General features: G+C 69.4%; 28 protein-coding genes and 2 pseudogenes (1 of these 30 running past the window's edge). 14 read left to right on the top strand and 16 right to left on the bottom strand.

The genetic code is table 11. The features are described 5' to 3' along the window. A protein-coding gene (locus tag AB0472_RS36375; protein ID WP_366363072.1) for an N-6 DNA methylase crosses the window boundary here: on the top strand, positions 1-1,501 show its 3' portion. 161 nt of this gene lie to the left of the window's left edge; 1,501 of the gene's 1,662 nt are visible here — the last part of the coding sequence; its start codon lies beyond the left edge, outside the window; the stop codon is at positions 1,499-1,501. 31 nt (positions 1,502-1,532) lie between these two features. On the opposite strand, the gene AB0472_RS36370 is transcribed toward AB0472_RS36375, so the two are convergent. The 5 genes from AB0472_RS36370 to AB0472_RS36350 form a co-directional block, all read right to left on the bottom strand. Next, a complete protein-coding gene (locus AB0472_RS36370) occupies positions 1,533-3,665 on the bottom strand; it encodes a UvrD-helicase domain-containing protein (protein ID WP_366363071.1) in 2,133 nt (710 codons plus the stop codon). 40 nt (positions 3,666-3,705) lie between these two features. Beyond that, a complete protein-coding gene (locus tag AB0472_RS36365; protein WP_366363069.1) occupies positions 3,706-4,917 on the bottom strand; it encodes a restriction endonuclease in 1,212 nt (403 codons plus the stop codon). Continuing rightward, positions 4,914-6,731 carry a DUF4357 domain-containing protein gene (locus tag AB0472_RS36360; protein WP_366363068.1) on the bottom strand — a complete coding sequence of 606 codons (1,818 nt, stop codon included), beginning with the start codon at positions 6,729-6,731 and terminating at the stop codon, positions 4,914-4,916. Before AB0472_RS36360 ends, AB0472_RS36365 begins: the two co-directional genes overlap by 4 nt. A gap of 108 nt (positions 6,732-6,839) precedes the next feature. Further along, complete coding sequence (locus AB0472_RS36355; RefSeq protein ID WP_366363066.1) at positions 6,840-7,223, bottom strand: hypothetical protein; 384 nt, start codon at positions 7,221-7,223, stop codon at positions 6,840-6,842. Positions 7,224-7,243: 20 nt separating this feature from the next. Then, the gene (locus AB0472_RS36350; RefSeq protein ID WP_366363064.1) at positions 7,244-9,661 is read right to left on the bottom strand and encodes an AAA family ATPase; all 2,418 of its coding nucleotides are present in this window, start codon (positions 9,659-9,661) and stop codon (positions 7,244-7,246) included. Between the two features lie 464 nt (positions 9,662-10,125). Between AB0472_RS36350 and AB0472_RS36345 the strand changes: the two genes are divergently transcribed. Then, positions 10,126-10,347: a hypothetical protein gene (locus tag AB0472_RS36345; RefSeq protein ID WP_366363062.1), complete on the top strand. Its 222-nt coding sequence runs from the start codon at positions 10,126-10,128 to the stop codon at positions 10,345-10,347. Between the two features lie 92 nt (positions 10,348-10,439). Here the strand turns inward: AB0472_RS36345 and AB0472_RS36340 are convergent, their stop codons facing one another. Together AB0472_RS36340 and AB0472_RS36335 are read right to left on the bottom strand one after the other, a co-directional pair. After that, positions 10,440-11,693: a PE-PGRS family protein gene (locus AB0472_RS36340; RefSeq protein ID WP_366363060.1), complete on the bottom strand. Its 1,254-nt coding sequence runs from the start codon at positions 11,691-11,693 to the stop codon at positions 10,440-10,442. Then, positions 11,686-13,779, bottom strand: a complete 2,094-nt coding sequence (locus AB0472_RS36335) for an AAA family ATPase (RefSeq protein ID WP_366363058.1) — start codon at positions 13,777-13,779, stop codon at positions 11,686-11,688. The genes AB0472_RS36340 and AB0472_RS36335 overlap by 8 nt, the downstream gene beginning before the upstream one ends. Positions 13,780-13,920: 141 nt before the next feature. On the opposite strand from AB0472_RS36335, the gene AB0472_RS36330 reads away from it, so the two are divergent. Next, entirely contained in the window at positions 13,921-14,148 is a 228-nt protein-coding gene (locus tag AB0472_RS36330) for a hypothetical protein (RefSeq protein ID WP_366363056.1), read from the top strand. A 29-nt stretch (positions 14,149-14,177) separates the two neighbouring features. Here AB0472_RS36330 and AB0472_RS36325 read toward each other — a convergent pair whose 3' ends face one another. The 3 genes from AB0472_RS36325 to AB0472_RS36315 all read right to left on the bottom strand — a co-directional run bounded on the left by AB0472_RS36325 (position 14,178) and on the right by AB0472_RS36315 (position 16,393). Beyond that, positions 14,178-14,441, bottom strand: coding sequence for a hypothetical protein (locus AB0472_RS36325; protein WP_366363054.1), 264 nt, complete (start codon positions 14,439-14,441; stop codon positions 14,178-14,180). Positions 14,442-14,504: 63 nt separating this feature from the next. After that, a complete protein-coding gene (locus AB0472_RS36320) occupies positions 14,505-15,800 on the bottom strand; it encodes a PIN-like domain-containing protein (RefSeq protein WP_366363052.1) in 1,296 nt (431 codons plus the stop codon). Between the two features lie 155 nt (positions 15,801-15,955). Then, complete coding sequence (locus AB0472_RS36315; protein WP_366363050.1) at positions 15,956-16,393, bottom strand: ATP-binding protein; 438 nt, start codon at positions 16,391-16,393, stop codon at positions 15,956-15,958. A gap of 78 nt (positions 16,394-16,471) precedes the next feature. On the opposite strand from AB0472_RS36315, the pseudogene AB0472_RS36310 reads away from it, so the two are divergent. The 6 genes and pseudogenes from AB0472_RS36310 to AB0472_RS36285 all read left to right on the top strand — a co-directional run. Then, a pseudogene (locus tag AB0472_RS36310) lies at positions 16,472-16,585 on the top strand (transcriptional regulator); the annotation flags it as partial. A gap of 348 nt (positions 16,586-16,933) precedes the next feature. Then, entirely contained in the window at positions 16,934-23,704 is a 6,771-nt protein-coding gene (locus tag AB0472_RS36305) for a DUF3320 domain-containing protein (protein ID WP_366363048.1), read from the top strand. 1,024 nt (positions 23,705-24,728) lie between these two features. Next, positions 24,729-25,244 carry a hypothetical protein gene (locus AB0472_RS36300; protein WP_362714139.1) on the top strand — a complete coding sequence of 172 codons (516 nt, stop codon included), beginning with the start codon at positions 24,729-24,731 and terminating at the stop codon, positions 25,242-25,244. Next, positions 25,237-25,848 (top strand): hypothetical protein, encoded by a 612-nt coding sequence (locus AB0472_RS36295; protein ID WP_362714137.1) that lies wholly within the window; start codon positions 25,237-25,239, stop codon positions 25,846-25,848. The genes AB0472_RS36300 and AB0472_RS36295 overlap by 8 nt, the downstream gene beginning before the upstream one ends. Positions 25,849-26,154: 306 nt before the next feature. Beyond that, complete coding sequence (locus AB0472_RS36290; RefSeq protein ID WP_366363046.1) at positions 26,155-26,304, top strand: hypothetical protein; 150 nt, start codon at positions 26,155-26,157, stop codon at positions 26,302-26,304. A gap of 170 nt (positions 26,305-26,474) precedes the next feature. Beyond that, positions 26,475-30,977 carry a Tat pathway signal protein gene (locus AB0472_RS36285; protein ID WP_366363044.1) on the top strand — a complete coding sequence of 1,501 codons (4,503 nt, stop codon included), beginning with the start codon at positions 26,475-26,477 and terminating at the stop codon, positions 30,975-30,977. Positions 30,978-31,039: 62 nt separating this feature from the next. Here AB0472_RS36285 and AB0472_RS36280 read toward each other — a convergent pair whose 3' ends face one another. Beyond that, complete coding sequence (locus AB0472_RS36280) at positions 31,040-31,678, bottom strand: SMI1/KNR4 family protein (protein WP_366363042.1); 639 nt, start codon at positions 31,676-31,678, stop codon at positions 31,040-31,042. Positions 31,679-32,472: 794 nt separating this feature from the next. On the opposite strand from AB0472_RS36280, the gene AB0472_RS36275 reads away from it, so the two are divergent. Continuing rightward, positions 32,473-33,357: a helix-turn-helix transcriptional regulator gene (locus AB0472_RS36275; protein ID WP_366363040.1), complete on the top strand. Its 885-nt coding sequence runs from the start codon at positions 32,473-32,475 to the stop codon at positions 33,355-33,357. Next, positions 33,354-33,536, top strand: a complete 183-nt coding sequence (locus AB0472_RS36270) for a DUF397 domain-containing protein (RefSeq protein ID WP_366363038.1) — start codon at positions 33,354-33,356, stop codon at positions 33,534-33,536. The genes AB0472_RS36275 and AB0472_RS36270 overlap by 4 nt, the downstream gene beginning before the upstream one ends. Positions 33,537-33,562: 26 nt before the next feature. Here the strand turns inward: AB0472_RS36270 and AB0472_RS36265 are convergent, their stop codons facing one another. The 5 genes from AB0472_RS36265 to AB0472_RS36245 form a co-directional block, all read right to left on the bottom strand. Further along, a complete protein-coding gene (locus AB0472_RS36265; RefSeq protein WP_366363036.1) occupies positions 33,563-35,209 on the bottom strand; it encodes a hypothetical protein in 1,647 nt (548 codons plus the stop codon). A gap of 343 nt (positions 35,210-35,552) precedes the next feature. Next, positions 35,553-36,677 carry an EcsC family protein gene (locus AB0472_RS36260; RefSeq protein WP_366363034.1) on the bottom strand — a complete coding sequence of 375 codons (1,125 nt, stop codon included), beginning with the start codon at positions 36,675-36,677 and terminating at the stop codon, positions 35,553-35,555. 34 nt (positions 36,678-36,711) lie between these two features. Then, positions 36,712-40,791 carry a DNA methyltransferase gene (locus AB0472_RS36255; RefSeq protein WP_366363032.1) on the bottom strand — a complete coding sequence of 1,360 codons (4,080 nt, stop codon included), beginning with the start codon at positions 40,789-40,791 and terminating at the stop codon, positions 36,712-36,714. Continuing rightward, positions 40,791-43,751 carry a helicase-related protein gene (locus AB0472_RS36250; RefSeq protein WP_366363031.1) on the bottom strand — a complete coding sequence of 987 codons (2,961 nt, stop codon included), beginning with the start codon at positions 43,749-43,751 and terminating at the stop codon, positions 40,791-40,793. Before AB0472_RS36250 ends, AB0472_RS36255 begins: the two co-directional genes overlap by 1 nt. Positions 43,752-43,778: 27 nt before the next feature. Continuing rightward, a complete protein-coding gene (locus tag AB0472_RS36245) occupies positions 43,779-50,066 on the bottom strand; it encodes a protein kinase (protein ID WP_366363029.1) in 6,288 nt (2,095 codons plus the stop codon). A 631-nt stretch (positions 50,067-50,697) separates the two neighbouring features. Between AB0472_RS36245 and AB0472_RS36240 the strand changes: the two genes are divergently transcribed. The 3 genes and pseudogenes from AB0472_RS36240 to AB0472_RS36230 all read left to right on the top strand — a co-directional run. Next, a complete protein-coding gene (locus tag AB0472_RS36240) occupies positions 50,698-53,505 on the top strand; it encodes a sigma-70 family RNA polymerase sigma factor (protein ID WP_366363027.1) in 2,808 nt (935 codons plus the stop codon). Between the two features lie 39 nt (positions 53,506-53,544). After that, entirely contained in the window at positions 53,545-56,670 is a 3,126-nt protein-coding gene (locus tag AB0472_RS36235) for a helicase-related protein (protein ID WP_366363026.1), read from the top strand. Continuing rightward, positions 56,667-57,671 (top strand): annotated as a pseudogene (locus AB0472_RS36230) (hypothetical protein); the annotation flags it as partial. The gene AB0472_RS36235 and the pseudogene AB0472_RS36230, both read left to right, overlap by 4 nt.

Raw genomic sequence — 57,671 nt, 5'->3', positions numbered from 1 at the left:
CCTGGCCGCGGTACAGATGTGGCTGGACAAGCAACGCAAGGGCCAGGACATCTCCGTGGAGGTGCAGCTGTGGCAGGCCCTGCGAGCGGCCTACGGCGACGAGATGGTCGGCGGGCTCGCCGATGTCGCCCAGTTGCTCGCCGGTGTCGAGGGCGAGGCCCCGCAAGCACTGCCGACGGATGCCGTACGACTGGCCAGACAACTCGGTGAGAGTGGATCACCGGGTGACGTGGTGAACGCGCTTACCGAACGCTTCACCGACTCCGTGCGCCGGGCGGGGTCCGACCAGGTCACCTCGCCACGTGTCGTCCAGGCGGTGCGGCACTTCGCTGGCGAAGTGCCCGCTGATGCGACCCTCTTCGACCCGGCGTGCGGTATCGGAACGCTCCTGTTGACCGTCGGACCCGAACGGGGGCCGACACGGTGTGGTCAGGAGGCCGACGCCCGCAGTGCTCGATTCGCGCAGCTGCGAGCCGATCTCACGGGACGCTCCGGCGTCGACGTCCGCATCGGAGATTCCCTGCGCGACGACCACTGGCCGGACCTCAAGGCCGATCTCGTCGTCTGTGATCCGCCCGTCGGTACCACCGACTGGGGACGCGAGGACCTGCTCCTCGATCCCCGGTGGGAGCTCGGTACGCCTTCGCGTGCCGAAGGCGAACTCGCCTGGCTGCAGCACGCCTACGCGCACACCGCGCCGGGCGGCCGCGTCCTCATGGTCATGCCTGCCTCCGTCGCCTACCGCAAGGCCGGTCGCCGTATCCGGGCCGAGCTGGTGAGACGCGGCATCCTCACAGACGTCATCGCCCTCCCACCCGGGACCGCTGCCTCGCATGCGCTCCCCGTGCATCTCTGGCGTCTGCGTCGCCCGCAGTCCCCGGACGATGCCGTGGCCGAGGTGCGCATGGTGGATCTGACGGCGAACGATCCGGACGGCTCACTGGAGCCAGGGCCCGACCAGACGGCGGACGTACCTCTGATCGAACTGCTCGACGACGCCGTGGATCTCACTCCCGGCCGTCACGTCGAGGAGTCCCACCGCGACTACACGACGGAGTACCAGGCTCTGCGGCAGGAGTTGGCGGAGCAGGTGCGGCTGCTGGCCGACCTGTTGCCCGCTTTGACGGCGGGCGCCGGTGCAAGTGCCCTGGACGGTCCGTCCGTCAGTGTCGCCGACCTCGCGCGAGCCGGGCTGATCGAGTACGGCGCTCCCGAGCCGGTCTCGGTGAGCGATCAGCTCGACACCGATTACCTCCAGGGCTTTCTGCGCAGCGCGGCGAACGCCCGGCGGTCCACGAGCGCCAGCGGAACCTACCGGCTCGACGGCAAGGGCGCCCGCATCCCACAGATGGACATCGCCGAGCAACGCCGGTACGGGGCGGCGTTCCGAGCCCTGCAGGAGTTCGAGGAGCGGGCGCGGAGGGTGGCCGAGCTCAGCAAGCAGGCGGCTGCACTCGCCAGGGACGGGCTCGGCAACGGGGCCCTCTCACCCGAAGAGTGATTTTCCGTCGTATCACCAGGACAGACTGTCACTACGGCTGCGGAACGAACGGACTGGCTGTCCCGCTCCACGACACCGCCAACGCCTCCCGCGCCCGTGTGCACGCCACGAACAGCAGGCATCGCTCCCGGAGCAGGTCCGAGTCGTGCTGCAGCGCGTCCACGGAGGCCGGCGTCACTTCGCGGGCGAAGGGAAGCGCGCTCGCCGTCGCACCGAGGACGGCGACGCAACGGAACTCCAGCCCCTTCATGGCGTGCATGGTGGCCAGCCGTACGCCGTCCGTACCCGGCCCCGGATTGTCTCTGACCCGGACCACCGGTACCCGGGCCGCGGCCAGCCTGTCGTACGCCTTGTCGAGCAGCACGTTGAAACGGGCACACACGCCGATCTCCGACGGTCGGATGCCCTGAGCGATCCAGTTCTCGACGCGCTCGACGAGCGCCGCGATCTCCGTCTGCTCCGACCCGTACCCGTCCACGTGCGGCCTGCGGCCGTGCAGCAGCGACCGGTAGCCCGCCAGGGTGTCGCTGCCCTCGCCGCCCAGGTCGTCGACCGACACCGGAGTGAGGATGTCCGTCGACCAGGCGAGGATCTCTTCCGTACTGCGGTAGTTGATGCGCAGGCGATGCGTGCGCCCGGCCACCGATATGCCGAGCGAACCGAGTGAGACCTTCGAGTCGTAGATCCGCTGGTGCGGGTCGCCGGTGATGAACAGGTCGTCGCTGCCGGGCGCCACCGCGCCGCGCAGGACACGCCACTGGGCCGGGTGCAGGTCCTGTGCCTCGTCGACCACGACGTGGTCGTGCGTGGGTGAGGAAGCGGCCAGGAGCTCGGCCGCGCGGGCGCACACCTTGAGGTGGGTGGTGGCCTTCTGATCGCACAGCAGGGACTCGAACAGCTCGACGGCCGGCCACAGCTGCTCCCGCCTGGTCGGCGACAGCGCGCTGCCGCGACCGCGCCGGGAGGCCGCACGGTAGTCGTCCAGGGTGCGCAGGTCCTGGGCGAGGACGACGTGGCGGTACTCCTGGGCCAGGAACTGCTCCGTCCATCGCAGGCCGAGCTTCTTGACGATCCGCTGCCACACCTGTCGTTCCTCCCGGTCGCCGATCGGGGAGGGCGCCCGGCCGTCGAGGCGGGTCACGATGCCGTGTGCGTAGGCGTTGACCGTGGTCACCTCGACGCGGGTGAGCAGCGACTCGTCGTCGTCCAGGAGGACGGACAGGTTCTCCCGCAGCGACGCGGCCAGGGCGTTGGTGAAGGTGGTGAGCAGGACGCGGGCGTCCGGGGAGCGGGTGAGCAGGTGCTTGACCCTGTGCAGTGCCGCGACCGTCTTGCCGGTCCCCGGGCCGCCGGTGACCTGTACCGGGCCGCCGTACGACACCCGATAGGCGACGCGGCGCTGCGAGGGGTGCAGGAACACCCGCCAGGCCGCGAACGGCTTCTCCAGGATGTCGGCGAGTTCGTCGGGGCCGGTGACCAGGGTTATGCGGCTCGTGGTGTTGGCGATGACGGCGGCCAGGCTTTCGTCCGGGTCGGGCCCCGCGTCCATGGGCCGCCGGACGGCGACCACGTCCCGGTACACCTCTTCGGGGCTGAACCCCTCGGCCAGGTACTGCAGCACCTCACACTGGTCCTCCGGCAGCAGCGTCTCGAAGGCCCTCAGCTGCGCCTTGTCGACGATGGTCCGCACCGCCCTCAGCACCTGGTCGTCGATGCCGAGTTCGCGCAGCACCGTGTCGGAGTACTTCGCGAACAGCAGTGAGTCGGCGACCGCGGCGGCTTTCTCCAGGGCCGGGGTCAGCTGCTCGATCGCCGCGACGTTGCGGACCTCCAGGGCCCGCGTCGCGGAGTTCGTCGTGTACAGCCGCTTCGCGGCCCAGGTGTAGGCGTCGTCGTGCGGGACGACGTTGACGAGTAGGAAGACGTCGCTGCCGTCGTCCGGGGCGAGGACGACGCCTCGCCAGAAGTCGTTGATGCGGATGGTCCGCATGCGACGGTCGCGGGCGTTCTCCACGGACTCCAGGTGCAGGCCCTTGTCCGCCTGCAGTTCGGGGACGGTGAGCTGCTGGAACTTCTGCATCGCCTTGCGCACGCCGGCTTTGACGGGCCGCTCCAGGACGTCGTAGCTCTCCCAGAAGCTGTTCGCGAACGCAAGCTGTGGCACGAGGCGCCCTCCCCACCCTGAACGGACACTCGGCAGTCGATCATACGCGCTGAGTGTTCACCAGCCGGGCGGCCACCTTCTCCACGTCCGAGAGCAACCCGGAGGGTTCCTGGTCGAGGTCGAGGGCGTGCTGGTGGATGACGATGCCCGCGTGCCGCACCGTGTGGGCCGCGTGCGGCGCGTTGCCCTTGGCGTACACCAGGTGGCCTTCGCGCAGGCCCAGGGCCGTGCAGTAGGCCAGCATCTGGTAAAGGTCGGCGTCCGGGAAACCGTCTCGTTTCTCGGCCTTGTATTTGGCGTCCACCACGGCGCACGGGGCACCGCCCGGCTCGTACAGCACGAAATCGGGCCTCATGCGGATCGCCGCCGCCTCGTCAAGGTGATGCGGATCCTGGAGTCGCGCCGAGTGTCCAAGGCCACGGCACGCCTCCCGCAGCGCCACCGTCACGAAGTCCTCGAAGAGCTTGTTCATGTCGAACAGGAACCCGTCGACGTGCAGTCCGCCGGGCGCGTGCTCGACGGAGGCGTTCTCCAGGACCGCTCGGGCGAGACGCAGGGCGTGCTGGTAGCGCGCGTTGAGCCGGTTCGGCTGCCAGGCGGGCAGCGGCCGACCGCGCACGATCACCGTGACATCGGCCAGGCGGGCGCGCTGGTGGAGCAGTCCGCGACGCACGTCGTGGGGTACGCCGGGCAACCGCAGGAGGCGCTCGACGGCGGCGCGCAGCAGGCGGTTCTCCGCGATGTCGGTGGTGAACTCGTCGTACTCCACCTCCACCGGCAGTGTCGCCCCGAACCGCCGCCGTATCTGCTCGGCTTCCCGGATGCGGCCCCGGACGACCAGGGATGTCTCCTCGGTCACCCGGTACCCCTGGAGGAGCCCCTGCCGCAGGGCCCGGTCGATCTGCCGTTCCACGGCATGGGCGAGTGCGGGCAGCAGATCGCGATGCTCGGTGAGTTCGACTTCCCCGTCTCGCCAGCCGCCCTTCGGGGCGAGGCTGTACCCGAGCAGGAAGAACAGTCGGGCGATGGAGACCTTGGGGGCGACGCGTACGGTCACCGGCCCGTCGCCGCCCGGTACCGCGACCGCCACGGCACCGACCTTGCTGCCGGCCCGCAGGGACCAGCGCCCCGGGACATCCGGATCGGGGGCCGCGTCCACGACGTCCCCGGCCGCCAGTGCCCGTCCGACCGCGTCCGGCAGCGCGACACCTACCGCCGGTGCGTGCTCGACGAGTTCGATGACGTGCGTCACCCGAGCGAGTCCCGCAAAGCCGCCAGACCGTACCGCTTCTCGATGTCCACGCCCTCCCCGTAGTGGTACTCCTCCAGCAGCGGCAGGATCTTGGTCCGCCACGTCCGCTCGAGGCCGCCTTCCCGATAGACACCGGCCTTCATCAGATACGAGGGCCCGATACGGAAGTCGGCATCGTCGATACGGGAGTTGAGCGCGTCGAGCAGGTCGGCCGGCTCGGCGGCGCGGCCCTCGCGCGCGAGCCAGCGGCGCAGCAGCCCGCTCGTCGGCTCGGTGCGCGGGGACAGTTCGACGAAGGCGAAGCGACGGCGCATCGCCGCGTCGACGAGGGCGATCGACCGGTCGGCGGTGTTCATGGTGCCGATCACGAAGAGATTGGGCGGCAGCGCGAAGTCGTCACCGGAGTACGTCAGCCGGACCGACTTGTTGCGGTACTCCAGGAGGAAGTACAGCTCGCCGAAGACCTTGGCCAGGTTGGCGCGGTTGATCTCGTCGATGATCAGGAAGTGCGGGATGTGCCGGTTGCCCTCGCGCGAGGCCAGATCGGCGAGTTCACGCAGCGGGCCGGCGGTGAGCCGGAAGGCGACCTCCCGGCTCTGCGGGTCCTCCTGCGGCCGGAACCCCTCGAAGAAGTCCTCGTACGCGTACGAGGGGTGGAACTGCACGAGCTTGACCTGCTCGGGCCCGCCGCCGAGGAACTCGGCCAGCTTCAGGGCGAGATACGTCTTGCCGGTCCCGGGCGGGCCGTACAGCACCAACTGCCTTTCGTCCCAAAGAAGATCACGCACCTCGCGCAGCCAGGCGGCGTCGTGCACCAGGAGTTCGCCGGCCAACTCGTCCGTGGGCTCGGGCAGCTCCAGCTCGCGCCGGGCGGTGAGCGCGGGGATCTCCACGCTCGGGTCACGATCGGCGGCCTCGGCCTCCTCGATCAGGTCCTCGTCGCTCATCCCCAGACCGTCGATGAGGTCCTTCACCGCGGTCAGATCGACGACGTCATGCTGTGCGGAGAGCTTCTGTTGGAGCGCCTCGGGCAGGTCCTCGTACGCGTGCCCGTCCTCCGCCCAGTCCACTGCCCTTTGCAGATCCGACGGGCCGTCCTCGGGAGTGAGCTGCGCGGCGTCTCCGGTGATCTTGCCGATGTACAGTCGGCCGCCCGAGATGGTGCACATGGTGTCGCCGGGCCGCATCCGGGACAGGAACATGTGCAGTTCCTCGACCAGCTGCACCTTCTGGTTGTACGTCGCGGTGGAGGCGTAGTCCTCCTCGACGGCGGCGCGCAGCCGGTCCTTGCTGATGCCCTGCTCGACACGTTGTCGCAGGTGACGTGCTCGCAGGGTCACCAGCCCTTCGGGCAGCCACACACGCCGGACCAGATCGAGGCCGGAGACGTTGGAGCCGCGTACCAGCCAGGCCCGGCTGGGTCCCCACCACACCTGGTCGAGGTAGTCGGAGAGCGGATGGCCGTCGGCGGTCTTCCACTCCAGCCAACCGTTGGCACTGCGACCGACCAGGATCTCGGCGGCGGCCGACGGTGAGTTGCACTCGACGTCCCGCGTCGTCTCCAGCCAGCCGGGCCAGTCGGCCGATTCCGCCAGGACCCCTTCGTCGATCAGCCGCTGCCTCAGCCGGTAGGACGACGGCATGCGCACGGGGAAGGAGGGCACCACCTCGGACCGGCCGGGAGAGCCGGCCAGGACGACGAACTTCTGGCTCCCGTTCGTCCCCTTCTCGGTCAACAGCCGTCCCCGGGCTTCGGGGCCGCCGTTGGGCAGCCTCAGCCGGAACTCGGGGTACGGCGTGCCGTCGTCGGCCATGGTCACATTTTCCCCATTTCATGCACCGTGCGTTGACCAGAACGATAAGGGGCGCCGCTGACAGTGGACTCCCCGGGCGGGCCGTGTACTGAGGTGCGGCACCCGCACTCAGGTCTCTGCCGACGTCGGGACGGAAGCCGTGTCCGGTCCGGCGCGCAGGGCCGCGAGGAGGGCGGTGACCTCCAGCAACCGGGTGTGGATCTCCGCCGGTGCCGGGGGCAGCTCGTACGTGCGGTAGTGGCATGCCGCGCTCAGCGCCGACCAGGTGGTACGGCACCGGCGGGCGGTGTCGTGTCCCGCGTACCACTCCAGGCACAGCATCCGGTGCTTGCCGATCCGCGTCATCGACGGAGTGACCCGCTGCCAGTAGGCGTCCAGGGCCTGGTCGAGCGCCATGCGGAGCAGGACCGCGGCGGCACGGGCGCGCAGGCCGGGGGCAAGGGTGTTCACGGTGCCGGGCTCGCACAGCAGGAGACGGGCGGCGGCGGTCACGAGGGTCTCCGGGGACGCCTTCACCGGGCACCCCCGGCGTTCTGACTCCCGGTGCCGCACCGGATGGCCGTCGCGAGCGCCTTGGTCCGGCGGACGAGACTCCTGCGGTCGTCGACGGTCGGCAGGGACGTGTGAGCACCTGAGTTGAAGGTCTCGATCAGCGTCCAGCCGCCGGGACAGATCCGCTCGACGGCCGCACGGGCGTGCTGCTGCTCGTCGCCGAGCAGGGCGAGGGACACGTACGACTTGGTGCGATCGAGGGACTGGACGCGCTCCTCGACCGCCCGCAGCCCGAGTCCCTGCTCGTCGCGGAGCCTGCGTCGCGCCGTCTCCAGGCAGGCGGCCTCCACCACCACCCGGCACATGGCGGGCAGCACGTGATCGGCCACGGCCTGCGGCAGGTTGGGGTCCAGGGAGATGGCCCGCGCCTCCGCGAGAGCCTGTTCCACCGGGTCGGTGAGAGTCTCCACGCCCACCACCGAGTCGGTCTGGCGGCTCACGCGCAGGATGGTCGCCTTGATGCCGAGGTGCGCGACAGCCTGCTGGAGTCGGGTGTCATGGGTGAAAACGATCACCTGCCTGTCCCGGGCGCAGGCGTCGAGCACCCGGGCCAGACCTTCGACCTTCTCGGGGTCCATGGACTGCACGGGGTCGTCGATGACGAGGAAGCCGAACGGGCTGTCGGCATGCGTGGCGCGCGGCAGGAACAGGGAGAGCGCCAGGGAGTGCAGCTCGCCCTGGCTCATCACGCTGTAGGCGGGCGCGGACATGTCGTCCACGGAGACGTCGAGGAGGACCTTGCCGCGGCCGGGGGTGCCGGCGAGGGTGACGGATCCGAGCGTGACGCTGCTGTGCTCGCACAGCAGCTGCCACACCTCCTGGGACCGCCGGGCGAAGGGCCGCAGCCGCGCGTCCCGCAGTTCGTCGATGATCGGCCGCAGCCAGGTCCGCGCCTTGCGCGCGTGCCTGCCCCGGTCGAGTGCGGCCTCCTTCGCCTCCGCAGCGCCCAGCCATTCGGCGAGCCGTACGGCGAACGGCTGCCAGGCACCGTCGTGCTCGGCGAGCCGCCGGGCCGCCTCCTCCCGCACCTGCCGGCACGCGTCGTCCAGCTCGGCAGCGGCACGCTCGATGCGGTCCGCCAGCTCCCTGGGGTGGGTGATGTCCCGGCACCGGGTCCACTCCTGCCACACCGCCGCAAGCGGGGAGGGCTCGCCCCGCAGCCACACCGGGACCGGTTGTACGAGGCCGTGTCCGGCCCGAACCGAGACCGCCACCTCCTGCCGGGCGGCCTCGGCGTCCGCGGCGGCCGTCTGGAGTCGCTCCACCTCCGCCCGTGCCTGCTCGGCCCACTCCCGGTCGAGCCGGTTCTCGGCTCCGCAGACCGGGCAGTCCGTGTTCCGGGAGCGCCGCTGGTGCTCAATCGCGGCCTCCAGCAACCGGGCCATGCGGCGGGCTTCCTCGGCGGTGCCGTACCGGGCCTCCTCCGCACGCGCGGCGGCCTCCCGCAGTCGGGCGACAGCGCCACCGACCTCCGCCAGGTCCGGCCCGGTGAGAGTCGCGTGCCGCCGCAGCCGGGCCAGTTCCGCCTCCGCGGCGGGAGCACGGCTCTCCAGCAGCGCACGCACCCGGCCGAGATCGGGCTTCGCTCCCGACAGCGCCTGGACCGCCTCGCGGGCCCTGGGGTCGTCGAGCGCGCCCAGATCGCCGAGGAGCCGCGCGGTGAGCGCGTCCGTGCGATCGACCGTCTGCTTGCACTCACTCACGGCGTCCTTGACCCGGCCGTCCAGCTCGGCGAGCAGTTCGAGCCCGAGGAGCTTGAAGAAGGCGTCGTGCAGCCCGCCGAGCGTGCCGTTGATCATCGAACCGAGTTCGCTGTACGGCAGGAAGGGCCGGGCGAGATCCAGCGCCTCGGCGTCGACGGCCTCCTCCAGCTTCCGCTCCGAGCCGTCCGCCCCCTCGACCCGCGTGCGGGCCTCGTCGACCTTGGGCCCATGCCAGGTCCGCCGCAAGGTGACGGTTTCACCCTGCTCGCCGACGGACAACACGACGGAGACCTCGGGGGTGGCGTCGGGACTGTGCAGGTTGCGCCAGCCCTTCTGCCAGTCGGTGGCCCGCCGCCCGTCCCACCGGGAGTTGCGGCCGGTCAGCGCGGTCTCGGCGGCCTCCGCGAAGCTCGACTTGCCGGAGCCGTTCGGCCCCGCCACGACGACCAGGCCGGGCCCGGGGGGCAGTTCGAGGGTGGTCCGCGGACCGATGCCGCGCCAGCCCGCCGCGGTGATGGACCGGAGCTGCACGGGTCCGGCTCGCCCTCCGCTGCTCCTGGCCGCCTCGTCGGGGACCAGCTCATGCAGGAGCTCCTGTACCTCGGGCGCGAGGCCGGAGTGGTGCAGACGGTCGAGGAGGAGATCGCGCAGGGACGCGGGAGGCTGATCGGTCATGGTCGTTCCTCGGTGTATGGGCGCGGCAGGAGGGGCCACGCGGCCTACTGATGCGCTTTGTTGGCACCTCAAGCATGAGGATTCTCTGTTAGCACTGTCAACGCGTTTGCGAGATTCCCACTATTCGAAACTGTGTATGCGTTGGGAGTCCGGGACCGGCTGAGCGAGGCCGCTAAAGTGACCGCATGCCCCCGCGCACCTGCTGATCATCGGAGACCGCACCACACTGAGCTGGGTGATCACCGAGCAGCGGATGGCGTTTCCGGCATGGCCGGTCAAAGGCGGCGCGCGCGTTGGAGGAGGGGGAAGAGGTCTTCCTCTACACCACGCGCGGATGCTTCCGGAATCCGACGCGGGACCTGGGACGGGTCATCGGCCGGGCGACGATCGCCAGTCCCGTACGCGTTCTGGACGGGCCAGTGGTCTTCAACGAGCGTTCTTACTCCGAAGGTTGCCGTCTGAAGGTGTCGGGCCTGGCTCCGTTCCGTGAGGGTCTGGTCCTGCGTGACCTGGTGCCCTGGCTGTCCGTCTTCCCCGACCCAGCGACCTGGAGCGTGCGCATGCGGCGGGCCTCGCTGACCCTCCCGCCGGCCGACGCCGAACTCGTGCGCACGGAGCTGGAACCGCTGCTGCGTCCGTACGGCGAAACCCGCGAGGGGTATTGCTGGGGACCGGAGGCGGCCTGACCCGCACACCCGGAGCGCGGTCTTTCTGCGCGACGTAACCCGCTCGTCGACTGGCGGGCGACCGGCTCATGTCCGTGCGTTGGCGGCGATGGTCAGCACGCCGATGCGACCCGCCCTGTAAGCCACGCGGCCGCTCGTTGAGGGGGCGCGTAAGTGTCGACGCCGATGACGTGAATAGTGCCGAGCCTGCCCCGCGAGCCGTCGATCCGGAGGACGCGATGAGTGTGGCCGCCCGGGTAGGGATGGACGATCATGGCGTTGGGCGTGTCTGCGGGGGCGTAGCCGGCGCTGTAGGTGAGGAGTTGGTGGACGTCGGCGGCGCTGACGCCGTGACGGTCGTAGCGCTTGTACTTGGCGTCCACAGGCAGCAGTGCGCGGTGAGACCGGTCAGGCGTCGGGAGGCTCAGGAGCAGGTCGGGGCGGAAGGTCGAGGCGTTGCCGAGGTCTCCGCGGACGGTGATGCCCGTCTCGCCGCTGCTGGGGACGGCGTGTCCGCCGCACGGGGCGGCGGCCTCGGCGCCCAGGCGTCGTACGACGGCTTCCCAGAGCGCGGGCATGGGCAGCAGGAGGCCGTCCGCCGTACTGCCCAGGTCGGTGAGCAGGTCGGTGACGCCTCCGCCGCGCAACAGCAGGCGTGCCCAGGTATGGGCTGGACGGTAGCGAGCGTTCAGACGCGTGTACCTGATGCGGTCCAGGGCGCGCAGTGCCGCGTCCGGGGTGGCGGCTCGCGGGAACGCGCCGGCGATCCCGTGCAGGTCGCGGGCCAGGCCGGAGCGGCTCGTTAGCTTGAGCGCGACACTCAGGGCGGTCCCCAGGACGCGGTTGTCCCAGATGTCGTTCTCGCGGTCGAAGGTGCGTATGTGCAGCTGGTCCAGTTGTCCGTAACGACGCGTGGCCTGGGCGGCGAAGTCCAGTCGCCCCCGCAACACCGGTTCCACGCTCTGGTGACGTACGTAGTCGCGGCGCAGTCCCTCGCGCACCAGTTGCTCGCACTGCTCCAGGAGGGCCGCGGCCACGAGGTCGGTGTAACCTTCCGGGCCGGTGGCCCAGCGTCGTGACGTCGCCCGGACGGGCGTGGGCGCGTCCAGGGCGTAGGCGAGCCAGTTCATGAGCCGGTCGCCCGGGATGGCGAACTTGGGCTCGATGACGATGCGGACACGGTCGAGGATCAGGACTCCTACGCTCGAGTCCGCCCGCAGCCGCCATCCGGGCCGGTCGGGACGCAGGGTGAGGTGACCTCCTGCCTGGAGGGCGTGCAGGCGATCGACGTCCCGGGACGTGAGCTGTTCGATGTCCAACGGAACGGACTCGTACTCGCCGAGGCGGACCTGGGTGCGCTCAGGCATCGGGGCTCGGCTCACCGCCGCTGAACTCGGCGGCCAGGGCGGTGGCGAGGTCCTGAGGAGACATGAGCGCCGTGCGACCGGTGTCCGCGTCGACCAGGCTGCCGAGGATGCGGTGGAGCAGGTCGGCACGGCCGAGGCAGTAGTCCTCCAACAGCGGGATCACCTCGTGGTGGAAGGCCGCGGCGAGGTCGTCCTCCGTGGCGATCGGCGCGCCGTCACGCAGCAGGTAGGCGTGTCCTATCTGGTGGTCGGCGTCGAGGTGCCGGGTGATGCGGGTGTTGAGGGACTCGAAGAACTCCGCGAGGTCCAGCGGGCCGACCGTCCCGGAGACGGCGTCCGGATCGGGGCCGACGGATACGAAGGCGAAGCGGCGGCGTACGGCGGCGTCGAGGTGGCTGATGCTCCGGTCGGCGGTGTTCATCGTGCCGATGATCCGGATGTTCGGCGGCACGGAGAAGCTCCGACCGCTGACGGACAGGGCGAGGGGCAGGCCGCGCTTGTCGAGTTCGAGAAGCGTGATCAACTCGCCGAAGATCCGGGGCAGGTCACCGCGGTTGATCTCGTCGATGATCAGGAGGTACGTCTGCTCGGGATGTGCCGAGGCCCGGTCGCACAGGGCGTGGAACACCCCGTCGGTGAGGGCGAGTGTGAGCCCGGGGCCCGTGGCGCTCAGATCCGGTTTGAAGCCCTCGACGAAGTCCTCGTAGCCGTAGGAGGGATGGAAGGTCACCAGATGGACCTGCTCGCCGCCCAGCATCTCGGCCTGGGCCGCGGAACGTCGGACGGGGTCGGTGTTGATCACGTCCGCGCGGCCGGCCATGAAGAGGGCGGCACTGAGCGCGAGCCGGGTCTTGCCGGTGCCGGGAGGCCCATGGAGGATCACCTGCCCCTTCCGTTCCAGCGCGTCCAGTACGGCCCGGACATCCTCGGGCGCCAGATCGGTGGACGACGAGGTCGCCAGCGCGGGGGAGCCACCCGCCCGGTGTGCGGTGAGCCTGGCGAAGAGCGTCGGGTCGACCTTGGCGAACGTGGACCGCCAGCCGTGCTGGGGTCCTGACAGCTTCTGCGCGTGGGAGACGTCCCAGTCGACCGGGACCACGTGCCGGAACTCCGGCCGTTCGGGATCGAACCGATAGCCCCCGGTGACGGTACCCGTGGCGAGCACCTCGTCCATCCCACGGTTGGCCACCACCCGGTCTCCGGCCTCCAGGTCCCGGAAGGCGAGGAGTCTGCGCGCGGTGGTGAGACTGCGAGCGCTGCCGCTGGGCCAGTTCGCGTCGAGAGCCTCTTTCAGCTCGGTGTCGGTCTGATACTCACCCAGGTCACGAAGCTCGTCCCACCCTACGCAGATGAACCCGCCGTCACGGCACTCCTCCCACAGGCGGGCACGCTCGCCGGGGGCGATCTTCCAGATCGTGCGCGTCTGCGGACGCGGGTCGAAGTCCTGGTAGAGGAAGGTCATCACCTCGTTCCCGGACCAGCCCGCGAACTCCGGCCGCGACCGCACGAGTTCGAGGAGTCGCCGGTTGCTGCGCCAGGTCGGTGAGTCGGCACCCGAGGTACCGCCCAGCAAGGCGAGGAATTTCCGCAGGTGCCCCGCGGAGTAGACCGGGAGGAAGTGCTCGGGGTAGTAGGCAGCGAGAGTCTTGGTCACCAGCGCCGGCCCGAACCGAAGGATCTCGAGTTCGTCCACGGCCGCGAAGTCGCCCACGGACACGGCGGTCAACGCCCGGAGAAATTCGGCCCGAAGACGTTCCCACGCATCCTGGGGCTCCATCCCGCGCAGGGGGGCCGCCAGCCGCCACTCACCGGAGTTGTGACGGTACATGATGTGCTTCGCGGCGCTGCCGCCCTTGATGCTGCCCAAGGACTGGGTGCCGAACTCCATGAGTCGGCAGTACGTCATCCCCGGCCCGGACTGCTCCAGACCCAACGCGTAGCGTTCCAGGGGCAGCCTGGGCCACTCCTCCAGGGGGAACTGGGCCAGCACCTGCTTGCGCTCCTGCTCTGCGCCGGCTTCGTCCTTGGCGGCGGTGCTCCGGTCGAACCGGGCCGCTGCTTCCCATATGTCCACGCCGTCGGTCATGGGGGTCATGATGCCGGAACGGTGGTGGGCGCAGCGGATGGAGGGCGTTTTGGGTCTGCGTTGGCCGCGTCCGTCGCACCGGTCGGCAGGAGCCCTGCCGCCGCGTGTCATGCTGTGGCGGTCTTCGAGGGGGAGGGTGACATGACCGAGAAGCCGCTGACGCACAAGCAGGCGCTCGCCGCAGTGATCCAGGCGCTGGGTGGCACCTGGGACACCGAACGTGCCGTACTGGCCCTACGGGTCTCGGGGTACCGGCCGGCCAACGATGAAGCCGCGGGCAAGGAAGCCCGCCGCAACCTGCGCGAGCTCGCCGACGAAGGTCTGATCGTGAGGCCGGAGCCGGACCAGGCCGTTTACCGGCTGGCGTAAACATCACCGCGGCGCTCCGACGCCGACCGTCAAGGGGCGACGGGCTCCTGGAAGCCGTTCGTTTCGATGTGGGCAATGGCTGACGGATGGGTGGTCAGCCACTCGCCGCACACTCGCCAGTGATGAACGCTGCCGTCGCGGAACTTGGTGCGCACTTCTGCGACGAGCTTCTTGTCGCACTCGCCGCTCGTGGCCATGGAACAGATGACCTTGTCGTGTTGCTCGAACGCCGGTATGTACGGGTGGATCGACAGGATCGGAGAGCGCATCTCCCGCGTTGCTGCATGAGACATGGCGCGGAGCGTAACAACGCGGCTTGCCGACTCCTTACGTTCCGTGAGATACCCGGTCAGTGGTCACGACTCGTCCTCGTCTCCCAGCTCGTTGACGAGCGGTACGAGGAGCGGGTGGACGGAGAAGCCGGACGCGCGGCCGCCGGGGTCCGCGTCGTATTCGGCCTTCAGGACCTGGACGGCTGATTCTGGGATCTTGCCCAGGTTGCGCAACAGGCCAGTGATGCGGGTGACCGGTTTGGTGAAGCCTCTGAGGGAGCGGCCCGAGGGGTAGTGACAGATGTCGTAGACACTCTTGGCGTCCGCGACACCGTCCATCTCGGCGGCGTACTTGATGACGGCGACCCGGTCCTCGTAGTTCTCGTAGGTCAACCGGTCGAAGAGTTCCTGGAGCGCGTCGATGTTCCAGCCGCCGTAGGCTCCGTCGTCGGTCCCGATCCGCTCGACGCGTTCGATGTCCTCGACGGACCCCTCGCGGAGACCGAACTCCAGGATCGGCGCGGCGACCTCCAGGAACTGCTTGGGCGTCAGCATGAAGAGCCGCCCGCCCCCTCGGGTCCTGAGCTCCTCGGTCAGTTCCGGCCGTGGGCCGCGGTTGAAGCCTTGCTCCTTGCGCCACCAGTCCTCCTTGACGTCCGCGGTCACGAACAGCACGTCGCACTGGCGGCGGCCGGCCTCCCGGAGGATCTGCTCCCACACGAGATAGTCGGCGGCGGCTCCCACACCTTCCTTGGTTTTGTCCATGTAGCCCGGAGGCAGCCGTTTCTCGACGCGGCGCATGCCTTCCGCGATCGCCTTGTCGTAGTCCGGCTGACCCAGTGGAGCGCCGACCCGGCCGTCCAGCGCGGGCTCCAGTTCCGCGATGACCGGATCGGTGCTCGTGTCGTGGGTGATGTTCTGCCACTCACCCTCGCCGACCTTGACGATCGCCTCTTGCACGTCGTCGAAGACCTCGTTCAGCTGACTCCGCAGACGGTCGGTCTCCTCCTCCGGGAGGGCCACACGATTGGCCCAGGTGCGCATGGTGCGCTCCGCCTGGGCCGCGTGCCCGGCCATGTCGTCGGCGGCCTGCGCACCGGACGACCGTGCGTCGCTCAGGGTGCCCTCACGGTTGCGCCAGAACTCCACGAGGACCTGGTGCGGCACCCACAACCGATCCTCCACGGCGCCGAGCGCGCGCAGCAGGTCGCCGCGCGCCTGCTCGGTGTAGCGGTAGAGGTTCAGCAGAACGTTGGCGTCCGGGGCGACCAGACCGTGGGTCAGTACGGAGGTGAAGTCGTCGGTGGTCGGAGTCCGGAAGGCGCCGAAGTCGTCGAAGAGGCCTCGGCTGTCCGCCCCGGCCGTCGTGTCCTCTGCCACTGCGCCCTCACCGTCGCCTTATGCCGCGTCCGAGGGGCTTTCCGTACGTCACGTCCCCTCGGGTTCACCTGTGGGGACGGTAGCGCGACGAAGACGACCGTTGGAAGCGAACGGGGAACTCTCGCGGGTCTGTTGGCCGGGGCGGGTGTCCCATGTCAGCTGGACCGGTGGCTCACCTCGGCCCAGACGGTCTTGCCGCCCGGCGGATGCGGTTCGGTACCCCAGCGGTCGGCCAGCGCGCCGACCATGAGCAGACCGCGGCCCGTCTCGCCGTCCATCGCCGAGGCGGTCGGCACGACGGGGAGTTGCCCGCCCTTGGCGTCGGTGACCGCGATGCGGAGGAGGCCGGTCGCGGTGTCCAGGGCGAGGGCGAGCCGGAAGTCGCGGCCCTGGACGCGGCCGTGCAGGGCCGCGTTGGCGGCGAGTTCGGCGACGATCTGCTCGGCTCGCTCGGTCACGTCGGGTGACAGGTCCCAGGCGCGGAGCTGTGTGGTGGCAAGGAGGCGTGCGAGGCGGGCTCCTCGGCGGGTGGAGGACAGAAGCTGGGCGAACGTGGCCACGGTGGCAGGTGGTCGGGGAAGGGTTGCGCTCATGGGGCCACCGTGGCGGGCGCGCGGGGGCGCGTTCCAGGAGTGACGTCCGTACGATGCGTCAGCGTACGGACACATTCTGTGGACGGTACGGGTATCTTGCCGTCACGCTGGGCGGAGCGGGAGCTTGATCCGTCCGACAGTCTGCGGGCCTTCGGCGCCGTCGTCCGGCTTCGGCGGGAACATGCAGGGCTGAGAAGTACCCGGAGCTGTCACCCGCACTGAAGGTGCAGACGTGTCGAGGTCGTGTATCGAGCGAGGGAGCGGGTGGTGCTTCCTTCGCTCGCTGATCCGTCGCTGTTCCCGAAGGAACTACGCGCCGGGCGCACCGGGTTTCGTGCGCGCTGGAGAACCGTTCGTAGTTAGCGCTTCACGCATTGGTGCGCTGACCGTAGAATTCCACATCCAGGGGGGACCAACGGGACTTGTGCGGCCACCAGGACAGTCAGGACGTCTGTGGCCGCGCTTTGCGTTGGCGGCATGGGGCACTGCCGTCGAGGCCTGTGCTCCGTTGGCCCGGAGGCGACGACATCAGGGACCAGCGTGACGAACTCGGGTGACTTCGGGGGCAGCCAGGAACTCGACCGCCTCAAGGCGATGCTTGAGAACTGGCGCACCTCTTTGGTGGACCTGAGCGGCCGCAACCGGCTGCTCAATTTCCGCCACACCAAGTCGGCGACACTGGAGATCTCGAACCCGTCCGCGCGGGAGCTCGTCGAAGGCCTGGCCAGGGGCTGGGACTTCGCGCCGCTCCCGGACGAGGAGCCGGTGGCCGGCGAGGGCACGGGCCCCGGCGACGTGGTTCTGGCGAAGAAGGGCGACCGCACCGACGGAATCGTCACCCAGAAGACCACCGCGCCCTCTCTCCTGCGCGCGTTGAACAGCTTGCGCACCAAGGCGACGCAGGTCTTCAACGACTACGGCCTGTGGACCCTCAGCCTCGGCGTCGGCATGCTCCGCTGGTGTGAGGACGGCGCCGAGACGGGCAGCGACGCCCCCCTGGTCCTGATCCCGGCGGTCATCGAGCGCACGCGCAACGGCCGGATCCGTCTCAGGGCGAGCGACGACGAGGAACCACGTCTCAACCCGGCCCTGAGAGTGAAGCTGCAGCAGTTCCACATCGACTGGACGCCGGTCGCCGAACAGGACCCTTCGGATCTGCAGGCGGTGCTCTCCGCCGCGGCCCGCGCGGTGGCGGGCAAGCCGGGATGGCAGATCTCCGACCGCGTCGTACTCGCGCTCTTCGCCTCCCACAAGGAGTCGATGTACCAGGACCTGCTGGACAACGAGGGCCGGGTCCTCGGCAGCGACCTCGTACGGGCGATGGCGCTCGGCCCGCGTTCCGGACTCGCTTCCGACCGTTTCGACTTCGAGGAGATCGAGCTCGACCGGATCGACGAACTGAGCCCGCCCGAGGACAGCCCGCTGGTGCTCGACGCCGACGCCTCTCAGCGGCAGGCCGTCGCCGCGGCCGTGGCCGGACGGTCGTTCGTCCTCGACGGCCCGCCCGGCACCGGGAAGAGCCAGACGATCACGAACATGATCGCCGGTCTGATGCACGCGGGCCGCAGCGTGCTGTTCGTCAGTGAGAAGGCGGCGGCCCTCGACGTCGTCCTCGACCGGCTGAAGTCGGTCGGACTCGACTCGTACGCTCTGGCCCTCCACAGTCACAACACCAGCCGCAAAGCGGTGGCCCAGGAACTGGGCCGGGCGCTCGGGGAGGAGCCGCGCGCACCGCAGCTGTCGCAGCAGACCCTGGCGCAGGCCAGAGAACTGCGCCTGGCGCTCAGCTCCTACGCCGAAGCGATGAACGAGGTCCGCGACCCGCTGGGACGGACCCTGCACGACGTGCTCGGTCAGGTGGGTCGACTGTCCGAGGCGCCGGTGGCGTACCTGAGCCATGGTGACGACACCCCTGCGGGTGCGCAGGCGACGTTTCGCGCCGAGACGCTCAGCGGCGAGGATCTGCGCCTGATCGTCGAGGCGACGAATGCCATCTCCGACGCCTGGGAGGCGGTCGCCGATCCGACGTTCCCCTGGCGTGGCCTGCGGGCCGGCCTGCCGCATCCCCGCCCTGTGCTGGAGCAGGCCCAGGCGGCGCGGGACGCGCTCGCGACGGCGGTCGACCGGTACCGGGATCTCGCATCCGAAGGAGTACCCGTCAGGGACCAGAGCGGAATCGACCGTCTGATCGGGCTCCTACGGCTGCTCGACGTGCGCAGTCCCGTGCCGGAAGCATGGCTGACCACGGATGCCTTCGCCGACGAGGTGGACGACCGGGTCGACGCCTTCCTGGCAGAACTGCGCAAGGCGCAGCGCACGCGCACCGCCGTCCGAGCGACGGTGGGCGAGCGCTGGCAGGAGCTGTCCACCAGGCTGACGGCTGAGCCGGGAGAGGCCGAGAAGGCGCTCTCGACGATCGCGCCGCGCGGTCTCGACCTCTCCGGACTCACGGAAGAGCGAGCGCGACAGCTCGCCGGGGAGTTCAACGAGACCGCTGGTGTGCTGGGGCGGACTCTGCAGAGCCTCACCCGCGTCAGCCACCTCACCGGGCTCACGAATCCCGGCAGCCCCGCGGAAGCACGTCATCTGTGTGACGTGGTCGCCGTGGCCGCCAGCGAACACCGCCCTCTTGAGCAGTGGCTGGTCCCCGACGGCCCCGCGCACGCGGAGGAGGCGGCGGTCGGAGCCATCGCCGACGCACTCGGTGACTTCTTCACCCGACGGGACCAGGTACTTTCCGCCCAGGCCCTCGCCACGGACCACGCGGGCCCCGGATGGGCCGAACTGCGTCCGGAAGTGAGCGCGGAGCGACCGGCCAACGAGCAGGCCCTCGCCGCGCTGGAACCGCCCGGCGCCGATATCGCGGCGCTGACCGGCCGGGAGGCCGCGGAGCTGGCCGAGCGGTTCGACACGCTCGCCAGCACCCTTGAGACGGCCGCCGAGCACGCCGACTCGGTGGCCGACCGCCTCGGGTGCGCTCGGCCGAAAGCAATGTCCGAGGCCGAGGACCTGGCCGCGCTCGTGGAACTGGCCACCGCCTCGGACCGCACGCTCGACGCGTGGCTCGCCCCCCGGGCACTTCCCGGGGTGCAGGCAGCCGTCGCGGAGATCTCCTCGGCCGCCGAGGAACTGGCTGCTGCGGCGGAGGCGGCACACGGGACCTTCCTGCCCGAGGTCGTCTCCACACCCGAACTGCCCGAAGCCGTCCACCGGCTCATGGCGGGCCGCCAGGGATTCGCCGGCATGCTGTCCACCGGCATCCGGGCCGACCGGAAGCTGGTAGCCCGGCTGACTCACGGCGGCTCATGGCGTGGAGAGCTGTACGACAAGCTGCTGCTGGCCGACGCCTGGTACACCGCGCACCGGAAGCTACGGTCGCTGACCTCGGCCCACGCCGAGCTGCTCGGACGCCATCGGGGCACGGCTCTGCCCGACGTCCCGGCCCTGCGCAAGGCACTCGTGCACGCCGAGGCGGTCCACGCACTCGCGCCGGAAACCGTCGCCGCCCCCCACCGCCGGAGCCTGCTGGCCGCTCACCTGGCCGATGGCCGAGAGCCGCAACCCGCACTCGTCGAGCAGGGCACGGCGCTGCGCGATGAACTCGCCTCGTGGCGAGCGTACTTGGACAGTCCGTCGCTGGCACCGCAGGCGGCCGACCTCACCAAGCTGCCACTCGACGCCGCCGCCCGCTGGCTGCGCGCCCACCTCGCCCCGTTGCGACAGGCCGTCGCGCTGCTGGACACCGTGGCCTCGGTCGGCCGCCGCGACAACGGCCCCGGTTCCGCCCACACGCTCGCCGCCGCGCGCGCCGCGGTCACGGCCGCGCACGCGGCCCAGAGGGAGACAGCCGCGTTCGACGCCCAGGCCGTATCCGACCGCGGCCTTCTCGGCCCGTGGTACGGGGGACTCGACACGCAGGCGGACGACCTGCGCGAAGAGGCGCCCAACGGCGTGACGGGATACGAACCTGTGGGAGAACTCCTGCGTCGCGGCGTGGACCTGACGCGACAGCGACCGGGACCGTATGCGACGGAGCAGCAACGCGCGCTGCTGGGCCGCTACGTTCCGCAAGGGCGCCCCGCCACCGAGGCCCTGCGGGCCGCCTTGGACTCCGTCCGGCTGATCGCCCGCCTCGCGCCCGACGCGCTCACCGACCCCGCGCGCCGAAGCAGCCTCGTCCATGTGCTGGCCGACGGCAGGCCCGAACCGCGCGAACTCCTCGCGCAGACCGATCAGATCCGCCGTGACCTGGACGTCTGGCAGGAGTACACCCAGCAGCCGCAGGTCGCCGCGGTCGGCACGGTACTCGCCGACGGCCCGCTCGACCGGGCGGCGAGCTGGCTGAGGGCACACGTGGAGCCCTTCGAGGACGCGGCCGACCTCATCCGTTCCACCGCCCGCGTCATGGAGCGGGACGAGGGTCTGACCCTGTCCCGGGCCAGGGAAGCGGTGGCCGCCGTCGTCTCCGCCCGTGCCGCCGAGTCTGCTTTCGCCGAGAACGACGCCGCGAACCGGAGCCTTCTCGGCACCCTCTACCGGGGTGTCGACACAGACCGTGACGCGGTGCTGGACGCTCTGGACTGGTCCCAGAAGGTCCGCCGTGCCGCACACGGCGGTCACTCGGCGTCCCTGCCGCAAGCAGCGGCCCGGCTGATGCTGACCGCGCCCGCCGACCCATCGGTCGCGGCCCGCGCCGAGGACTGGAGCCGCCAGCGCGAGGCACTCGCCGGGTACTTCGAGCCCGAGCGTGCGGAGGAGCTGCGACGCGAACTCGCCGGATCCCTCTCCGCGACCGTGTCCGTCCTGACCCGCCTGGACCGCGACCCCTTCGGCCCGGAAGCGTGGATCAGCTGTGCCGAAGCACTGGACTTGCTGCGCCGCTACCACCTCGACGGGCTGCCCGACCAGCTCGCACGCCGCGAGGTCTCCGCCGAGGACTTCCCCGCCGCGATGGAGCGTGCGGTGCTCACCGCGTGGGTCGAGCACCAGCTGGGCACGGACCAGAGGCTGAAGCCGATGCGTGCGGTGGAACGGGACCAGCTGGTGGAGCGGTTCCAGAGGGCGGACCAGGACCTGGTGGCGGCGGCGCACGCCGAGGTCATCGCCGCCTGCAACGCCCGGCGTCCTCGCCGGACGTCGGTGGGTCAGGCCGCGGTGATCCGCCGCGAGGCGGAGAAACAGCGCCGCCACATGCCCGTACGGCATCTGCTGACGCAGACCCGCGACGTCGTACGGCTGGTCAAGCCCTGCTTCATGATGAGCCCGTTGACGGTCAGCCAGTTCCTGCCGCCGGACTTCGAGTTCGATGTCGTCGTCTTCGACGAGGCGTCCCAGGTGCTGCCCCAGGACGCGGTGAACTCCGTCTACCGGGGCAAGGCCCTCATCGTGGCGGGTGACCAGAAGCAGCTGCCGCCGACCTCGTTCTTCGCCGCGGCAGGCGACGGCGACGACGGCGACGAGTGGGACGAGGACGCCACCGACGGCTTCGAGTCCATCCTCGACATGTGCAAGGCCAGCGGAGTCCTGCGCGGGCTGCCCCTGCGCTGGCACTACCGCAGCCGCCACGAGAACCTGATCGCCTTCAGCAACCACGACTTCTACGACAACTCCATGGTCACGTTCCCGGGCGCGCTGGAACAGGGGCCGGACATCGGCGTGGAGTTCATCAAGGCGGACGGCGTCTACGACCGCGGCGGTAACAGCGACAACCCCCTTGAGGCCGCCAAGGTCGCCCAGCGCGTCATCCACCACTTCGACACCCGCCCCGCGCACACCCTCGGCGTCGTCGCGCTGTCGAAGGCACAGGCGGAGGCGATCGAGGAGGCGGTGCAGAAGGCGAGGGCGGCCCGCCCGGACCTCGACCACCACTTCACGGAGGGCCGCCTCGACGGTTTCTTCGTCAAGAACCTCGAAACCGTCCAGGGCGACGAGCGCGACGTCATCATCCTCTCCATCGGCTACGGTCCCGACCACCGCGGCAAGCTGCTGTCGACGTTCGGCCCCATCAACAGGGAGGGCGGCTGGCGACGCCTCAACGTCGCCGTGACCCGCGCCCGGCGCCGCATGGAGATCGTCGCCTCCTTCCACGGAGGCGACCTGCCGGACAGCGCCAACAAGAGCGTGCAACACCTCAAGCGGTACCTGCAGTACGCCCAGCTGGGTCCCGCGATCCTCCAGACGCAGGCCGCCGATCCGGACGCGGCTCCGGAGAGCCCCTTCGAGGAGGAGGTCATCGACGTCCTGCGCGGCTGGGGGTACGACGTCCAGCCGCAGGTGGGGGTCGCCGGTTTCCGCATCGACATGGCGGTACGGCACCCGGGCGCGCCCGGCACGTACGCGCTGGGCATCGAGTGCGACGGCGCCATGTACCACTCCTCGCGGGCGGCTCGCGACCGTGACCGGCTCAGGGAAGCTGTCCTGCGCGACCTGGGCTGGCGGCTGCACCGGATCTGGGGTACAGACTGGTACCGCAACCGCCGGGACGCGATGGCGCGGCTGCGGGCCGCGGTGGAGGCGGCGTGTGCGGAGGATCCGCATGCGGTGCGAGTGCCGCCGCCCGTGAGACAGGACGACAGCGACGGCGACCGCGGCAACGGTGGCGGCCGTACGGCTCAGGCGGCGGAAAGCTCCACGCGCGCGTGGGACGGCGAACCGGCGGAAGCGGCGAGCGGTCCGGCGGTTCCGCGCGTCGAGTTCGTGACGGTCGACGCCGGCCCTGCGCCCTGGAGCCGTCCCTACCAGGACGTCGACCCCGACCTGCTGGCAGAGGTACGCGACCGGTCCAGCAGCCGACTGGGCCTGTGGGGCGTGGAGTTGCAGGACCCGGACGCCCTCGACGTGGTGGCGGACGTGGCGCTGTGCGTGGTGGAGGTGGAAGGACCCGTCGAGAAGGAGGTCATCTACACCCGGGTCCGGCTCGCGTGGGGCATCGGACGAGCCGGCCAGGTGGTCCGCGACCGCATCGACCGAGCTCTTCGTCGCCTGCTCAAGCAGGGCAAGATCGTCCACGTCGGTACGGCCTACGACGTGCCCGGCCACGAGACGGAGTTCGCCCGCACGCCGACGCAGCGGTGCGCCCGACGCGTGGCGGAGGTGCCCGCGGCAGAGCGGCAGCTCGTGCTGAGGAACATCGTCGACGAAGGACCCGGCGTGCACCGCGAGGACCTGCTGCGGGAAGCCGCTCGCTTCTTCGGGTGGGCGCGGCTCGGAGCCGACATCCGGGACGCGCTGACCGCCGACATCGACGCGTTGACCGCCGCCGGGGACCTGATCGAGTCGGAGGGCGGGCTGATACCGGCGGAGGGTTCTTGATCGGTTGCGGTGGGCTCTTCGCGAACCTGTTCTCGTAAAGGCACGGGCTGCGGCCGCGCTCCACGGTCGGACCCCATGAAATGGTGGTGGGGGGCGGGGCTTAGCGGCTGGAGTCCGGCGCGGGGCCGACAGCCAGTGTCAGCAGTCTCACAATCCCCGACCGGCTACGGATGATGCCCACCGGCGCCGTGACGGGGCTGTCAGGCGCGGTCCTGGAGGATGAGCGCTCCGATGTACCCGGCCTTCGGGGCATCCGCAGGGGCTGCTGCGCGGGCCCTGGTCGGTAAGGTCACGCCCTGAGCTGACCCCGGCGCTGCAGAAGCCCTCAGGCGGCCCGCTACAGGTGTACCGGGGGACATTTGTGTCAGGCCGCTGCAGCGGTGTGGCGTCGGCTCAGGAGTGCGCACGAGGGCGTCGTTGGACGCGTCGATGTCCGCTCCGATACTTACAGCGAGTTCCTGGACCCGCCGATTCCCGATACCGGCGCCGGTGACGGCGTTGATCCGCTCACGGGCGTCGTGCGTCCGCCTGTGTCAGGGAGCGCCCACCATGTGCGAGTTGAACTCCGCGCCGCGAGCCGCCGTTGCGTGCTGGGACATCGAGGGTTCGAGGGCACCTTTGGGGCTCCTGTTTTCAGTCGTCCTCTTGGGGTGTGGTCCGTGTCGTCCTACTGGATGAAGATCGTTCATACGCAACCGATCAGCCTAACCCTACTGTTACTTGACTATCCATTTGGCTATACATTACTCATGTGTGGTTTATATGCCGTACCTCGACTTTCGCTTGGTTTTTTCTTTAGTCAATGGCTTTCGGTCATGCGGTCGTCGGCTCACGGTTAATCCCTGTGAAAATCTCCACGCCGTGACTACCTTGGCGTCGGCGTTCCGAACGTGTGAGCGGATTGGTGGGGCGATGGCTCCTCTCCCGGCACTCCGCAACCGGCTTGGATCGCGCTGCCAGCGGTGGGTGCTGGAAAGGCGCCATCTACCCACCTGTGACGTGCTTTCCAAGGGGGGTTTCACGCATGTCGAAGCTGAGAGCAAGCCTGCGCGCTGTCACGGCTGCTGCGGTCCTGGCCTTAGGCGCGATGGCCGCGCCGCAGGCGGTGGCCGTCGGCCAACCCGCCGTCTCGGTCTCGCAGAGAGCCGACGCGACCACACGGGCCCTTGTCCGGGCCGACCCACAAGCCGCAGTCGCGGCGGCTACCGTCTGCGGATCCGGTTACACGCTGTTCCGAGCTGTTGCTCTTCCTCAGGATGTGGACCCCAGTCTGCGGCTGGCAACGCTGTACTCCTACGAGAACGCCGGCAAGGGGTGCGCCATCCTCGACAACAACGTCGGGAAGTCGCAGTACATGTATCTTCATGTGTGCAAGGTGGACGGTACCGGTTGCGACACGGACTCCGGGAGCTTCAGCGAGTACGCCGGCCCCGTCAACGTCGCCAGCTCTGTCTGTGCGCCCGTGACAGCGAAAATGGGCCAGAGCTCCAGCAGTTTGTACATCAACTTCACGTCCGAGTATATGTTCAGCTGTGACTGACCATCTGCCCGGAAAGAACCGGGCCTCCGCGCACTTCCTGTTAATAGTCCTGGCAGTGGCACCACTTACTGTGACTGCCTGCGGTACCCAGACGAGCCACCAGCCCGACGGCTCCTCCTCTCTCCGGTCCTCGGTAGCTGCCGGGGCAGCACCCAAGCCGTCGGGCACAGCTGACAACCTCAGCAAGGCAGCGCAGAAGGCAGCTGCCCAGCGCGCGGCCGCCGCCCCCAGTGGAGATCCCGTCAGCCCGACGAAAACCGCTGTCCCGGGCCCCGGTGACTACGGGTTCGGCAAGGCCGCGGCCGCAGCAGCGGGGGGCGAGGTCGTCGCGTACACGCCGCGTTTGGAGTCGGGAAGGGTCGTCGTACCGCTGACCATTCAGAACACTGGCGACAAACGGATGACTTACACAGTCACCGTGACGGTCGCGGGCGGCCAGCAGACATCCCCCTTCTCTGTGACCGCGAAGGCCGACGGTGTTTGGCCGGGAACCACGTGGCCGACCAAGGTGGACATCACAGCCTCCGGCCTCAAGGAGGCGGCGAAGGGTTCGAAGATCAGCTTGAAAGTCGTCAAGGGCGACCCGTTCGGCAACGCCCAATGACTCGTCATGAGCGCCTCGCACCTGGTGTGGGCTGCCACGGGCGCTCCACTTTGTAGTTCCGCAATCGGTCAAGGAGCCCAGGCAGCCGAGTGCGTCATTGCCCTCGGCTGCATCCAGGGAGCCGTCGCAGGCGTCGGAGCCGACAGTCTCGTTCTCGCAGCACGGTAAGACCAGGGTCTTGTGCTACGGCAAGGCGGGCGGAAGTGGATGCCATGTTCGAGGGCGACGGCGTGTTCACGACCCTCACGGTTTTCAACTGCGTTGGCAGAGCGGTCCGTTCCAACATCGATGTCAGCATCGGCGACGGTGTCGACCGAGTTCGCCCCAAACAAGTTTCGCATCGAAGGCATGTCCACCCACGGCGTCAAAAGCCAGGCCAGTACTGCAGGCGGACCACATCGCGGACCCATTCCGCAGCAATCGAAGATACACATCGGCGCGCTGGATACCTACTGACGGTGCTGGTCAGGGCTTCCCCGGACCCGGATCGGCCGCAGGGACGCCTGGCTCGGACGCCGGACAGGTGGCAGTGGACGCACGGCGCTGTGACCACCCGTCCATTCCGCTGAAGCCAACAACTGCAACAGCTGTGCTGACCACTTACTGGAAGGACAAACCGGTAGATCATGCGCTCTGCATCACTGGGAAGAAGAAGGAGGAGGGGACAGTCATCCGCACTGGTTATCGCCGCAGCAACCGCGTTGATCGCTTCCACCTTCACCACGAACGCCGCACAGGCGGCTATACCGAACTTACCGAACAAGTCGGCGCAGAAACAGGCCGTCACACCAGAGAAGGAACCCGTGTCGGCGGTCCCCCTGAAGGATCGTGACACCGTTCTCGGAAGAGGCTGGAAAACCTCCGCAGACCGGGCCGTGACCGCCGTCGCCGACAGCGACGGCCTCCATCTCTTAGTTGCCGACAGCAGGAACGGCTACAGCTGGAAGACGGCTGCCGTGCTGAGCGAGCCCCAACTGCCGGCCGACACCTGGATCGGCAACAGTTGCGTCATGGACGACCACCACGCGGCTGTCGTCTACGCGCCCCGCACCTTCACCAACAAGCCGGACCTGATGATGGGCGGCGCGTTCACCGCGATCGTCAACCTCGACAACGCCAGCGTCACCAAGCTGCCGTTCACCGCGTCCCTGGCCTACTTCGATCCCACGTGCAGCCCGGTCACGCACACCGCCGTCTTCACCGCGCTGCGCGACACCAAGACGCGCCTGATCACCGTCAACACCAAGGGCACCACGGTCGCGGACACGACCGCCACGGGTGAGATAACCTCCGCCGTCCCCACCAGGGACGGTGTAGTCGCCGCCGCCGGGAACCGACTCGTGCACGTCGACCGCAAGGGCAGGACAATCCAGCTCGCCGCCACGAAACACGCTCCGTACGACATCCATGTGACCGGTGACGGCACGGTCAACTACATCGACCGCACCGGCGACACCGACGCCAACATACAGACCTACGCGCACGGCAAGAAGACGACCGTCGCGAGCGGCAAACTCACCGCGATGAACATGCGCCAGGGCACCGACGGCACTGTCTACCTCATAGGAAAGGCCCGCCACGGCAAGAACTACGCGGCCGGCGGCATCAAGGCACTGAACGTCTCACCCGACGCGGAACTCTCCACCCGCGGGCGCCTCGCCGTCGACCCGGTCGTCTCCCCGGCCGTGCGGGCGGGCGTCGACAACGTCAAGAACGCCGGTCGCGACTTCACCGGCACCGCGACCAAGGAACCCGCGGCCGAGACGACGACGGGCCACAGCAGCCATGCTCTGACCATCACGGGCACGGTTGCGAGCACGGGCCGGCACACGAAACAGCAGATCGCCGAACCCGGCGCCACTGCAGGCGGTACGCCGTCACCAGCACTGACCGGCTCCCCGAAGCCGCAGCTGTCCACGATGAGCATGCTGACCACGGCCGACGACGATGCCAGGGCACACGACCCGGTCGACACCGATGCCTGGTGCTCCGTGCCCCGCAACGACGTCAAGACCCAGGCTCTGCAGCCGACACCGAACCAGGTCGAATGGGCCGTGGACATGGCCGTCCGGAACGATCTGCGCTCCGGCTACCTCACTCAGGGCGGCTGGCGCTCGCAGACGGGGCTCTCCACCATCGATCCCCAGGGCCTGTTTCCCGCCCCTACGCTGAACACCGGCAGCGGACAGCGCATACCCGCCCAGGTCGAACTGGGCGTCCTCGCGCAGGAGTCCAACCTGTGGCAGGCCGAATCCGGTGCCATTCCAGGCCAGATGGGCAGCCCGCTCGCGGCCGTCGACGGCTACTACGGCCATCAGACCGGGGGAACCCTCGACGACTTCTGGACCATCCACTGGGACAAGTCCGACTGCGGCTACGGTGTCGGCCAGGTCACCGACGGCATGCGCAAGGCCGGATACGAGAAGCCGGGCGAGACCTCCCGCCCGGTCAGCACGCAGCGCGCGATCGCCATCGACTACACCACCAACATCGCGGCCTCCCTTTACATCCTCGCCGACAAGTGGAACGAAGTTCACCAGTCCGGCCAGACAATCGCCGTCAACAACGACGACCCGGCCAAGCCCGAGAACTGGTTCACCGCCGTGTGGAACTACAACCTCGGCTTCAACAAGAAGGCGGACGCCGGAACCAACGGCAACTGGGGCCTGGGCTGGTACAACAACCCCGCCAACCCCGTCTATCCCGCCTCCCGGCTTGCCTTCCTGAACACCGACCTCGACCCGCTGGCCGCCAGGGACGCCGCGCATCCCCAGAATTGGCCCTACGAGGAAAAGGTGATGGGGTGGGCCGCCTGGTCGCAGGACACAGGCCACTCCTATGCCACCTCGGGCCGCCAGGACTGGCCCGGCGAGTCCGGCTTCTCCTCCGCCGGCTTCTACCCTGCCACCTGGAACGGCACCACCGGGAGCGTCATCGACCCGGCCAGCGGGAAGTACCGCCGGGCACACATCTCACCGCCGCTCGACGCGTTCTGCAACACCAAGAACAACTGCGACGCGGCCAACCCGCCCGACTGCCCCGACGCCGCCTGCTACGCCCAATACTGGTGGCACGAATCCAACGTCACGTGGAAGTCGGACTGCGCCACCAGCTGCGGCTTCGAGCACATCAAGTACCTGACCCTGGTCAGTGAGCCCGGCCGCGGCTACCGCCTGCAGTACGGCACGCCCGTGTGCTCCGGCGCCCCCTCGGGGGCGAAGGCCGTCGAGTCCGTTCCGGCGGGAACCGACACCTGGAGCGACTGCGGAACGACGGCGACAGACGGCTCGTTTCAGTTCACCTTCTATCCCGACCCGAACGCGACCGGGCCGGGGCTGGGGCAGTACGCCGCGAAGGCCGACCTGCACCAGATCGGTGGCGGCTACGACGGCCACTTCTGGTATGCCCATGAACGTTCCCCCGATCAACTGGGCGGGGAGCATGGCAAGATGACCGTCGACGGCTCATGGAAGCTGAGCGGGCCTCTCGACAAGAACCAGGCCATGGTCTACGTGAACATCCCGGATACGGGAGCGCAGAGCCAGGGAGCGGTCTACGAGGTCGTCACCGCCCTGGGCATTGAGAAGGTGACGATCGATCAGTCCGCGAACTCGTCCAACAAGTGGGTCCCCCTCGGCGCTTTCCGGTTCAACGGCATGACCCCCGAGGTAAGGCTTTCGAACACCACCAGCAATGGAACCGCAGACAAGGACATAGCCTGGGGTGCAGTCGCCTTCGTTCCCGGCGACTTCGACGTGCCCGGGGGCCGGATTGCAGGTCTGGAACTACCTGATCCGGACGACAACGCACCGGACGTCGACTTCGTCGATGACGACCAGCAGAAGCAGCCCACCCCCGTGGGTCTGGAGTCCAATCCGCTGTTCCGCTCGCTCACAGGGGACGATTCGTGCTCTGGGAGCCTGGAAAATGGTCAGGGTCGTCAATGCGTCACTTTCAGGCCGTTGGCCAAGCCGACGACAACGGTGGGAGTCACCCCTGCCGTCAGTGTTCCCTCCACGACCCTGGTCACATGGTGCGCTCAGGTAGGACTGACACAGACCTACACGATCGAACGCCGTGAGGGGTGCCTGGCGTTCACCACGGTGGTCCACTGGACGAAGAAGGACCCCGACGGAACCGTGGAGACCGCTTCCGCCGCATTCAACGTGTTCGTCGAAACCAAGACGACGAACTCGGCGACGTTCACGGAACGCATGTCGATCGTTCCCGTTGATATGGATGCCGTTCTCGGCGCCGTATCAGTGGACTACTGGGATACCCCGTGTACCCCTGACTGCGACACGACATACACGACGAACTGGAGTAACGCGACGTGGGCCAGCGTGGTTGACAACCACTGGGCCAGTGCGACGAAGGCGAACACGTGGAACACGCCGACAGCCGGCACGTCCCAGGAGTTCGATCGTGGAGTGTATCTGAGCTTCAAGGCCGACAGCCCAGAATGGAAGGGCCTCGTTCCGGTCGACAAGCCAGAGGTATCCCTGTTTGATCAGGTCCGCTGCGACAACGGGGTATCAGTCCCGAACTCAACCGGTTGCATCTTCGCCAAGCACATTCCGACGTTCACCATGAACACCGCTAAGTACCCCGCTGCTGCCGCCTACTACTGGCTGCTGAGGGAGGAGTTGCCGTCGCACCCGGGCAGCGAGGAACACGGGACACCGCTTCACCGGGAGAGGAACCAGGTGGTTCAGACGTCAAACAGGCGGAAGGTGTGTCCCACGTCGTACACGCCCAACACCGAGGCGACACCCGAGGCGACGACGAACAGTCCCGACGGCAGGCAGTGTGACGAGTTTCCGTTCGCCGCGACGAAGGAGAGCGGTGGCCAGTCCGTAACCAACGGAGATGAGTGCGTCCAGCTGTACGCCCAGAAGAGCGACAGCGACGGGAAGTGGCGCTTGTACCCGGACGGAGGATACCCGCCGCCGACGTGGAAGGAAGTCTGTGGCCGGGCTTCGATGTCGGCGAAACAGAACGAGGCCGCGGGTCGGGGCCTCTCAGCCTTCTATACGAAGGCACGCATGGCCGACAATGACGCTTTCTACATCAAGGCGCCGTCAGTGGAGGGCTGCCGTCCCGACGAGATCTGCGTGGTCACCCCGTAATTCCTGATCCGCTTGGCAGGGCGGTGGTCCGAGGCGTCCGCGCTTCGGACCACCGCCCTCTACTACTCCCACCTTACGAAGGCGTGGTCATCGCTGCCGGAGAGACGAGGTGTTACCGGATCGGCATAGCCGGGCAGGCGGATTTCCGTCCCCTCGGTCAGGGCGACGAGGAGATCCTGGAACATGTGCGACAGGCTGTCCCACACCTTCACCGGGCCCTCCGTGTCCCCGGCTTGCAGGCCGTAGAGCACGTTTCCGAACCGTTCTCCGTCACGGTGATCGACGATGAGCTTGCCTCCGGTGATGTCCGTGGCAATCGGAACCCATCGGACGTGGAAGGCGTATCCATACATCCCGTCATAGATATCACGCAAGTCGGGATCTTCCGACTCGTTCTCGTCGACCCACTCCGCAATCGCTTCTTCCAGGGCTCGTTGACCTGCACGCATTCCCGTCGCGTCGTGCAATATAAACCCTTCGGGGAGAATGACGCCGGGGCCGTCGTGCCCCTTCGTGGCCGTGACGCCGTTGTGACGTTCCAGCCACGCCACCAGATCGGGGTGCAGAGGGAACCGACGGTCGGCGATGGCCTCGATGTCCTCCCGCATGGCCGGTGAGTTCAGGGCGGCATGGTCAGCGGGTGCGTTTTCCTCCAGCCATGCGTCGAGGCGGTCGAGCACAACGTTGAGGTCGTCAGTCATGTGAGAACTCTACGAGTTACAGGTGTGGTTCGTCCCTGTCCCCCGGCCCCGCGGTGCGGTGGCCTTTTGCTCAGCTCGCCGCCGGGTTCGGAAAAGGTTTGCGACCGCTTGTCGGCTCAGGGGAAGCCGTCAGATACGCCCGTGTCCTGCTCACGCTCGTGAGGACGGCACCGCCGGGGGTCGACTGCTGCTCGGCGCCGTGACGTTCGCGCCCGCGCGGACGCCTGCCTGAGAAGGGCCGTAGGGTCTCGCGTGGCCCGGCACGGATCACGGCGGCGACCGAAGAGGTGTTCCACGTGCGGTTCCTCGCCCAAAGTACGGTGCCCCGATGCGCGATGGCCGCCGTCGGCGAAGCGGCGCACTTGGTGAACGTCGTCACCGGTTCCGCCGCCATTCCTGCCCCCTGACGGAGGGGCTCGGCCGTGCGTGAGGGCGGACCGGTACGGCTGTGGAAGCGGGTTGAGCGGGTCCTGGACGACTGCGACGCGGCCGGCGCTCCGGGGCCGGAGACCTTCACCCTGCACGTGTACGACGGCGGGCAGCATCTACGGCACCCACAGTTGCCCGGCCTGCCGCTGCCCCAGGCTCTGAGGAGCCCACAGGCTGCGTGCACCGGGCCCTGGTGGTCCGGAAATCTTCGGGGCCTTGCGAGGGGCACTCAAGGAGTGCGATTCGTACGCTGGGTCAGCGTACGAACACGCTCTGTGGACGGTGCGCGGGGACTTCCGCCACTCTGAGGACTGTCGGCGTGGGGCTAACGGACAGTGCGTGTACGGAACGGGAGGTGGCCGTGTATGACGGGCGGCATCGACATCATGGCCGATGGCGGCGACAGGGAGTCGACCGGCGGCGAGCCGGATCGTGAGCCCGACCCGTCGGACAGTCTGCGGACGTTCGGGGCGGTGGCCCAGGCGCTGCGCGAGCACGCGGGGTACAGCAGGGCCGAGTTCGCGGAGCTGGTGCGGTACTCCAAACACACGGTGGCCTCTGTGGAGTTGGGGCGGCGGCTGGCCGACGAGGCGTATGTCGAGCGGTCCGAAGAGCTGCTGGGGAACACCGGGGCCTTACGGAAGTCGTCGAAGTACGTGACGCGGGGGCGGGGGGATGTGGGGCTTGCAGCTTGGTTCCGGCAGTGGGCTCGGCTGGAGCGGGTGGCGGTGAGTCTGTACACGTACGAGTGCCGGTTGATGCCGGGGTTGTTGCAGTCGGAGGGGTACGCGCGGGCCCTGTTCGAGAACCGGCTGCCGCTGCTGACCGAGGAGCAGATGGAGGCCCAGATCGAGGCGCGACTGGAGCGGCAGCGGATGCTGCACGATCGGCCGACGGTGCCGTTTCACTTCATCGTGGAGGAGTCCGTCTTCCGGCGCAGGCTGGGGGGTCGTGACGTGCAGCGGGGGCAGTTGGACCTTCTGTGGGAGCTGACGGCACCCCCCAACGTGATGCTCCAAGTCATGCCGACCGAGATCGAGTTCCATGCCTGCATGGACGGTCCGGTACGGCTGTTGGAGACGCCGGAAGGGCGACGGCTGGCGTACTCCGAAGGTCAGGAGAACGGTCGGTTGATCTCCGACCGTAAAGAGGTGCGCCTCCTCCAGCAGCGCTATGACACACTGCGCTCGCAGGCCCTGAACCCCCAAGACTCGCGGGGTCTGCTGGAGCGACTGCGAGGAGAGCTATGAGCACGACGGAACTCGTCTGGTTCAAGTCCAGTTACAGCGGCAGCTCGGGTGACGACTGCATTGAGATCGCCGTCACCGAACAGGCCATATGCGTCCGGGACTCCAAGGATGTGGCGCGCCCGCACTTCGCCGTGGGGCGAGATCACTGGACGGAGTTCGTGGCATTCGTGGGTTCGTGACCGAGGCCTGATCCCTACCGCGCCCGTCAGGTCAGGGTGTTGCGCAGGTGCGGGCCGAGGTACCCCACGTACACAAGGCCTGTCGCCGGTCCGTCGTCGTAGAAGTGCAGGCGCGGAGCGATGGTGTTGCCCGAGCCGATGCGCAGGTGCGCCTGCATGAAGACCTCGCCGGCGGGGTCCACCGACGTGGGAACGGGAAGCATGCGTTCCCGACGGAGCTTGTCCTTGCGGGCGACGGTGTCCGACTCTCGCATCGCGACCTTGGCCGCCGGGAACGGGTAGGCGTGTGACTTCTCGCTCTTGCACCAGCTGAGGAAGTCGCCGCTCGCGGTACCGTCCGCCGAGGCCTTGGCGAAGTGGTTCAGGGCGAGGAGAGCGTCCCAGGCGACGTGGAGCCAGTTGTCCACCGACTGGCTGTCGAGGTCGCGGGTGGTCTTCTGCTTGCCGGTGAAGGAGAGGTGCGGGAGTTCGCCGAGGCGGTCGAGCAGGTCGGAGAAGGTTTCCGGGTAGACGATGTCGGGAGCCGGGGGCTCGGCGTTGGCGGCTCCGAACTCGCCGGCGTTTCTGAGCTGTTCCTGCAGGAAGCGGGCGCGGCGCTGGACGGCCTGGAACTGCTCGTACAACTCCTCGTTCTCGCCGCGGAGTTCATCTGCGGCACGGTCCGCCTTCTCCAGGTCCGCGTTGAGTCCGCTGATCTCCTGCGTCCGGGTCGCCTCGATATGTTCGGCCTCATCAAGGAGTGCGTTTAGGGTCTTGTTCTCGACGGTCAGCTTGTCGAGGTCGGAACCGTGGGCTTGCTGACGCGGCCTGGTTCGCTGGATGGGCAGCGATGCGAGCGCGCCGGGCAACTGCTGCCGCAATGCTAGGCGTTGAGGGAGGAGAGCGAGGGTTTTTGCGGCTCGGTGTAGGTCCGCCTCAAGGGTTCGCCGTGACATCACCGGGTGGCGTTGGGCGTCCGGTTTCCAGGCAGGGTCTATGCCGGGGAGGTAGGTGCGGATGCCACCGCCGAACACAGGGTGGAATTCGAGAGCCCTGTTGAAGGCGGGCTGGGCCTCGGGCGAGAGAACGTAAAGGATGGCGAGGCCGGGGAGGTACTTGCAGGCGGTCTCCACTGTGGATTCGGCGTAGCTGTCGGCGTCGGCACCATATGGGACGGTGGCGACGACGACGGGGAGGCGGCGCTGCTCGTCGCAGAGTTCCTCGATGACCTCCTGGACGTCCTCCGGCTCGATGAAGGTGGGCTTCGCCTTCACCTCGGCGAGGCCGTCCCTGGCGTCGAGGGAATCGAGGAGGAGGCGTGCGATACCGGGCGTGTTGGCGCGGGTCGGCGGCCTGTCGGGAGACAGCGGCATGTGCTCGATGTCAACCTGCAGCCAGGTGCGGTCCTCGGTGTCCCGATGGTCCCGTCGGATGGTGAGCGTGGACTGCCAGGTCCCGACTTGCGGGGACGGAGTCTCGCGCATGCGCCAGCGGGTGTAGGCACCACGGAGGCCTGATGCCGAGTCACGGTCGAGCGTGACGTTCGCGGCTATGTCGTTGCGGCCCTCGTCCAGCGCGGACGTGTCGTAGCGCTTCTGTTCCAGCCAGGCGTACAGCTGGCGTTCGGTGAGGGCGGAGGTGGTCACGTAGTCCTGCAGGGTCGACACGACCATGCGGTAGCCGCGAGGTTCCATCGGCGGTCCCTTCGACACGGTCGGTCAACGCTGACCGGCCGCCTGGTTGCTACTTGGAGAGGCTGTGGATCGGCTTTCGGGGTGGCGGGGCCCGTGGCCGGGAGTGGGGTGCGCGGGAGAGGTGTAGTTCTCACTTTCGACGGCGGGATCACCAGGGTGAGGCGGACAGCGGTCACGCGGTCGTACTCGGCGAGGATCAGTTCCCTGGTGGGGTGCGCGCCGTACTGCGCCCAATCCTTACGGTGACGTGAGGAGTGTTCGCGGTTCGTGGGGCTTGCGGTGGCGGCCTGAATCATGTTCGTTCCGGCGGTCACATGGTGAGTTCCACCGCCGGGACACCGAGTCAGTGGAGGTCGGGTCCGCCCGCCTCGGCTATCTCGTCGAGCAGGCTGATCGCTTCGTCGGCGTCGTCCGGGACGTCCGGGTCGGTGTCGGGGAACGACACGGATGCCTCATCGTCAGCGAGATGCGGGTACTTCTCCAGGAGGAACCGCCGCCGGTATGCCATGTCGGCGGCGTCGACGACTCCCTCCAGGGTGGTCCAGTTGAAGGCGCCTCCCATGACGATCCCGAACGCGGGTACGGCCTTGCCGAGCCCCTTCTTGGTGAGGCGGAAGCTGAAGGCCTTCGCGAACTGCTGGGAGACCTTGGTGACAAACGCGTCGTTCAGGACGTCCCACGCCTTGCCGCGGAAGAGCGCTTGGGTGAGCCGCGAGATGTCGGCCATCGCGGCGTTTTTGGCGGTGGCCGAACTCGCCGTCCCGACGTTGACGACAGACATCACGAAAAGCTTCTCGACAGGCTCTTCGGGGTCGTAGCCGTAGAACAGTGAGACATGGCCGACGGCGCGGGACGCGAGTCCGAGGACGGCCGCGGTATCGGCGGCGAATGCGCCCGCGATCGCACCTCCCGAAGGCGCTGACGCGGCACCGGCCGAGGCGGCGATGACGAACTCTCCTCCGGAGATCACCAGCCCCGCGCCCGCTCCCGAAAGCGCGGCGACGGCCGGGTAGTACCAGCTCGCCCCGCGCCCACGGACAGCGTCGATCTGCTTGAGGTCGAGGCGGCGCAGGTCGGAGAGCGACGCGACGTCGTGCCCGCGCTTCGTGTGCAGCGCCACCACGCGTTTGGAGGAGAGTCCTGCTCGCGAGACGCGCCCCACCGTCTGGCGTACGGACTGAAAGGCAGTGCCACTCCAGTCCGGCAGGGCGTCGGCGGCTCCGCGCGCCCCGGCGCCGACCTTCTGAGCGCCCTTGGCGACGATGTCCTGTCCACGCGAAAGCGCCGACTTCGCCCTGGGGTGGTTCTCCAGTTGCTTCGCGGCACGCTTGCCGAGCGCCGAGACGCCGTTCGCCACCTGCTCGCCGGCGTTACTCATCGCCCGTGACAGCGGGCGTCCCTTGAACTGCTGGATGGCACGCCATGCGTTGAGTTCGTACTCAGATGGCTGCTGTTGCGGGTTGCTCATGGTCCGTTGGCGCTCCTGTCTCCGGGGCGAGCGGTCAGGCGGGGTGACGGGGGCCGTGGCCCGGGGGTGGGGTGAGGGTGGAGGTGTAGTTCTCACCTTCGACGAGCGGGTTCTCCAGGGTGAGGCCGGCGGCGGCCATGCGGTCGTACTCTGCGAGGATCAGTTCTTTTGTGCGGTACGTGCCGTATTTGGCCTCGTCCTTGCGGCGCACGATGGGGAAGGTGTCGAGGATGTAGTCGACGTCTTCGCGGGATACACCGTAGAGGTGGAAGAAGAGGGCGTCGAGTTCGGCGCGGATGTGCTGACGGCGCTGTTCGTCCCACTGATACGGCGCGCCCGTGTCGCCGAGGTAGGTAGCTAGGCCTGCCATATCGCCTGCGGTGTAAGTGAGTTCAAGGATTCGGGGGACGATGAAGGGGGCATGGGCGGAGAGTTGGGTGGGGGTAGGGACAGGGAGCTGCTTCACGATGAAGAAGCTCATAGATGTGCCGCCGATGCTCTGTCGTGCCGCGTAGTCCAGGGCGAAGGAAGACCACACAGCTCCGAGGATTTCGGGCGCGCGACAGAACGCCAGTAGGAATTTATGGCCGACCCCTACAGGTGGCATCAGCGCGCTGATCATGCTTCGTTCATCCGTGGCGCGACAGATGTCCCGCCACCCGAGTAGGAATCCGTGGGGCCAGGACTTCTCTGCGAGGCGCTTTTGGACGCCGGGGATGAGAACGTTTTCGCCGTCCTTGTCGAACTTACCGGACGGTGTGTCCTCCTCGGCCACCCAATAGCGTGGCAGGACAACGGCGTTACCGTCGTTCTTCTCGTCCAGCGACAGCGCCCGAGTGTCACCTGCGTCGTCGTACGTGGCCCACCGGTGGTCGTAGTGGTGCAGCATCTTTGCCTCGTAGAGGGGCAGCATCCGCGCGCGGCCCTTGGCGAAGATGTTGCCTTCGAGCGTCCAGCCGGAGCCTTCGAGTTCCTCGCGCAGGTGCAAGAGAGCTGAGTCGTGGCCCATATTGAGCAATCCTTGTGAGAACAACATCCCCCATGGGTTGCCGTCCGGTGTGCCCTCTTCCCACAGCACAGGCAGCCGCTGGTACATGCCCAGCGTGATCTCAGCATCCCGCCTGGACCTGAACACGGGAAGCGTGCCCGTGTTGGGATTGAGCAGCGCAATCTCGTCCGGCGTCAGCGTAAACGCCTTGTCCGGGTCATCCAGTTCAGCCGGGTCGTGGAGGAAGAAGGCGAATCGAGCCGCCGGTTCGCGCAGGGAACGGCCGACCATGGACAGGATGCTGAACTTGAACGAGCGGTGCACGCCAGGGAAGAGGGGCGCTGCGTTCTCGAAGTCGTACAGCGCCGCAATCGCCCCACGCCGTACCAGATCCCCGGAGAAGTGCTGCGTCCGTGCGTCCGTCGCGATTCCCGTCGGAACGATCACCCCCGCCCGTCCCGTGGGTCCGAGCAGTATGCGATCCGTCTCCGTGAAGACCGCGTACGTGTTGAGATTCCCCTGCCCCGTCAGCGGGACCCGGCCCGACCGCCGCAGGAAGTGGCTCTCGGCGTACACCTTTCGCTTGCCCGCCTCGAACTCCTCGTACAGCGGAAGCGTTTCGGGCGAGTTCTTGAGCGCCTCGATCATCTTCTTCCGTACGGCAGTCCTCGATGCTTCCGCGATCTCGGGCGCACGCTGCGCAAAGAACTCCTGTTCGCGGAAGTCGACGCTGTCCCACGGCGGGTTCCCCACGACACAGTCGAAGCCCCCCGCCCAACCGGTGTCCGGCGACACACCCCGGCCGTCCTCCGGCACCGAGAACACCTCGGGGAACTCCAAGTGCCAGTGGAAGAAAGAGAACTGCTTACGCAGCCGCCTGATCTCTGTCTTGGATTCCTCGGCCACACCCTGGCCGCTCGGATCCTCCAGCGCCTTGAACACCGCGTACGTCACCGGCCTCGGCGCCTCCGGCGTCTTCAGCCACACGAACGCCGCACACCACGCGTCAGCGACCCGCAGCGCCCGCCGGTAGTTCGACGAGCCGGTCCACTTCTCGTACGCGTCCTCCTGCCGGCGGACGTCGGTCAGTTCCTCCGCCTGGGCCAGCGTGATGGAGCGCAGGCCGCTGGCGAACACGGTGTTGGTGACGCTGACCGCCTCCCCGCCCAGGTCGAACAGGCTGCCCTGGCCCACCCGCTCCTGCTGGTTGATCTTCTCCAGGGCCTTCGCGTGCTTCTTGTCGTCGCCCTCGGTCGCGATGAACGCCTCGTCGGGGATGCCGTCGCGGAGCAGCTTGGGCGTGGCGCCGATCAAGCCGTTGCCGTGCTTCACATGCGCGTCCAGGAAGCTCAACGGCTTGCCCGGCTCCAGCGCCTCCAGCCACAAGGACACCTTGGCCAAGTCCACGGCCATGGGGTTGAGGTCTACGCCGTAGATGCAGCGGGCGACGACCTCGTGCAAGGCGTGGCGCACCGCGTCCAGCGTCGGCTCCGGGTTGCGTTCCCGGACCGCCGCGACCTGCTTGGCGATGCGGCGGGCCGCCGCCACCAGGAAGTGTCCGGAGCCGCACGCCGGGTCGCAAACCGTCAAAGACAGCAGCTCCTTGACGATCGCATCGGCCGGATCGGCCGCGCCCGATCGCGCCGCCGCCTCCTCACCGCGCCGCACGGCATCCTCGATCACCGGGTCCAGCGTGGAGTTCAGCAGGCATTCGATCAGCGAGGACGGTGTGTAGTAACTGCCCGTCGTCTTACGGGTGTTGCCCGCCACCTCGACAAGCGTGAACGTACGCTCGGCCGCGCTGTACTTCGGCTCCAGCTCCAGCAGGGACTCGTAGACCGAGCCCAGTTCCTCCGCGTCCAGGTGCCGGTAGTCCACCGCCCGCCAGCGGCCCGAGCTGCCGTCGCGGACCTGGGAGAGGTGCCGTACGGCCGTCAGCAGGGCCTCGTTGGAGAGCCTCAGGTCGCGCAACGGGGCGTCAGCCTCCGTGTCGTTGAACAGGCCGCCGAGGCCGGGCAGGCCAAGCTCGGGGCGGCCTTTCTCGTCGCCGAGTGCCGTGAGGACGATCCGCAGGGCCTCGTACAGGTCACCGTGCGCCGTGCCCCGGCGCTTCCGCGCATGCGCCCGCAGCCTCGCCGACGAGAAGTACGTCTCATACCTCTCGCGCGCGATACCGTCCGCCCCCGGCGACAGCAGCGCGTCGCGGTCCTCGGCGACGAAGACGAAGAGCAGGCGGTACACCATGCGCAGCAGGGCGGCCTGCAGCGGCTTCGGGCGGACGTCCTCCCGCAGCGCCGTGTTCTCCGGGTGCCGGAGGAAGCCCGTGCCCAGCGCGGTGATCGCCTGCTGGACGCCCTTGCGGAGCTGGTCCAGGGCGCGCGTGCCCGAGGCGATGGCCTCAGTGCGCCACTTCTCCAGCCAGCAGGACGACGGCGCCGCCCCCTCCACCACCTCGAAACGCGACGCGTGCAGCAGTCGGTACAGCAGCACGAACTCGCTGAACAGCTCGCCGTCGAAGATCGCTTCGAGGTCGAACTCGACGTACGACGCCGTGGCGAGCGCGCTGGAGTCCCGGAGCAGGCGGACCTGGCGGCCGTTGGTCAGGACGCCCCACAGGTGGGCCTCAGTGCGGTTCAGGCACTCCTGGAGCATCGACTGGGGCGGGACCGTGCCGGCGCCGCCCGGCCGCTTGTCCAGCTCGGCGTTCCAGGCCGCCTGGTGGATGAGGGCGTGGTGCCAGCGGTGGGAGACCGGGAACTTCTTCTCCGCGTCGGAGTCGGCGGTGATGCCTGCCGCACCGATGTGCGTGAGGCGGCCGAAGCCCAGTTCCCGCCAGAGCGGGGTCAGCCAGTCGTTCTCCGCGAGCCCGGTGGGGTCGCTCGCCGGTACGCCCGTCTCCCGGTCCTCCGGCAGGCGCTTGCGCAGCTCGCGCCACAGCGGCTTGAGGTACTCCCAGCTGCGCTCGGCCTCGTCGCGCACCGAACGGGACGACGGCAGTCCGTAGTCGGCGGGCTTGGAACCGGGGACGTCCTTGCCCTCGGAGATCCGTACCAGCATGTCAGCCGGCAGCAGCCCCCCGACCGTGTGGACGGCGGTGAACACCTGGTTGCGGGTGGTGGCGGACATCAGGCGGACACTCCAACCGGAACAGAAGCAGAAGCGGCGGCGGGCAGGTAGACGTAGGCGCCGAGGATGTCGGCGGGCTTCTGGGCGGTGACCGACAGGCCTCGGACGATCTCGCCGGAGGCGGCCCGCACGCGGCGGTGGGCCGCGTCCAGTTCGGCGGCCAGCTCATCGCCGTACGACTCCAAGTACCCATTCGCATCCGACAGTTGACCGAGGATGCGGGTCATCGTGCGCTCCCCGAAGTGCGGGTCGGTGTTCTCCGACGCCGTCGCCTTCAGCAGGGCCGCCGCCTGCTCCGGTGTCAGCCACGCGCCGTTCTTCGGGGCGCCCTCGAAGGCCAGCAGGCGGGCGTCCTCTGCCACCAGTTGCCGTTCGCCGCTCCGGGACGGCAGCGTGAGGTGGAAGCGGTAGCGGACCAGCAGCAGGGTCGTCCTCGTGCTGACCGCGTCCGTCGTGATGACGCCGCAGCGGCGGGCCGGGCGGGCGCCCTCTGCCTGGGTGTCCAGCGCGGCGTTGAGGACGTGGGACGCGAGGGCGCCGACCACCGGGTCCGTGCGGACCAGGGCCGCCTCGCCGCGTGCCACCGCCGGGTCGCCGCGGAACGGGATCTCGCGGTCCTTCTCCACGACCTCCGCGCCCACCACCGGCGCCAGCGCGTCCCGCAGGCCCGCGGGAGTGCCGCCGACCTGGGCGGTGAAGTCCCCGGACTCGCGGCCACCACCGTCGGCGCCCCGCAGTACCGCGCCCAGCGCGCCCAGCGCCTCGCGTACGAACGTCCGGATCTCCCCCGCCCCGCCCAGCGCCTCCCGGATTGACGCGACCTCGCGGGCCACCTCCTCCGGGTGGATGGAACGCTGGGCGAACCGGGAGCGGGACTGCCGCTCGCGTTCCGCCGCCGAGTTCCAGTCGCTGTCCAGCTTCGCCGTGCTCACCTTGAACGCGTCCGCGCTGAACAGCGCGTCCTCGTTCTCCCGGCCGCGCATCAGCAGCCACTCCACGATCGCGTCCGTCACGCCCGTCGACAGCTCGTCGGGGACGGAGACGGAGATGCCGAGGTCCTTCTTGATCTGGCGGTGCTTCTTGATCAGCACCTCCAGGACCTTGCCGTCGATGCCGTTGTCGTCGCCGTAGAGGGTGATGACGCGGACCTCGTCGCGGCGCTGGCCGTAGCGGTCGACGCGGCCCTCGCGCTGGTCGTGGCGCGTGGGGTTCCAGGCAAGGTCGTAGTGGACGACGGCGTCGAAGTAGTGCTGGAGGTTGACGCCCTCCGAGAGGCAGTCCGTGGCGATCAGGACCCGGCGGGCCGCCGCGTCCTCGCCGGCCTCCGCCGCCAGCGCCTCGATCCGCTCGATGCGCTGCTGCGGCGACAGCTCGCCGGTGACCGCCTTGACGACCGTCTTCGCCCCCAGGGGGCCGCGCTTCTTGGTCTCCGGGTCGTTCGCGAGCTGCTCGGCCAGGTACTTGGCCGTCGGGATGTAGCGGCAGAAGACGATCGGGTTGTAGCCGTCGGCCAGCAGCGCCTTGAGGTGCTTGATGAGCGCCTTCAGCTTGAGATCCTTCTCCGGGCCCTTCAACTGTGCGGCCAGTTCGGCCAGTTCGGCGAGCTGTGACTTCGCCGAGCCCTCGTCCGTCTCCGCGCCCGGAGCCACGTCCATGCCTTCCAGCGCGTCGCTGTCCGCCGCGTCGCTGTTCAGCGGGGCGCCCAGCTTGTCGGCCTCCTCCGCCGACGCCGCGATCGCCGCCGCCGAACGGGTGGTGAGGGTCTGCGCGGCGGCCGCCGGGGACGACACCAGCGAGCGCAGCAGAGCGATCGCCGACCACCAGGCGATACGGGCCTCACGCTTGCCCTGGCCGCCCGCCTCCTCGACGCGCTCGCTCGCGTAGGCGATCGCGTCGTCCAGCAGGGCCCGGTACTCGGGGGACAGCTTGTACGTCTCGTCCTTGAAGAAACGGTCCGAGGGGAAGGCGGTGCGTTCGGCGAGGGAGTCGTCCGCCAGGCCGTCCTCCTTCGTGAGGTACTGGCGTACGTCCGCCCGCTTACGGGCCACGAAGTGCTGGGCGAGCAGCTTCCGGCCCGTCTCCGACTCCAGGTTCACGTGCGCCAGGTCCGGCTTGACCAGCCCGAGGAGGTTCCGGAACGCCGACTCCTTGCCGCTGTGCGGGGTCGCCGTCACCAGGAGCAGATGGCGCTCGGCGTCCTGCGCCACCCGGCGCAGCAGCTCGTAGCGGAGCTGGCTCTGGGCGCTCGCCGAGGTGTCGTCGGCCGCCACGCACGTGTGGGCCTCGTCGACGATCACCAGGTCGGGGCAGTGGCGTACGAAGTCGTCGCGGTGGCGGGTGGACTTGATGAAGTCCGTGGAGACGATCACGTTGGGGTAGCGGTCGAAGAGGGACTGGCCGAGGTCCAGGCCCCGCTCCAGGCGCGACACCGTCGACGACAGCACCAGCTCCGCGTCGATGCCGAACTTGCCGCGCAGCTCCTGCTGCCACTGCTCGGCCAGGGCCGGGGAGCAGAGCACGGCCAGGCCGCTCGCCTCGCCCTGTGCCAGCAGCTCGCTCGCGATCAGGCCCGCCTCGATGGTCTTGCCGATACCGACGTCGTCGGAGATCAGCATGCGGACGGTCTTCTGGCGCAGGGCCATCAGCAGCGGTACGAGCTGGTACGCGCGCGGCTCCACCGCGATGCTGGCCAGCGAGCGGAACGGGCCCGCGCCCGAGCGGAAGCCCACCCGCAGGGCCGTGCGCAGCAGGCCCGCCGCCCGCTGGTCGCCGAGGTCGGCCGGCTCCGGCGGGGCGAAGCGGGCCTCCTCGACGGGCTCGAAGGGGAACACGGCCGCGATGTCGTCGTCGGAGCCGCCGAGCGGGCGCAGGACGAGCAGGTCGGGCTCGCTCTCGGGGAGTACCACCCACTCGCGGCCACGGGCCTTCACCAGGGATCCGGCGGAGTACGTGAATGCCATAGCGATCTTCAAATCCTCTGTGGGTGACTAGTGGGCGGCCGGGGAGCCGAAGTAGCGGGTGTTGGCGGCGGCGATGGCGTCCCAGTCGCCGCCGTGCGGGAAGCGGACCACGTCCCAGGTGGCGTCGAACAGCCGCTCCTCGGCGTCGGCGTCGCGCAGCGCGCTCGCCTCGGTGTCGGGGCCGTCGACGAACACCGCGACGTTGGCGCCGGGGAGTCGGTAGACGAAGTCCGGGGCCGCGTTCGCGTCGGTCAGGAAGACGTCATTCTCGTCGGGAAGCCGCAGGCCGCGGACCTTCGCCCAGCCCAGGAAGTCGCCCTGCGCGGCCAGTTCGGCTGCCGACGCCTCGACGGCCGTGGGTGCGGCCGGGGATTCGGCCAGCAGTCGCCGGTACTGCTCCGACCGGGACTCGCCGCGCGACTCCCGCTGCGCCGTCGCCGACGCCAGCCGCACCAGCAGCCCGGCCACCGTGTGCCGGTCGATCTGGGCGTGGTCGAGCTGGTTGCCGTAGGTGAGGAGGCACTCGTAGCAGCCGCGCGCGCAGGCCCGTCCCGGGCGGTGTTCCTCGTCGCCCTCGTCCTTGCCGTCCGCCGAGAAGTGGCAGATCTCCAGGGCTCGGCTGGCCGCCTTGGCGAGGGCGTCGTCCTCGGCCTGGAGGCGGCGCAGCACGCCGGCGCCGCCCTCGGCCGCCTCCATGAAGAGGATGCGGCGCCTGGGGCCGTCGTCCGGCGGCAGCAGCTCGCTGGACAGTTCGGCGTCCTCCAGCTCGAAGGCGGCCTCGATGCCCCGCTCCAGGGCGTACATGAGCGTGAGCGCGATCGGTTCGGGCAGCGCCTCGTCGAGGGTGACGACGAGGATGTTGCGGCGGTCCTCCACGAACGGGATGACGCGCTTCTTACGGCGCCGTTCGTTGCCGTCCTCGTCGACCGGCGGCAACTCGCTGAAGTCGCCCACGGCTTCGGCCGCGTCCTTGTCCTTCATCCAGCGGCCGTCGGCCAGGTCCAGCCAGTAGCCCGGCGGCTCGTCCGTACGGGCGCGCACCCGGCCGGTGTTGGTGATGCGGACGGTCGCGGAGTCGCCGTAGGTGATCTGCGCCAGCCGACCGTCCGGGGCGGCGATCGTCGCGTTGAGGCGGCCCTTGCGGACGCCGTGGTCGTGGAAGCGGTACGACGTCTCCAGCCGGAAGCCGGCCCGGCGCCGCTCCTCCTCGTCCGAGGAGATCCGCTCACGGCGGGTGGTGTACACGGTGTGCAGGTGCAGCAGGCCGTAGGTCGCGGCGCCGAGGGGCTCGTTGCAGAAGCCGCAGCGGTCCTCGCGTTCCTTGGGCTCGTGGTGGTAGCCGCAGTTCGCGCAGCGGCGGGCCTCGCCCGTGGTCAGCTCGCCGGAGGAGTCCGGCGGCAGCTGGATGCGGGTGACCTGGTAGCGGGCGCCCTCGTGGTAGATCAGCGAGCCGGGGCCGAACTCGCGGATGGCGAGGAAGCGGGGGCGCTGCAGGTAGTCGCCGTCGCCGCGGCGGCGGCCGATCGTCGGGATGTACGCGGCGAGCGGCAGGCGCGGGAAGCTGTAGCCGGGCAGGAAGCCCTCGGAGGCGAGGTAGCGGTAGGGGTTGAAGTCGGAGAGGACCGACTTGCTGTCGACGCTCTCGTTCATGAGGAGGTTCAGCTGGGTCTCGGCCTCGCGGCGGCGGGCGTTGGCGCGGTTGCGGTCGCCTTCGGTGAGGCTGTAGTCGAGGCGGCGCTTGTTCTGGACGTACTGGTCGTCCAGGGCGGCCCGGAACAGGCTGCGCCAGCGGTCGAAGGCGCGGTCGAAGCGTTCGGCGACGGTGCGGACCTTGTCGTCGATCCAGTCGTCGTGCCACCACGTGGTGTCCGCGAAGTCCCTGAACAGCGGGCCGAGGACGCGCAGCGCCGCGTCGACCGTGCGCCGCTGGGCACCGTCGTCATGGGCCGCGTCCCGGATGTCCGGGAGCAGGTGCAGAGCCGGGTCCGGGCGGTCGCCGGAATCCGGGTACGACACGTCGAGCACGTCCGGGACGGAACGGCCCAGGCGCAGGCCGGCCTCGGCGATCCAGATGCCCTGGAGGTGGGAGAGGACCAGGTCCTCGTTGGCCAGGTCCAGACGGGGCGGGGCCACCGCGCCCGCCACCATGCGCCAGGGCTGGCGGAAGTAGTACTGGTCGTGGCTGTTGCCCGTCGCGCAGTAGGTCGTCACCAGCGCGGGCTGGCCGCTGCGGCCCGCGCGGCCCGAACGCTGGGCGTAGTTGGCGGGCGTGGGCGGCACGTTGCGCATCATCACCGCGTTGAGCTCGGAGATGTCGACGCCGAGCTCCATCGTGGGAGAGCAGTACAGGAGCTTCAGCTCCGCCTTGCGGAAGGCTTCCTCGCGCGCCTCGCGGTCCTCCGGGGACACCTGGGCGGTGTGCTCGCGGGCGTACAGGCCGGACAGGGCGTCGGCGGTCTCCCGGTACAGCTTGAGGAAGAACGTGTTGATGCGCGGGCCGTCGCCGCTCTGGTAGGTGCGGGTCAGCGGGTCGTGCGCGCCCGACTCGCCCTTGCCGGCGCGCCAGACGAGTGACTGGGCGGCCACCCGGTAGCCGGTCATGGCCGCGGAAGACGCCCTGCGGTAACGGCCGGCACGCTGCGGGGCGACTTCCACCTCCTTGACCAGGCCCGCCTTGGTCAGCACCTTCAGCAGCTCCGCGATGATCAGCTGGAGGTCGTCCTGGTCCAGGTCGCGGAAGGTCCGGTCGGTGCGCCGCAGGAACTTGCCGAACCTGCCCCGCGCCGAGAGGAACAGGCTCGAACGGTCCGTGCCCCGCCGGGAGGGGTGCGGGTAGGCGGTGCCGACCCGGGGCTTGTCGGCGGAGGACAGCACCCACGGGTCGACCAGCCGCTCCTCGCTGGCGCGCTGGAGGGAGTCGAAGGCGTCGTCGCGGAAGTACGACACGTCGATGGCGAGGGAGCGGCGCATGTCGTCCAGCAGGGCCTTCATGACCTCGGCCCGCAGTGCCGGGTCGGCGTCCCGCAGCGCCTGGTGCGTGCCCTCCCAGCGGTCCTGTTTGGCGGCGACCCAGTCCAGGTCCTCGTAGTCGATCTCCAGCAGGCCCGTCTGTTCCAGGTTGGGCATGGTGATGCGCCAGCCGCGCTCCAGGTCCAGGTAGAGCCGGAAGGCGATCACGTCCCGCAGTGTGCGGGCCGCGTTGCGGGCCAGCGACGGCGGCAGCTCGCTCTCCCCGGTGTAGTCGGCGGGGGCGATGGCGAGCGCGTTGGCCACCGCCGTAGCCAGTTCCTCGTGGTGCAGCCCGTCGTCGCCGGCGTCCAGGGCTGCCCGGTACAGGGCCCCGCGCAGCTGGGTGATCTGCACGAAGTCGTTGAAGTGGCCCGCCTGGAGGGAGGCGTCCTGCCGGTTGTCGACGAACGTGAGGAGCTTGCGCGCCTTCTTGTCGAGGGCCTCCTCGGGCACCGACTTCAGCGAGCGCACGATCGACGCCGAGACCAGCGAGGTCGCGGAGGAGCGGCCCTCCTGGTCCAGCGTCGCCAGCTTGGCGAAGTCCCGGCCGCGCGTCTGCTCGTACGCCACACCGCAGTGCAGGCAGAACAGGAAAGGCGACGGGATGAACGCGGCCTTCAGCTCGCCCTGGCCCTCGCGGCCGAACGTGTCGACGGTGACGGCCCTCGGCACCCGGTCGCGGTAGGCGCGCTTGACGACCTCCTGGCCCTTGTCGTCCAACTCCAGCCAGGATTCGGGCAGTCGGCGGTCGTCCACCGCGTACTGCACGTTGGAGGGCCACTCGCGCTCGTGGTCGAGGTAGAGGTAGCCGTCGCCCTGGCGGCCGCCGGTCGCCGAGGTGTCGCGGCGCGCCTCGTAGCGGACCTCGCCGTCCTTCTCCGTGCGCCACACGGTCAGGTACTCCTGGCCGCACTCCCGGCAGAAGGCCAGCGGCATCAGCAATTTGCCGCCGCTGCCGGGCTGTTCGAGCTGGTAGGAGCGGGTCAGGTGGCGGGAGGACTTGTCCTCCAGGGTGACGTAGACGGTGTCGCCCTTGGAGAGGAACTGGTGCAGGCGGAACGCGAACAGCGGCCGTTCGTTGCGCGGGTTGAGCGCCTGCGAGCCGGCCTCCAGCGTCGCTCGGATCGCTTTCGCGCACTGCTCTTCGTCGACGCCCGACGTCTCGTGCAGCTCGCGTGCGGCGACCTCGATCTGGGTCGGCGGCCGGCGTACCAGGCGGCCCGTGGCGCCGTCCGCGACGAGGCCGAAGCGGTCCTCGATCCAGCGGGCCAGCGGGTCGCGCGCCAGGTCGTCGTAGGCGCGCGGGGCAGGGGAGGTCAGGCGTTCGGCCGGTACGGTGTCGGGCGCCTCGCCCGTCGCACGGACCAGGGTCTCGCCGATGACGTGCTCGGGGCGCACCGTGGTGCCGAACAGCGTGCTCGCCACACCGGCGACCACCTGCCGCTGGTCCTCCAGCGTGCCCTCGGTCGACATGGTGGCCGACGTACCGATGCACTGCAGGTTCTCCGCCTGGCAGGCCTCGCGGACCCTGCGGATCAGCAGGGCGACGTCGGCGCCCTGGCGGCCGCGGTAGGTGTGCAGTTCGTCGAAGACGAGGAACTCCAGGCCGCGCGCCATTCTGATGAGGCTCGCCCGGTCGGCCGGGCGGGTCAGCATCAGCTCCAGCATCACGTAGTTGGTGAGCAGGATGTCCGGCGGGTTGTCGCGGATCTCCTTGCGTTTCTCGTCGTCCTCCTGGCCGGTGTAGCGGGCGAAGGTGACCGGCTCGCGGCCCGCGCCGTAGCCGTCGCGCAGGAACTTCTCCAGCTCCCGCAGCTGGCTGTTGGCGAGAGCGTTCATCGGATACACGATGATCGCCCGCACGCGCTTCGCAGCGTCCGGGCCCTCCTCGTCGCGCTCGTGCAGCACCTTGTTGACGATCGGGACGATGTAGGAGAGCGACTTGCCGGAGCCGGTGCCGGTCGTCAGGACGTACGACGCCCCGGAGGCGGCGGCGTCGATGGCGTCGCGCTGGTGCCGGTGCAGGAGCAGCGGCCTGCCGTCGCAGACGGTGCCGCCCTCGGTCTTCTTCGCCTGGAAGATGCGGGCGCACTCAGGGTGCAGCACCTTTTGCTGGGCGAGCTCGACCACCGTGCCGCCACCCTGGAAGAACGGGTTGAGCGACAGCCAGGGGTTCGGCCACTGGGACTTGTCGTCCAGGTCCTTCTCGACGTAGGCCTTGATGCGCTCGTCGCGGATGACGGTGCCGCCCTCGGTGAAGGAGCGGTAGTCGCGGATCAGATTCTGGTGGACCCCGAAGACGTCCATGCCGGCGCCGGAGCCGGTCACCGGGGCGGGCTGCTGCAGCGGGACGGGCACCGGGGCCGGGGCGGCCTCGCGCAGGGGGAGCGTCGGGTCCTGCTCGCTCCACGAGGGGACGAGGCAGGTCTCGTCCGCCGGTACGGCGAGGGGGAGCAGGGCGTCCCGTACGGTCACGGCGTCGGCGGGGCGGTTCGCCGGGTCCTTGGCCAGCAGCCGGTCGACGAGGCGGGCGAGTTCGGCGGGGACGTCACCGCGGATCGCGCGGACGGGACTGGGCTCCTGGTGGACATGCCGCTCGGCGAGCTCGTACGCCGACTCGCTCGTGAACGGAGGAACGCCGACCAGCATCTCGTACAGCACACAGCCCAGCGCGTACAGGTCGGCGGCCTGGGTCACCTGCTTGGCCTGGCACTGCTCAGGCGCCATGTAGCGGGCGGTGCCCACGCTGACGCCGGTGCTGGTCAGGCGGGTCTGGTCCGGGTCGTCGACGATGCTGCCCATGCCGAAGTCGAGCACCTTGACCGTGCCGCCCCGGGTGAGCATGACGTTGGCGGGCTTCAGGTCCCGGTGGACCACGCCCTTCGCGTGCGCGGCGGCGAGGCCGGCGGCGATCTGGGCGCCGATGGCGGCGGTCCAGGCGACCGGGAGCTGTGACTCCTCCTCGATGAGGTCGCGCAGCGACTCGCCGTCCAGGTATTCCATGGCGAGATAGGGCAGGTCGTCGCAGTCCGTGGCGATGCCGCCCGCGACGAGCCGGGTGAGATTGGGGTGCTCCAGCAGGCGCATGATGTTCACTTCGCGGGCGAAGCGCTCCACGGCCTTGGTGTCGCCGCCGGTGTCGATCCGGCCTCCGGTGCGGCGACGCAGGATCGTCTTCACGGCGACGGTGCGCTCGGGCGAGCCCTCGGGAGCGCGCAGGTCCTCGGCCCGGTGGACCTCCCCCATGTTGCCCCTGCCGATGACGCGCCCGATGCGGAATCTGCCGTCGACGAGCTCGTGGCTCACTGCCGCTCCTCTGCCTACTTGCTCGCGTTCTCGCGGTTCCGGAACGGAACGCGCCCCCTGGTCTGCTGCCGCACGGCCCATCGTGTCAGAACGGACAGTGAGACAGCCGTCACAGTACACGAATCACTTTGCGTTGCACAGAGCATTCATCCGTTGACATCGTCAACACGACACCCTTAATCTCACCGTGAAGCGAACGGGGGTGGGTGGCGTGCAGGATCGAGTCGCCGGTGGGGCGGGCGGGCCCGGCTTGAAGGTCGCGATCGGGGAGCTGCTGGCTCGGTTGAGGCATGCGGCCGTGGACGGCGTCGTGCCGGAGTCGGCCTTCGCACAGCACGTGCGCCCCCTGGGGCTCGGCCAGGTCGAGCAGGACCGGCTGCGAGGCGAGCTGGCCCGACTGGGGCTGCATGTCCGTGACGCACGTGTGCATGTAGACGCGGACTCGCCAGATGCGGAAAAGGTTGCAAGATTCCGTGAAGAAAATGTGTCGGCTCGTGTTGGGCGGGCGCGAGCGCTTCTGATGCGCTATGCGGACGCCGACGGATATGTGACGTCCCAGACGCTCGACGGAGTGATCCGGCTGGCCGGGCTGACCGCACGTGAAGCGGACGAGCTTCGGTCCGGGGCAAGGGTGAGGGATGCCGAAACCCCGGCCGGAGAGCCCACAGCGGAGGCGGTCTCGTCGTTGCCGGAGGGCGAACCGGGGGCGGCGGAGGTTGGGCCGGGGGCGGCGGAGGGCGAACCGGGAACGGCGGGGAGTGGGCCGGGGGCGGCGGAGCAGGAGGTCCTGCCGGAAACCGGCGAATTCGCCGACGCCGTGGCGGCCGCCATGTCCGTGCTGCGCGTGGACCGCGTTCAGCCGCGGCCCGAGAACCGCCTCCTCAGCGCGGAGGCCGAGGTCGGGCTGGCCGTACTCGTGCGCGGCGGTGCGGACCACGTCGCACAGGAGCCCGAGGAGGCGGAACTGTGCGCGCTGCCGCCCGGCGACCTCCGCATCCGGGCCCGGGACTGCCTCGTCCTGCACAACCTGCGGCTGGTGCACTCGCTCGTCCGTTCCTACCTGGAGCAGGGGCTGGACTACGAAGACCTGTTCCAGGTAGGGGTGCTCGGACTGATGCGGGCGGCCCGCAAGTTCGACCCGACGATGGGCAACAAGTTCTCGACGTACGCGACCTGGTGGGTGCGGCAGCAGATCAGCCGGGCCATCGCGGACGAGGGCGCCCTCATCCGCGTCCCGGTCCATATGCACGAGCAGATGCGCAAGGTGGCGGCGGCGGAGCGCACGCTCGCCGCGCAGGGTCGGCCTGCCGGGGTCGTCGACGTGGCGGTTCTCTGTGACCTGAGCGTGCAGAAGGTGGCGGAGATCCGAAAGCTGAGCCGGCGCACCGATTCGCTCGACCGGGTCATCGGCGACGGCGCCACCCTCGGCGACTTCGTCGGGGAGCGCCAGGCTCTGCCGTCGGTGGAGCAAGGTGTGGTGAGTGCACTCCTGATGGAAGACGTCATGGCGGTGGTGGACACCTTCCCCGAGCGCGACGCCCGGGTCCTGGTCCGTCGCCTGAGCCTCGACGGCGACGAGCCCTCGACGCTCGACGAACTGGGGCGGGAGTTCGGCGTGACCCGCGAGCGCATCCGGCAGGTGGAGAGCAAGGCCCTCCCGGTGTTCAGGGCGCGCCTGAGGACGGTCGGGGTCCTCGGCGCGAACGAGGGCGGGACTGCGCAGGATGCCGCGGAGGACGGAAAGCAGGCCCGGCCGACGAAACGACGTGCCCTTGGCCAGCCGCAGCCTGTCGCCGCGGTGGACGAGTCGTCGTCCCGAGCCGACGACAGCGCGCCCCAGGCCGACGAGCCGTCGTACGGGAACGACGAGGAGGCGGCCACGGCGGTGGAGGACAGCCAGAGGGATACGGGGACGGACACGCATGACGGTGCCATGGAACCCCCGCCTCCGACCGCGGCCGTCGGGGATGCCGAGCGGGAAGATCCCGACGAGACCGAGCAGCCCGACCAGTCCGAGCAGCCCGACCAGTCCGAGCAGCCCGGCCCGGTTGAGTCGGTGTCGCCCACCGCGGACTGGGAGAAGGCCTTGCGGCTGGGGGCGAGGTTCGAGGGCGGCATCGACTGGCTGGCCCGGTACGCGCTGGTGGCGTTGGGGCAGGCGCAGCTGACGGTGATCCTCGGTCCCCGGGCCACAGCGGACGTCGTACGCGCCGCGCGGGAGCGCAGGATGCCGGACCGCCAGGTGCTCGCCGCTCTGGAAGTCCTGCAGCGCGTCTTCGACACGCTGAGAAGGGCCCGGCTTCGGCCCGAGGACTTCTTCGAGCGGCCGTGCGAGGCACTGGTCGGGCTGACCCCCTCGGCATACCTGGCCAGGAAGTCGCTGGTGAACACGGAGTCCCGGCTCGCTGTGCGTGACGCCCTGCGGGAACTCGCTGCGGGCCTCCCGAACCGACGGGAGACCGAGGAACCACCGCCTGCGTCCGGTGCGCACTCGGGCGGCGCGTCCGCGGGTGCCTCGGACCGTGAACCCGCGATCTCGGAGGGGGCGCCGGGCGATGCGCCGTCGCCTGCACCCGGCCCGGCCGACGAGGCGGGCTGTGTCGAGACGGTCTCCTGCCGTGACGCACTCCCCGCTGAGCGCGAGGAGAGCCACCACGTGCCAGGACACGCTGCGGTCGTGGACGTCACAGGAGGTTCCCCGGCAGCGGACGCAGGGCTGTCCGCTGAGGACAGGAACGAGAGAACGCAGCCCGGTGCCGTCCAGGAAGAGGGGCAGGGAAGCACTGCCGACGGGCAGCTCGTCATCGGATTCCGCCGTGAGCACGAGGCCGAGCTGGAGCGTGTGCGGCTCGAACACGAGGAGCGCCTCGGCGAGGAGCGCCGGGCGCGGCAGGCCGTCGAGGCACGTGCCGCCGCCGTGGCGGCGGACACCGAGCGGCAGCTCGACGCCCTTGAGGACGCCCTGCTGCGGCGGATGGACAGAACAGTGGCTCGCCGCGAGCGGTTTCTGCGGGCCGAGGCCGGAGCGCGGATCGCGCTGCTGAAACAGGAACAGCACGAGGTGCGGCAGGGACTCGTCCGCCAGGTGGAAGAGGCGGAGGCGTCCGCCCGGGCCGCCACCCAGGACGCGGACTTCCACCGGAAACGGGCCGGGGAGGCGGATCGCCGTCTGCGGGAGTACCGCGAAGGAGCCGAGACCCGTATCTCCGACCTCGAGGCCGCACTTCGGCAGGCGGAGGCCGCACTCGCCGGGCGGAACCAGGCCGTCGAGGCGGCCCGCCGGCACGCGGAGAACGTCGAGCAGCAGGCAGCCCAGCGCATCGCCCAGAGCGAGCACAACGCCTGGGCCCGCATCAACGAACTGGAGCAACAGCTGGCCGCGGCGCAGGCAGCCGACACCGCCCGCACCACGTTCCGGGACCGCTGGCGCCGGACCTGAAGCGCGCGCCCCACATCCCCGTACCTCTGAAGGAACAGCATGGACCCCAGACAGGAACTCGTCGCCTACCTGCACAGACAGCTCGTCGGCCCGGCGGGGGGCGCCGAGGAGACGCTCGACGCCCCGCCGGACCGGCAGTACCTGATGGGCACCCTGTATCCCCAGGACGCCGATCTGCGGCGCCAGTTGGACCTGGCCGCCGAGGAACCGGACGGTGCCGGCACGGAGCGGGCGGCCGAGGACACCGCTCCCGCCGCCGACCCGGTTCCGGAAGTGAACTCCTGGCTGCCCTCCTCGCTCGGCCTCAGCTTCTACACCGACGCCACCACCGTGGAGATCCGCTGTTCCGGAGCCCGCTACGAGACCCGCTCCGGTACGAGCGAACGAGGCCGGAGCTGGCAGCGCATCCCGCTGCCGGCCGAGACGCACACCCTCGGCCCTGACCGCGTCGAGGTCACCGTCCTCGACGCGCGTGCCGAACTCCGCGTCAGGCGGCGCACGTTCGGAACCGGTCAGCTGGTGACCGTGGCGCTCGTCAACGCGGCCCGGCACGAGCCGGCCGTCGGCAAGGCCGCCCAGTGGGACCGCATGCTGTTCCAAGTGGATCTGGAGGTACGGCCCGTGGACGGTAGGGTGCTCCAGTACCCGAGTGTCCGTCTCGCCAGCCGCGACCCGGAGGAGCAGGAACTGCGCCTGCAGTACCGGCACGTGCGCACCCACGCCGTCGGACACGGCTGCGCGGTAGAGGAGCGGTACGACGACGCGGAAGAGCAGGTCACGACGCTGCGCGCGGCCGTCATACCGGAGGCGGAAGTCACCGGTGTACGGGCCGCGGGACTCAGCGGCACCCCGGTGCTGAACCTCGGACACCTTGCCGACGCTGCCGTCTCTGTCGATCAACTTCGTGAGGAACTCTGGGAGTTCGCCGCCGACTACCGGGCCTGGTACGTGGGGCAGTTGAACGCTGACATCCCTGAGTGGGGACGCGCCGCCGCAGACCGCGTCCTGGACCGTATCGCCGCCGCCGTCACCCGCATCGAGTCCGGCGTGCGCACCCTCTGCGATCCGTCCCGCCCCGAACTGCTGCGCGCCTTCCGCACCGCCAACCACGTCATGGCGCTTCAGATGCGCCACTCAGCCCCGGATCTGGCGGGAACGCGCCGGTCCCGCCGCGACGCCGTACCCCCGGACCCGGCACCGGCTCCGGACGCCGCCTGGCGCCCCTTCCAGCTGGCGTTCTTCCTGCTGGCCCTGGACGGAGTGGCCGACCCCCGGCACCGGGACCGGACCGTCACCGACTTGATCTGGTTCCCGACCGGCGGCGGCAAGACCGAGGCGTACCTGTTGCTCGCGGCCTTCACCATGGCACTGCGCAGACGCGAACCCGACGGCGGCGGCACAGCGGTCCTCAGCCGCTACACCCTGAGCCTGCTCACCACGCAACAGTTCCAGCGCGCGGCCACCACCGTCTGCGCCCTCGAAACCCTCCGCCGGGCGGACCCTGCCGTCTACGGTGAGGAGCCCTTCTCGATCGGCCTGTGGGTGGGCGAGACGACCACCCCGAACACGTACGAACGAGCCCGTGCGGCCTTCGACGACGTGCGCGCCGCCGCCCGACCCGACGACGTGTTCATCCTCGACCGCTGCCCCTGGTGCGGCACCCGCATCCTGCCCGCCCACAAGTCACCCGACATCGGTGACTACGGCGTGCGCGCCGGAGCGGACTCCTTCGCCTTCTTCTGCCCGCGCGAGGAGTGCGTCTTCCACGACGAGTTGCCCGTCGCCGTGGTGGACGAGCACCTGTACGACCGGCCGCCCACGTTCGTCCTGGGCACCGTCGACAAGTTCGCCCGACTGGCATGGGAACCCCGCGCCGGACGGCTCTTCGCGGCGGGCGGCACGCAGCTGCCGCCGTCCCTCGTCATCCAGGACGAGCTGCACCTGCTCACCGGCCCCCTCGGCACCACCGTCGGCTTGTACGAGTCCGCCGTGCTGGGGCTGTGCACCAGGGCCGACGGCATCGGACCCAAGGTCGTGGCGTCGACAGCCACCATCCGCCGCTCAGGGGAACAGATCCGCGCCCTCTACGGCGGCGGCGTCCAGCTCTTCCCGCCCGCCGGGCTCGACGCCCGCCACTCGTACTTCGCGGAACCGGACACCTCCCGGTCCGGCCGCCGCTACCTCGGCGTCATGGCCCAGGGACACACGGCGGGCCGCGCCGCCGTCGCCGTGGCCGCCGCCCTGCTGCAGGGCGCGTGGGAGCTGCCCGAGGAACACCGGGACGCCTACTGGACGCTCGTCGCCTACCACCACAGCCTGCGCGAACTCGGCCGGACCGTCACCGCCGCGGCCGATGACATTCCCGCCCAGCTCGCCGGACTTGATTCCGGTACGGGGACGAGGAAGTTGGCGGATCACCAAGTGCAGGAGCTGACCAGCAACCTGCCGCGTGCGGAACAACCCGTCCTGCTCGACCGGCTGGAGAGGAGGTGGGGCGATCCGGAGTCGGTGTCCTTCCTGCCCTGCACCAACATGCTGTCCGTCGGCGTCGACGTGAAGCGGCTGGCACTGATGCTCATGCAGGGACAGCCAAAGACGACGGCCGAGTACATCCAGGCCACCAGCCGTGTCGGCCGGCATGCCGTCCCCGGCCTCGTCGTCACCTTCTTCAACGCCACCAGGCCGCGGGACCGTTCGCACTACGAGACCTTCGACGTGTACCACCGCTCGCTGTACCGGCATGTCGAACCGACCAGTGTCACTCCGTGGTCCGTACCCTCGCGGCGCCGCGCCCTGCACGCCGCTCTCGTCATCCTCGTCCGGCACCGCCTCGGCCTTGCCGCGGAGAACCAGGCGGGGGCGATCCTGCACCACCTGCCCGACGCGGAGGCCCTCGTGGCGGAACTGGCGGCGCGCGCCGAGGCCTGCGAACCCGCAGCGGGCGACGCCGTCCGCAAGGAACTGTCGGACCTCCTCGCCGAGTGGGAGGAAGCAGCGCGCACAGCACGCAAGGACGGCCGCGAGCTGTACTACCGCAGTCAGGGCAAAGGCCAGTCCAACCTCATCAAGAGCTTCGAGCAGAGATACGGCCTGTGGGAGACGGCCAACTCGATGCGCAACGTCGACCGGGAATGCCAGGTGATGGTGAAGGGAGCCGACCTGTGAGCCGCACACTGCGGGTACGCCAGTCCCAGACGGTGGTGCCCTTCGGGGTCGGAGCCGTCTTCGACATCCAGGGCGAGTCGTTCGTCGCGACCGGAATCGGCGACTGGCCGAGCCGCGGCAGGCAGCGGGTCGACTCGCCCCGGCTGGCCTCCCGGCTCGGGGTGACCGGTTTCTACGCCGCCCCGGCGACGGCCAACGACCGGTTCGACACGCCGGACGCGCCCGGGGCGCCGTACATCCGCTTCCCGTCCTGGCTCTTCTGCGGCTCCTGTCGGCGCATGACCAGGTGGCGCATCGCGGACGAGAAGCCCGGGCATCCGCCGCGCTGCCCGTCCTGCTCGCCGGGGCGGGCACTCGCGCCCATGCGATTCGTGCAGATCTGCCAGGCCGGACACCTCAGCGACGTCGACTGGTGGTTCTGGGCCCACTCCCGGCAGGACGCGGGCGAGCGCCGGCAGTGCGGCGACCGCGACAAGCTGCGCTTCCTGGTCTCCGAACGCGCCTCAGGACTCGAAGCGCTCTCCGTGGCCTGCACCGCGAAGGGCTGCGGAGCGGCCCGGGACCTGCTCGACATCCTCGGTACGCACGGCATGCACTGCTCAGGACGCAACCCCTGGCAGCGGACAAGCGAAGCCGTGGAGTGCGAGAAGCCGGTGCAGGTGGTGCAGCGCACCGCGGGAAACCTGTACTACCCGATCGTGTATTCGGCGCTCGACATCCCCGAGACCGACGCACCGGCCGTCACCGACGAGGCACTCGCCGCACGGGTACGCGGGCACGATCTGTGGGTGTCGCTGTGCAGAGGGGCTGACTCGCCGCGGGCCGGGGTCTTCCGCTCGATGATCCAGGAGGACACCGGCGCCGACGACCAACTCCTCGACGCCCTCCTCGCGGGGGGGGGGGGGCGGGCCGCGGAGGCCCGGGCCCCGAGTCCCCTCCCCCCCGCCCTTTTCGCGGGTGGGGGGGGGGGGGTGGCCGGGCCGGGGGCGGCCGGCGCGCGC

Source organism: Streptomyces sp. NPDC086777 (assembly GCF_040702065.1).
Lineage (GTDB): Bacteria > Actinomycetota > Actinomycetes > Streptomycetales > Streptomycetaceae > Streptomyces.
Note: the sequence above shows the minus strand (reverse complement) of the source record. Positions and strands in the feature narration are given on the sequence as shown.

Coding starts and splice junctions, on each gene's coding strand:
- AB0472_RS36285 (WP_366363044.1), top strand. CDS start 26,475: ATGCGCTCTGCATCACTGGGAAGAAGAAGGAGGAGGGGACAGTCATCC.
- AB0472_RS36255 (WP_366363032.1), bottom strand. CDS start 40,791: ATGTCCGCCACCACCCGCAACCAGGTGTTCACCGCCGTCCACACGGTC.
- AB0472_RS36360 (WP_366363068.1), bottom strand. CDS start 6,731: ATGGCCGACGACGGCACGCCGTACCCCGAGTTCCGGCTGAGGCTGCCC.
- AB0472_RS36280 (WP_366363042.1), bottom strand. CDS start 31,678: ATGACTGACGACCTCAACGTTGTGCTCGACCGCCTCGACGCATGGCTG.
- AB0472_RS36325 (WP_366363054.1), bottom strand. CDS start 14,441: ATGTCTCATGCAGCAACGCGGGAGATGCGCTCTCCGATCCTGTCGATC.
- AB0472_RS36315 (WP_366363050.1), bottom strand. CDS start 16,393: ATGAGCGCAACCCTTCCCCGACCACCTGCCACCGTGGCCACGTTCGCC.
- AB0472_RS36340 (WP_366363060.1), bottom strand. CDS start 11,693: ATGCCTGAGCGCACCCAGGTCCGCCTCGGCGAGTACGAGTCCGTTCCG.
- AB0472_RS36335 (WP_366363058.1), bottom strand. CDS start 13,779: ATGACCGACGGCGTGGACATATGGGAAGCAGCGGCCCGGTTCGACCGG.
- AB0472_RS36350 (WP_366363064.1), bottom strand. CDS start 9,661: ATGACCGATCAGCCTCCCGCGTCCCTGCGCGATCTCCTCCTCGACCGT.
- AB0472_RS36250 (WP_366363031.1), bottom strand. CDS start 43,751: ATGGCATTCACGTACTCCGCCGGATCCCTGGTGAAGGCCCGTGGCCGC.
- AB0472_RS36330 (WP_366363056.1), top strand. CDS start 13,921: ATGACCGAGAAGCCGCTGACGCACAAGCAGGCGCTCGCCGCAGTGATC.
- AB0472_RS36300 (WP_362714139.1), top strand. CDS start 24,729: ATGTCGAAGCTGAGAGCAAGCCTGCGCGCTGTCACGGCTGCTGCGGTC.
- AB0472_RS36265 (WP_366363036.1), bottom strand. CDS start 35,209: ATGGAACCTCGCGGCTACCGCATGGTCGTGTCGACCCTGCAGGACTAC.
- AB0472_RS36275 (WP_366363040.1), top strand. CDS start 32,473: ATGACGGGCGGCATCGACATCATGGCCGATGGCGGCGACAGGGAGTCG.
- AB0472_RS36235 (WP_366363026.1), top strand. CDS start 53,545: ATGGACCCCAGACAGGAACTCGTCGCCTACCTGCACAGACAGCTCGTC.
- AB0472_RS36260 (WP_366363034.1), bottom strand. CDS start 36,677: ATGAGCAACCCGCAACAGCAGCCATCTGAGTACGAACTCAACGCATGG.
- AB0472_RS36270 (WP_366363038.1), top strand. CDS start 33,354: ATGAGCACGACGGAACTCGTCTGGTTCAAGTCCAGTTACAGCGGCAGC.